The 55282-nt window shown below is 71.5% G+C and carries 55 protein-coding genes, 2 pseudogenes and 1 riboswitch (1 of these 58 cut by a window edge); of the genes and pseudogenes, 21 read left to right on the top strand and 36 right to left on the bottom strand.

Annotation, left to right across the window (positions count from 1 at the left end; all coding sequences use genetic code 11):
- Positions 1-8: 8 nt before the first annotated feature.
- A pseudogene (locus Mam01_RS37750) lies at positions 9-74 on the top strand (pentapeptide repeat-containing protein); the annotation flags it as partial.
- 55 nt (positions 75-129) lie between these two features.
- Here the strand turns inward: Mam01_RS37750 and Mam01_RS36925 are convergent.
- Positions 130-432 carry a hypothetical protein gene (locus tag Mam01_RS36925; RefSeq protein WP_239101614.1) on the bottom strand — a complete coding sequence of 101 codons (303 nt, stop codon included), beginning with the start codon at positions 430-432 and terminating at the stop codon, positions 130-132.
- A gap of 160 nt (positions 433-592) precedes the next feature.
- Here Mam01_RS36925 and Mam01_RS25755 point away from each other — a divergent pair, with 160 nt between their 5' ends.
- The 4 genes from Mam01_RS25755 to Mam01_RS25770 all read left to right on the top strand — a co-directional run bounded on the left by Mam01_RS25755 (position 593) and on the right by Mam01_RS25770 (position 3757).
- Positions 593-1507, top strand: a complete 915-nt coding sequence (locus Mam01_RS25755; RefSeq protein WP_239101615.1) for an efflux RND transporter periplasmic adaptor subunit — start codon at positions 593-595, stop codon at positions 1505-1507.
- Positions 1508-1741: 234 nt separating this feature from the next.
- Positions 1742-2347 (top strand): winged helix-turn-helix domain-containing protein, encoded by a 606-nt coding sequence (locus Mam01_RS25760; protein WP_204287785.1) that lies wholly within the window; start codon positions 1742-1744, stop codon positions 2345-2347.
- Positions 2347-2799: a HEPN domain-containing protein gene (locus Mam01_RS25765; RefSeq protein ID WP_204287786.1), complete on the top strand. Its 453-nt coding sequence runs from the start codon at positions 2347-2349 to the stop codon at positions 2797-2799. Before Mam01_RS25760 ends, Mam01_RS25765 begins: the two co-directional genes overlap by 1 nt.
- 214 nt (positions 2800-3013) lie before the next feature.
- A complete protein-coding gene (locus tag Mam01_RS25770) occupies positions 3014-3757 on the top strand; it encodes a DUF6008 family protein (protein WP_204287787.1) in 744 nt (247 codons plus the stop codon).
- Between the two features lie 24 nt (positions 3758-3781).
- Here Mam01_RS25770 and Mam01_RS25775 read toward each other — a convergent pair whose 3' ends face one another.
- Together Mam01_RS25775 and lhgD are read right to left on the bottom strand one after the other, a co-directional pair.
- The gene (locus Mam01_RS25775; RefSeq protein WP_150938816.1) at positions 3782-4504 is read right to left on the bottom strand and encodes a response regulator transcription factor; all 723 of its coding nucleotides are present in this window, start codon (positions 4502-4504) and stop codon (positions 3782-3784) included.
- A gap of 18 nt (positions 4505-4522) precedes the next feature.
- Positions 4523-5707 carry an L-2-hydroxyglutarate dehydrogenase gene (gene lhgD / locus Mam01_RS25780; protein ID WP_204287788.1) on the bottom strand — a complete coding sequence of 395 codons (1185 nt, stop codon included), beginning with the start codon at positions 5705-5707 and terminating at the stop codon, positions 4523-4525.
- Between the two features lie 90 nt (positions 5708-5797).
- Between lhgD and Mam01_RS25785 the strand changes: the two genes are divergently transcribed.
- On the top strand, positions 5798-6160 hold the full coding sequence (locus Mam01_RS25785; RefSeq protein ID WP_117408357.1) for a hypothetical protein: 363 nt from the start codon (positions 5798-5800) through the stop codon (positions 6158-6160).
- 55 nt (positions 6161-6215) lie between these two features.
- Entirely contained in the window at positions 6216-6650 is a 435-nt protein-coding gene (locus tag Mam01_RS25790) for a CBS domain-containing protein (protein WP_204287789.1), read from the top strand.
- 223 nt (positions 6651-6873) lie between these two features.
- On the opposite strand, the gene Mam01_RS25795 is transcribed toward Mam01_RS25790, so the two are convergent.
- Both Mam01_RS25795 and Mam01_RS25800 read right to left on the bottom strand, forming a co-directional pair.
- The gene (locus tag Mam01_RS25795; RefSeq protein WP_239101616.1) at positions 6874-7968 is read right to left on the bottom strand and encodes a hypothetical protein; all 1095 of its coding nucleotides are present in this window, start codon (positions 7966-7968) and stop codon (positions 6874-6876) included.
- 92 nt (positions 7969-8060) lie between these two features.
- Entirely contained in the window at positions 8061-9182 is a 1122-nt protein-coding gene (locus tag Mam01_RS25800) for an epoxide hydrolase family protein (RefSeq protein ID WP_204287790.1), read from the bottom strand.
- 62 nt (positions 9183-9244) lie between these two features.
- Between Mam01_RS25800 and Mam01_RS25805 the strand changes: the two are divergent.
- Positions 9245-10195: pseudogene (locus Mam01_RS25805) on the top strand (helix-turn-helix transcriptional regulator); the annotation flags it as partial.
- Between the two features lie 6 nt (positions 10196-10201).
- Here Mam01_RS25805 and Mam01_RS36930 read toward each other — a convergent pair.
- The 3 genes from Mam01_RS36930 to Mam01_RS25815 form a co-directional block, all read right to left on the bottom strand.
- The gene (locus tag Mam01_RS36930; RefSeq protein ID WP_239101617.1) at positions 10202-10954 is read right to left on the bottom strand and encodes an SDR family NAD(P)-dependent oxidoreductase; all 753 of its coding nucleotides are present in this window, start codon (positions 10952-10954) and stop codon (positions 10202-10204) included.
- Positions 10955-11056: 102 nt separating this feature from the next.
- Positions 11057-11638 (bottom strand): TetR/AcrR family transcriptional regulator, encoded by a 582-nt coding sequence (locus Mam01_RS25810; protein WP_204287792.1) that lies wholly within the window; start codon positions 11636-11638, stop codon positions 11057-11059.
- A gap of 37 nt (positions 11639-11675) precedes the next feature.
- Entirely contained in the window at positions 11676-12848 is a 1173-nt protein-coding gene (locus Mam01_RS25815) for an FAD-dependent oxidoreductase (RefSeq protein WP_204287793.1), read from the bottom strand.
- A gap of 52 nt (positions 12849-12900) precedes the next feature.
- Between Mam01_RS25815 and Mam01_RS25820 the strand changes: the two genes are divergently transcribed.
- Positions 12901-13470 (top strand): PadR family transcriptional regulator, encoded by a 570-nt coding sequence (locus tag Mam01_RS25820; RefSeq protein ID WP_239101618.1) that lies wholly within the window; start codon positions 12901-12903, stop codon positions 13468-13470.
- 33 nt (positions 13471-13503) lie between these two features.
- Here the strand turns inward: Mam01_RS25820 and Mam01_RS25825 are convergent, their stop codons facing one another.
- The 3 genes from Mam01_RS25825 to Mam01_RS25835 form a co-directional block, all read right to left on the bottom strand.
- Positions 13504-14370 (bottom strand): vWA domain-containing protein, encoded by an 867-nt coding sequence (locus tag Mam01_RS25825; RefSeq protein WP_204287794.1) that lies wholly within the window; start codon positions 14368-14370, stop codon positions 13504-13506.
- 240 nt (positions 14371-14610) lie between these two features.
- Positions 14611-16038, bottom strand: coding sequence for a substrate-binding domain-containing protein (locus tag Mam01_RS25830; protein WP_204287795.1), 1428 nt, complete (start codon positions 16036-16038; stop codon positions 14611-14613).
- Positions 16035-16256 carry a hypothetical protein gene (locus Mam01_RS25835; protein WP_204287796.1) on the bottom strand — a complete coding sequence of 74 codons (222 nt, stop codon included), beginning with the start codon at positions 16254-16256 and terminating at the stop codon, positions 16035-16037. Before Mam01_RS25835 ends, Mam01_RS25830 begins: the two co-directional genes overlap by 4 nt.
- A gap of 549 nt (positions 16257-16805) precedes the next feature.
- Here Mam01_RS25835 and Mam01_RS25840 point away from each other — a divergent pair.
- Entirely contained in the window at positions 16806-17774 is a 969-nt protein-coding gene (locus Mam01_RS25840) for an aldo/keto reductase (protein ID WP_204287797.1), read from the top strand.
- Positions 17775-17886: 112 nt separating this feature from the next.
- Here Mam01_RS25840 and thpR read toward each other — a convergent pair whose 3' ends face one another.
- The 5 genes from thpR to Mam01_RS25865 form a co-directional block, all read right to left on the bottom strand.
- Positions 17887-18459, bottom strand: a complete 573-nt coding sequence (gene thpR, locus Mam01_RS25845) for an RNA 2',3'-cyclic phosphodiesterase (RefSeq protein ID WP_204287798.1) — start codon at positions 18457-18459, stop codon at positions 17887-17889.
- A complete protein-coding gene (locus tag Mam01_RS25850) occupies positions 18422-19675 on the bottom strand; it encodes an MFS transporter (RefSeq protein WP_204287799.1) in 1254 nt (417 codons plus the stop codon). The genes thpR and Mam01_RS25850 overlap by 38 nt, the downstream gene beginning before the upstream one ends.
- 5 nt (positions 19676-19680) lie before the next feature.
- The gene (locus Mam01_RS25855) at positions 19681-20124 is read right to left on the bottom strand and encodes a MarR family winged helix-turn-helix transcriptional regulator (protein ID WP_204287800.1); all 444 of its coding nucleotides are present in this window, start codon (positions 20122-20124) and stop codon (positions 19681-19683) included.
- Positions 20125-20349: 225 nt separating this feature from the next.
- Positions 20350-20775, bottom strand: coding sequence for a VOC family protein (locus Mam01_RS25860; RefSeq protein ID WP_204287801.1), 426 nt, complete (start codon positions 20773-20775; stop codon positions 20350-20352).
- A gap of 9 nt (positions 20776-20784) precedes the next feature.
- A complete protein-coding gene (locus tag Mam01_RS25865) occupies positions 20785-21261 on the bottom strand; it encodes a helix-turn-helix transcriptional regulator (RefSeq protein ID WP_239101619.1) in 477 nt (158 codons plus the stop codon).
- 75 nt (positions 21262-21336) lie between these two features.
- Between Mam01_RS25865 and Mam01_RS25870 the strand changes: the two genes are divergently transcribed.
- Together Mam01_RS25870 and Mam01_RS25875 are read left to right on the top strand one after the other, a co-directional pair.
- The gene (locus Mam01_RS25870; RefSeq protein ID WP_204287802.1) at positions 21337-21630 is read left to right on the top strand and encodes a hypothetical protein; all 294 of its coding nucleotides are present in this window, start codon (positions 21337-21339) and stop codon (positions 21628-21630) included.
- 30 nt (positions 21631-21660) lie between these two features.
- A complete protein-coding gene (locus tag Mam01_RS25875) occupies positions 21661-22131 on the top strand; it encodes a hypothetical protein (protein WP_204287803.1) in 471 nt (156 codons plus the stop codon).
- A gap of 61 nt (positions 22132-22192) precedes the next feature.
- On the opposite strand, the gene Mam01_RS25880 is transcribed toward Mam01_RS25875, so the two are convergent.
- Complete coding sequence (locus Mam01_RS25880; protein WP_204287804.1) at positions 22193-23704, bottom strand: NCS2 family permease; 1512 nt, start codon at positions 23702-23704, stop codon at positions 22193-22195.
- A gap of 94 nt (positions 23705-23798) precedes the next feature.
- On the opposite strand from Mam01_RS25880, the gene Mam01_RS25885 reads away from it, so the two are divergent.
- Positions 23799-24059, top strand: coding sequence for a DUF2530 domain-containing protein (locus Mam01_RS25885; RefSeq protein ID WP_239101620.1), 261 nt, complete (start codon positions 23799-23801; stop codon positions 24057-24059).
- A gap of 39 nt (positions 24060-24098) precedes the next feature.
- On the opposite strand, the gene Mam01_RS25890 is transcribed toward Mam01_RS25885, so the two are convergent.
- A complete protein-coding gene (locus Mam01_RS25890) occupies positions 24099-25280 on the bottom strand; it encodes a TetR/AcrR family transcriptional regulator C-terminal domain-containing protein (protein WP_204287805.1) in 1182 nt (393 codons plus the stop codon).
- 155 nt (positions 25281-25435) lie between these two features.
- Here Mam01_RS25890 and Mam01_RS25895 point away from each other — a divergent pair, with 155 nt between their 5' ends.
- Positions 25436-26641, top strand: coding sequence for an FAD-dependent monooxygenase (locus Mam01_RS25895; protein ID WP_204287806.1), 1206 nt, complete (start codon positions 25436-25438; stop codon positions 26639-26641).
- A gap of 4 nt (positions 26642-26645) precedes the next feature.
- Here Mam01_RS25895 and Mam01_RS25900 read toward each other — a convergent pair whose 3' ends face one another.
- Both Mam01_RS25900 and Mam01_RS25905 read right to left on the bottom strand, forming a co-directional pair.
- A complete protein-coding gene (locus tag Mam01_RS25900) occupies positions 26646-29726 on the bottom strand; it encodes a sacsin N-terminal ATP-binding-like domain-containing protein (RefSeq protein ID WP_204287807.1) in 3081 nt (1026 codons plus the stop codon).
- 2 nt (positions 29727-29728) lie between these two features.
- Positions 29729-30526 carry a DUF3027 domain-containing protein gene (locus Mam01_RS25905; RefSeq protein ID WP_204287808.1) on the bottom strand — a complete coding sequence of 266 codons (798 nt, stop codon included), beginning with the start codon at positions 30524-30526 and terminating at the stop codon, positions 29729-29731.
- Between the two features lie 100 nt (positions 30527-30626).
- Between Mam01_RS25905 and Mam01_RS25910 the strand changes: the two genes are divergently transcribed.
- The gene (locus tag Mam01_RS25910; RefSeq protein WP_204287809.1) at positions 30627-32012 is read left to right on the top strand and encodes an MFS transporter; all 1386 of its coding nucleotides are present in this window, start codon (positions 30627-30629) and stop codon (positions 32010-32012) included.
- Positions 32013-32228: 216 nt separating this feature from the next.
- On the opposite strand, the gene Mam01_RS25915 is transcribed toward Mam01_RS25910, so the two are convergent.
- Positions 32229-32627: a cold-shock protein gene (locus tag Mam01_RS25915; RefSeq protein WP_204287810.1), complete on the bottom strand. Its 399-nt coding sequence runs from the start codon at positions 32625-32627 to the stop codon at positions 32229-32231.
- A 185-nt stretch (positions 32628-32812) separates the two neighbouring features.
- Between Mam01_RS25915 and Mam01_RS25920 the strand changes: the two genes are divergently transcribed.
- Positions 32813-35242 (top strand): helicase-associated domain-containing protein, encoded by a 2430-nt coding sequence (locus Mam01_RS25920; RefSeq protein WP_204287811.1) that lies wholly within the window; start codon positions 32813-32815, stop codon positions 35240-35242.
- A gap of 103 nt (positions 35243-35345) precedes the next feature.
- The gene (locus Mam01_RS25925; protein ID WP_150938766.1) at positions 35346-37001 is read left to right on the top strand and encodes a DNA repair helicase XPB; all 1656 of its coding nucleotides are present in this window, start codon (positions 35346-35348) and stop codon (positions 36999-37001) included.
- Between the two features lie 587 nt (positions 37002-37588).
- Here Mam01_RS25925 and Mam01_RS25930 read toward each other — a convergent pair.
- Positions 37589-37894, bottom strand: coding sequence for a hypothetical protein (locus Mam01_RS25930; protein ID WP_204287812.1), 306 nt, complete (start codon positions 37892-37894; stop codon positions 37589-37591).
- Between the two features lie 207 nt (positions 37895-38101).
- On the opposite strand from Mam01_RS25930, the gene Mam01_RS25935 reads away from it, so the two are divergent.
- Positions 38102-40087 (top strand): HelD family protein, encoded by a 1986-nt coding sequence (locus tag Mam01_RS25935; protein WP_204287813.1) that lies wholly within the window; start codon positions 38102-38104, stop codon positions 40085-40087.
- Positions 40088-40100: 13 nt separating this feature from the next.
- Entirely contained in the window at positions 40101-40523 is a 423-nt protein-coding gene (locus Mam01_RS25940; protein ID WP_204287814.1) for a GNAT family N-acetyltransferase, read from the top strand.
- 179 nt (positions 40524-40702) lie between these two features.
- Here the strand turns inward: Mam01_RS25940 and groL are convergent, their stop codons facing one another.
- From groL to Mam01_RS25965, 5 genes are all read right to left on the bottom strand, one after another.
- Positions 40703-42325, bottom strand: coding sequence for a chaperonin GroEL (gene groL, locus Mam01_RS25945; RefSeq protein ID WP_150938757.1), 1623 nt, complete (start codon positions 42323-42325; stop codon positions 40703-40705).
- 304 nt (positions 42326-42629) lie between these two features.
- The gene (locus tag Mam01_RS25950) at positions 42630-42833 is read right to left on the bottom strand and encodes a cold-shock protein (protein WP_150938755.1); all 204 of its coding nucleotides are present in this window, start codon (positions 42831-42833) and stop codon (positions 42630-42632) included.
- A gap of 256 nt (positions 42834-43089) precedes the next feature.
- Entirely contained in the window at positions 43090-43365 is a 276-nt protein-coding gene (locus Mam01_RS25955; protein WP_138461929.1) for a MoaD/ThiS family protein, read from the bottom strand.
- A 45-nt stretch (positions 43366-43410) separates the two neighbouring features.
- Positions 43411-44679 carry a threonine synthase gene (thrC, locus tag Mam01_RS25960; RefSeq protein ID WP_204287815.1) on the bottom strand — a complete coding sequence of 423 codons (1269 nt, stop codon included), beginning with the start codon at positions 44677-44679 and terminating at the stop codon, positions 43411-43413.
- A 14-nt stretch (positions 44680-44693) separates the two neighbouring features.
- Positions 44694-44833, bottom strand: a riboswitch (SAM riboswitch).
- Between the two features lie 96 nt (positions 44834-44929).
- Positions 44930-45481, bottom strand: coding sequence for an RNA polymerase sigma factor (locus tag Mam01_RS25965; RefSeq protein ID WP_150938751.1), 552 nt, complete (start codon positions 45479-45481; stop codon positions 44930-44932).
- Between the two features lie 102 nt (positions 45482-45583).
- On the opposite strand from Mam01_RS25965, the gene Mam01_RS25970 reads away from it, so the two are divergent.
- The gene (locus Mam01_RS25970) at positions 45584-47008 is read left to right on the top strand and encodes an alpha,alpha-trehalose-phosphate synthase (UDP-forming) (protein ID WP_204287816.1); all 1425 of its coding nucleotides are present in this window, start codon (positions 45584-45586) and stop codon (positions 47006-47008) included.
- A gap of 78 nt (positions 47009-47086) precedes the next feature.
- Here the strand turns inward: Mam01_RS25970 and Mam01_RS25975 are convergent, their stop codons facing one another.
- From Mam01_RS25975 to Mam01_RS25990, 4 genes are all read right to left on the bottom strand, one after another.
- Positions 47087-47677 carry a hypothetical protein gene (locus Mam01_RS25975; protein WP_204287817.1) on the bottom strand — a complete coding sequence of 197 codons (591 nt, stop codon included), beginning with the start codon at positions 47675-47677 and terminating at the stop codon, positions 47087-47089.
- A gap of 58 nt (positions 47678-47735) precedes the next feature.
- The gene (locus Mam01_RS25980) at positions 47736-48344 is read right to left on the bottom strand and encodes a hypothetical protein (protein ID WP_204287818.1); all 609 of its coding nucleotides are present in this window, start codon (positions 48342-48344) and stop codon (positions 47736-47738) included.
- Between the two features lie 10 nt (positions 48345-48354).
- Positions 48355-49176 carry a trehalose-phosphatase gene (gene otsB, locus Mam01_RS25985; protein WP_204287819.1) on the bottom strand — a complete coding sequence of 274 codons (822 nt, stop codon included), beginning with the start codon at positions 49174-49176 and terminating at the stop codon, positions 48355-48357.
- 131 nt (positions 49177-49307) lie between these two features.
- Positions 49308-49589, bottom strand: coding sequence for a DUF3263 domain-containing protein (locus tag Mam01_RS25990; RefSeq protein ID WP_150938742.1), 282 nt, complete (start codon positions 49587-49589; stop codon positions 49308-49310).
- A gap of 109 nt (positions 49590-49698) precedes the next feature.
- Between Mam01_RS25990 and Mam01_RS25995 the strand changes: the two genes are divergently transcribed.
- The gene (locus tag Mam01_RS25995; protein WP_150938741.1) at positions 49699-50505 is read left to right on the top strand and encodes an SAM hydrolase/SAM-dependent halogenase family protein; all 807 of its coding nucleotides are present in this window, start codon (positions 49699-49701) and stop codon (positions 50503-50505) included.
- Between the two features lie 16 nt (positions 50506-50521).
- Here Mam01_RS25995 and Mam01_RS26000 read toward each other — a convergent pair whose 3' ends face one another.
- The 5 genes from Mam01_RS26000 to Mam01_RS26020 all read right to left on the bottom strand — a co-directional run.
- Positions 50522-51538, bottom strand: coding sequence for an ABC transporter ATP-binding protein (locus tag Mam01_RS26000; RefSeq protein WP_150938740.1), 1017 nt, complete (start codon positions 51536-51538; stop codon positions 50522-50524).
- Complete coding sequence (locus Mam01_RS26005) at positions 51522-52562, bottom strand: ABC transporter ATP-binding protein (RefSeq protein WP_150938739.1); 1041 nt, start codon at positions 52560-52562, stop codon at positions 51522-51524. The genes Mam01_RS26000 and Mam01_RS26005 overlap by 17 nt, the downstream gene beginning before the upstream one ends.
- Before the next feature lie 12 nt (positions 52563-52574).
- On the bottom strand, positions 52575-53498 hold the full coding sequence (locus tag Mam01_RS26010) for an ABC transporter permease (protein WP_204287820.1): 924 nt from the start codon (positions 53496-53498) through the stop codon (positions 52575-52577).
- Positions 53491-54420 (bottom strand): ABC transporter permease, encoded by a 930-nt coding sequence (locus tag Mam01_RS26015; protein ID WP_275409080.1) that lies wholly within the window; start codon positions 54418-54420, stop codon positions 53491-53493. Before Mam01_RS26015 ends, Mam01_RS26010 begins: the two co-directional genes overlap by 8 nt.
- 124 nt (positions 54421-54544) lie before the next feature.
- On the bottom strand, positions 54545-55282 hold the 3' end of the coding sequence (locus tag Mam01_RS26020) for a peptide ABC transporter substrate-binding protein (RefSeq protein WP_204287822.1). It continues 930 nt past the right edge of the window; the window shows 738 of its 1668 coding nt (coding positions 931-1668); the start codon falls outside the window, past its right edge; it ends in the stop codon at positions 54545-54547.

Here is a 55282-nt window from a genome sequence, read left to right on the forward strand (position 1 = left end):
GGGCACGATTGGCGGGGGCACGATTGGCGGGGGCACGATTGGCGGGGGCACGATTGGCGGGGGCACGATTGGCGGGGGCACGATTGGGGCTGGTGCCGGATCGGCGGGGCCGGGTGGTTCCGGCGGCGGTCAGGCGACCTGCCCGACGCCGTCCCCCCGCCCTTCGGCGCACCCGACCACCCGGCCGTCCGCGCATCCCACCGCACACCCGTCCGCACGCCCGTCCGCCGGGCCCCCGTCCGGCACCCGCGCGCAGGCTGCTTCCTCCCGGGCCGTGGACCAGTTGCCGACGCCCGCCACGGCCCTGCTCGCGGCGTACGCGCCGACCGGCGGCGGCATGAGCACCGTCCTCGCGATCAGCCCCGGCACTGCCGGCACGGCGAGCACCGAGATCCACGCGAGCAACGGAACGACGGGCACCACGAGCGCCATGCTCGCGGTGTACCGGGGTGGTGAGCATGGTGGTTCCGGGCCCAGGCCCGGTCCCACGCTCGCGTCCTCGCCGAGCCGGCACCCGCATCCACATCCGCACCCGACGGGGACGCACCGCCCGAGCCCCGGACACGATGGCAGGACCGCGCCCGATCCCGAGGTGAGCATCTCGATTCCACCGACCGCACCGCCTGGGCAGTCACCCGGGCAGCCGTCGGGGAAGCCGTCCTCATCGCCGAGCCCCTCCCCCGGCCGTCCCTCCGGCACCTGCGCGCCCGACCAGGGCGGAAAGGGACAGAACCCGCACGGGCAGGGCGGCCGGGGCCAGGGCACTCCAGGACGTACGGGCTTCGGAGGCGGCCAGGCGGGTCAAGGCGGACAGGGCGGCCGAGGCGGACAGACGGGTCAGGGGGGCGCGCGGCTCACCGAGGCGCAGGCCGAAGCGCAGGTCAGCCAGGCGACGACCGAACTGGCCGAGGCCAAGGAGGCCCTCGCGGGCATCCGGATCAAGGCCCCGGCGGACGGCACGGTGCTGTCGATCTCGGGAAGCACGGGCTCCCATTACACCTCGGGCGCCTTCATCACCCTGGGCGACCTCGACAACCTGCAGGTGCAGGCGCTGTTCACGGAGTCGGACATCCGCTTCCTGAAGACCGGTCAGGCCGCCGTCGTCACGCTGCCCACGCAACCGGGACGGGAGTACGCCGGGACGGTCGCCCACATCGACCCCACCGCGACCACTTCCAACCGGCTCGTCCGCTACGGCGTACGCATCGACCTCGCCAGCCGCCCCGCCCGGCTGCTGCTGGGGCAGAGCGCCACCGTCAAGGTGACCACCGACGAGGCGGCCGACGCACTCTACGTCCCCTCCCAGGCCGTACGCGTCCAGGGCGACGGCACGGCCGTGGTGACGGTGACCGACGGCGGCGGCGCCCAAGTCCAGCGGTCCGTCGAAGTCGGCGTACGCGGCGACACCAGTGTGGAGGTCGTCACCGGCCTCTCCGAAGGCGACCAGGTCGTCCTCCCCACGACGACCACCGCCTTCCCCGACGAAGGCTTCCCCGCCCCCCACTGAGCCCCCGGCACCCCAGCACCGCGTACAGCCTGCCCAGCGTTCGACGTGAGCGAGGATGACTTGAGTCAGACAGGCGATCGGCCTGTCGACTTGGTTCGTGCCGCTGAACCCGAGGCCCGGCGAGTGGACGCACGCCCACCGCGATGGCCCGGCACGAGCGACCCGCTGTGACACTATGCTGTCAGCTCAGCACAGAGGGTTGAAGTTCGAAAAAAGCGAAGATATATTCGAAGCATGCGAAGCATCGGCCAGCGTGGAGTGCCCATCTTCCGCAGCGACACACAAGCGAGGCTGCTCGCCGCGCTTTGCTTACAGACTGACCGCACATGGACGTTGGCGTCTCTCGCACGAGAGTTGGGTGTGAGCCCATCCACCCTGCATCCGGAGATTCATCGCCTCGAAGAGGCCGGGCTTCTGACTGTAACGGTCGTCGGCCGATCACGGGTCCTTGAGGTCGATACGAGCCACCCGATCACGAACCCACTGACTGAGATACTGAGGTATCTCTATGGCCCAGGCGTCGTCATCGCCGAAGAGTTCGGTTCGATCCCGGAAATGGAACTCCTGCTCATCTTCGGTTCGTGGGCGGCCCGTCACCGTGGCGAGCCTGGCCCTCCCCCCCACGACGTCGACGTTCTCGTGGTCGGTGACGCAGACCGGGCCGAGGTCTACGCGGCAGCAGACCGCGCGCAGGAGCGTATCGGGCTGCCTGTCAACCCTGTCCTCGCCTCCAGCCGGCGCTGGCAGACGGCATCCGACGCTCTGATCCGCCAAATCAAAGCCAGTCCGACGATCGACCTCACCTCCGCCCATGCGGGACGGAAGGGGAGCGAGCACTGATGCGATGGACACGCGGCGAAGCCGATATCGAACGCATGCTTGCCGCGAAAGAACTACAGCGCGTCCACGGCGGTGCCGCTGAGGGAGCAGGCTGGTTGCAGAAGGCCGGCGTCGTCCTGTCCAGCGCGCGAGAACTGATCGAGTCCGATCCGATCTCTGCCTATACCCTTGCGTACGACGCCGCCAGATTCGCCTGTGCTGGGCTTTTGGCCCAGCAAGGGCTGCGCGCGACCACTTCCGGCGGCCACTACGCCGTTCAACAGGCAGTGACCCGCCAGTTCGGGTCCGCCTTCGAGCCCTTCGGGGTGATGCGACGCCGCAGGAACGAACTTGAGTACCCCATGTTCCCCGACGAGTCCGTCGAGCGGGAGGAGGCGGAACGCGCGTTGACCGCGGCCGCGTCGATCATCGAGGCGGCCGACAAGATGATCGATCATCCGAGTCTGTTCTGAGCGGCGTTCTCGCGGCTACGGGATCAGGGCCGCACCGCGTACAACTTGCTCCAGCGGAAGGTCGGCTGCGACGAAGCCGGAGAAGGGAGTGCGGCAGCGGCCATCCCGCACGCTCGGAGATGGCAGGGGTGTCGCACACGGCAATGATCGGGGGAGGGATCACCGGCGTCTGACGGGCCGTAGCGGGCCTGCGGGAGGGAGCGGCATGAGTCCGATGAGCGTGGAATGGTGGGAGATCGCGGGAGCGGCCGTCCTCCTGGCGTGGGCCGTCGTCATGTGGGGCGCCGTCGCCGTCCTCGCGTACGCGCAGCGCCACGAGGTGCGGCCTTGGATGTTCCCGGCAGCGGTCGCGGTCATCGGGCTGGGGATAGCGGGGCAGATCGGGCATCTCCAGGAGCACGTCGCGCAGGCCGCCTACTGGGTCTTCCACCCGAACGCCCAGCCGTGGATGACCCCGCTGGGGACGGGCCTGGCGAACGGGTTCGGCCGGGTCGACCCGTCCAAGCCATCACTGGGCATGGAGATCCTGCATCTGACCGGCAACTTCGTCTTCCTCGCCGGCCTCGCCGGAGTCATGGTGATCACCCGCTGGGCGGGACGGACCCAGGCACGCCGGTGGGGGCGGATGGGAGTGTGGATGCAGGGCATCCACGGTCTGGAACACCTCGCGCTGATGGTGTCCGTCGCGCTGGGAGCCAAGCAGGCGATCGGCCTGTCGACCTGGTTCGGGCTGCTGGACCCGGGGCCCGGCCTGTGGACGTACCGGATCTGGTGGCACGCCATCGCCAACCTGATCGGCTCGGTGATTTTCGCGATCGCGCTCTATCACCTGTGGCGGGAACGCGCCGTCGTCCGAGCGGCCTATCAGCGGCCCCGGAGCGTCCCGGACCCGGAAACCACCGCCCGGCCGCTCGTCGGATCGTCGGCATCGAGCGGACCCGCCCTGCCCAGTTCGTAGGCGAGACGCGCCGCCTCGTATGGATCAGGGGCGGGTGGGTGGGGTGCGCATGACGTAGCCGACGCCGCGCAGGGTGTGGATGAGCCGGGGATGGGCCCGGGAATTGGCGTTGTCGAGTTTGCGGCGGAGCACCGAGACGTACGACTCGACGATCCCCGCGTCGCCGCGGAAGTCGTAGTCCCACACGTGGTCGAGGATCTGCGCCTTGGACAGCACCCGGCCGGCGTTGGCCATGAAGTAGCGCAGCAGCTTGAACTCCGTCGGCGACAGCGACACGACGCGGCCGCCGCGCCAGACCTCGTGGGACTCCTCGTCCAGTTCGATGTCGGCGAAGGTCAGCCGCGGCGGGGCCGGCAACGGGTCGCCGGCGGTGCGGCGCAGCACGGCCCGGATGCGGGCGATGACCTCCTCCAGGCTGAACGGCTTGGTCACGTAGTCGTCGCCGCCGAGCGTCAGCCCCCGGATCTTGTCCTCGGTCGCGTCCCGCGCCGTGAGGAAGACGACGGGGGTGTGGGTGCCGCCGCCACGGAGCCTCCGTACGATGTCGAACCCGTCCATGTCGGGCAGCATGACGTCGAGCACGATCAGGTCCGGGCGGTGCCGGTAGGCCGCGGCGACCGCCGCGCCGCCGTCGGACGCGGTGTGCACCTCGAATCCGGCGTAGCGCAGACTGGCCGCGAGCAGTTCGAGGATGTTCGGCTCGTCCTCGACGACCAGCAGCCGGGCTTCGGAAGTTTCAGCGACCATGGCGCCAGCACTCTAGACCTAGAAGGCTAAGGGAACCGTTAAGGCGATGTGCCGCGCGATGGCCAGGCTGCTCGTGGCGGCGGGCGACGGCGCGTTGCGCACCAGCACGATCCGCCCGCGCACGTCGATCGCGAAGTCGTCCAGAAGCCTGCCGTCCCTGGTCACCGCCTGGGCCCGTACGCCGGATCCGGCGCGGACGAGATCGGCGGGGGTCAGCGCGGGGACGTACCGCCGGGCGGCGGCCGTGAACGCCCGCTTGACCAGCGAGCCGTACACCTCGCGCACGCCGGTCCGCCAGTGCTCGGCCGCCATCTTCCTGGTGCCCGGCCAGGACAGGATGGCGCGCAGGTCGCGTGGCGAGACGCGCCGCCACGAGTAGCCCTCCAGGGCGAGCGCGGGGACGGCGTTGGGCCCGGCGAGGACCTCCCCGTCGATCCGGCGGGTCAGGTGGACACCGAGGAAGGGGTAGCGGGGGTCCGGCACGGGATAGATCAGCCCGCGGACGAGGGCCGCGGCCGGTCCGGCGAGCCGGTAGTACTCCCCCCGGAACGGGACGATGCGCACGTCGCCGTCCGCCCCCGCCAGTTCCGCCACGCGGTCGGTGCCGAGACCGGCGCAGGAAATCAGCCGGTCGAAGGCGAACCGCTCCCGCCCCGCCGCCACCAGCACGCCGTCCGCGGTCTGCCGGATCGCGCGTACGGGATGCGAGAGCCGTACGGACCCGCCGGCCTCGGCCACGTCGGCGGCGAGGCGGCGCGCGACGGCCGCGAAGTCGGTGATCGCGGTGTGCGGCGAGTGGACCGCGGCGACCCCGGCGGCGTACGGCTCGATCTCCCGCAGGCCGATCGCGTCGAGCTCGGCGACGCCGGGCACGCCGTTCTCCCTGGCCCTCTCGGCGATGCGGCGCAGCCCCGGCAGTTCGGCCCGGGTCGAGGCGACGACGAGCTTGCCCGCCTCCTCGTACGGCAGGCCGTGCTCGGCGCAGTACTCGCGCAGCATCGCGACGCCCTCCCGGCAGAGCGTGGCCTTGAGCGAGCCCGGCTGGTAGTAGATCCCGGCGTGGACGACCCCGCTGTTGTGCCCGGTCTGGTGGGCGGCGACCCGGGGTTCCTTCTCCAGGACGGTCACCTCGGCGCCCTCGCGCGCCATCCGCCGGGCCACGGCGAGCCCGAGGATGCCGGCGCCGACGATCCCGATTCTCATGACGTCAGGGCTGTCAGAGGCATGTGTCCCATTGTCGCGCGACCGGAGCCGCCACGTCGTGATCGAACTTCTGTTCGGTATGCTTGCGGGGTGTACGTGCCACCCGGCTGGCCGCCGGAGGTCCGCCCGCCGGGCAGCCCCGACTGGGAGACGTCGGCCGTGTCGTGGCTGCTCGACGCCGTGCCGCCGGACTACCGCGCGTACGGCGTGCTGCGCCGGTATCCGCTCGCGCTCGCCCGGATGGCCCGCCAGCAGGTGGGCGCCTCCATCCAGGCGGCCAGGGAGGGATACCGCGGCGCCGCCGTGGACCTCAAGGAGCACCTGCCGCCGCACGCGGTCGCCTCCGTCCTTGACGCCTACCGGCGGGAGGGTCCCCGCCTGGTACGGCTGGCCGAGTCGATCACGCTGGTGGAGCGCGCGCTGCGCGGGGAGCACTTCCTGCCTCGACTGTGAAGCATTCCGGATAAACGGGGCATAACCCCCCAAAAGAGGGAATCGGGGGTTAGCTATGACCACAGAGGGAGTGAACAAGACCGCGGGCCAGGTCATGCACGAGGGCGCCCAGTGCGTCGGCGAGCACGAGAGCCTGCGCACGGCCGCGGAGATGATGCGCGACATGAACGTCGGCGCGCTCCCCATCTGCGGGGACGACGACCGGCTCAAGGGCATCATCACCGACCGCGACATCGTCATCAAGTGCGTCGCGGAGGGCAAGGACCTCGACCAGACCACGGCGAGCGAACTCGCCCGCGGCCTGGTCTGGGTGGACGCCGGCGCCAGCGTCGAGGAGGCCCTGGCGAAGATGGAGGAGCACCAGATCAAGCGGATGCCGGTGATCGACAACCACCGCATCGTCGGGATGATCAGCGAGGCCGACCTCGCCAAGGAGCTGCCCGACAGCAAGCTCGCCGAGTTCGTCCACCGCGTGTACGCGCGAGGCTGACACTCGCGGCGCCGGGGAGTCCGGCGGACGCCGCCCGGGCCGCGCGCGGCAGGGCGTGATCCGCCGGACGCTCCCGGAGGGGCCGGGCGCCGTCGGCGCCCGGCCCCCAAGGTCGGCCGTCAGCCAGCCGATCCGCTGGCCACCAGCCAGCCCCTCAGCCGGCCCGTCAGCTGACCATCAGCCGACCCGCATCAGCCGGCCCGTCAACCGGCGGGGAGCGGCTTCAGCGGCCCGTGCGGTAGGCGAGGAACGCGATGCCACCGGTCGCTCCCAGGGCGGCCGCGGCCCATAACAACGGCATGGGCACGCCCAGCCCGTCCTTCCCGGCGGGCTCCTCACCCCGCGCCGCGACCGCACGCGGCCGGGCGGAGGTTCGAATCGGGGTCGGGGAGGGGCTCGGACGCGCGACGGCGGGCAGCGGCACCCGGTAGACCGGGCTCTTCTCGCCTTCGCTCCCGGTCAGCAGGGCCATGCCGTCCTTGGTGTACGTGATCGACTCGGCCTGTTCGAGCGGGGGCATCGCGACGCGCGTGAGCGGTTTCCCGGGCGCGCGGTAGACGGTCGCGGAGAAGTACGTGCGGATGACGAAGCTCGACCCGTCGGGGGCGTACGCCGCGTCGGTGGCCATGAGGGGCGCCTCCCCGACCCGCCGCAGGACGTTCACCCTGTCCGTACGGAGCTTCGCGGGGGCGGCGTAGACGTTCCCGGAGAACTCCTTGCTGACGACGTAGAGCCGTCCGGTGCGGGGATGGACCATCAGCCCTTCGGCGTTGCGCGGGCCGTCGGCGTAGCGGAAGCGGTACCGGACGGCCCGCAGCGTCGCATCCGCCATCGTCCGGGGCTCGACGACCTTGTAGACGGACACGTCCGGCCAGCCGTTCTTCCCGCCGTCCGCGAGGTTGTCCCCGATGTCGCCGATCCACAGCACGCCGCGGCCGGTGGCGGGATCGACGGAGGCCGCCATGGCCTCCCAGTCCCTGGCCTCGGCGTTCCCGATCGTGAAGGTGGCGCGGGTGCGGCCGTCCGGCCCGACCGCGAAGATCTGCCCCAGGTGGGCGCTGTCGTTGTGGGTGTAGACGATGCCCTTGTGGGTGGGCGAGACGGCCAGGCCGCTCGACTCGGTGATGCGCTGGTCCCGGAACCGGAACAGCAGGCGCTCCCCGTCGTCGGCCCGCGCCGCCGTTCCCGGCAGCACCGTCCCCGGCAGCGCTGTTCCCGCCAGCGCCGTGCCCGGCAGCGCCATGCCCGCGACCGCGAGGAGCGCTAGGACGGCCCGCGGAATCCATCTCGTCCGCGTCCGCCCCGTTGCTCGCCCCATGTGGTCATCATTCCCGATGCCCGCTCCGCGTGCGGCGACCGGCATTCCCCCGCACGCCCCGGATCAGGTCAAGAAACCGGATACGCCCCGCTTCACCGCAGGGTGTCGTAGAAGTCGCGCAGATCGGCGGCGAGCACGTCCGGCCGGAGATGGGCGGCGTAGTGGCCGCCCGCGTCGTAGGACCGCCAGTGGACGATGTTCTTGTGGTCGCGCTCGGCGAAGGTGCGCATGGACACGAAGTCGCCCTCGAACATCGCCAGGCCGAGCGGGACCGTCGTCGGCTCCGTCGGATGTTCGGCGTGCGCGTCCTCGTAGTAGAAGCGGGTGGCCGAGGTGGCGGTGCCGGTCGCCCAGTAGAGCATCGTGTTGGTCAGGACGAAGTCGTCGTCGACGTCCTCGCCGAGCAACTGGGCGTTCCAGCCGAGCAGCCCGGCCGGCGAGTCGAAGATCCCGTACGACAGCGTCTGCGGCTGCTGCGAGTGGACCATGTTGAACGACATCTTGTTCTCGTAGAACCACTGCAGCACCTCCAGGCCTCGCCGGTCCTCGTCGGTGAGGTTCGCCATCTCCGCCGGGTCGCCGGAGGGGAAGGAGTAGATCTGCGTGACGTGGACGCCGACGACGTGCCCGGGGTCCACCCGGCCGACCTCGGGCGAGACGAACGACCCGCCGTCGTTGCCCACCGCGCCGTACCGGTCGTAGCCGAGCCGCCGCATGAGCTCCGCCCAGGCCCGCGCCGTACGGTAGCGGTTCCAGCCCTTCTCCCTCGTCGGGCCGGAGAAGCCGAAGCCGGGCAGCGAGGGGATCACCAGGTGGAACGCCCGCGCCGGGTCCTCGGGGTTCGTCAGCGGCTCGATGACGTTGAGATACTCGGCGATCGAGCCCGGCCAGCCGTGCGTGAGGATCAGCGGGAGGGCGTCCTCGTGCGGCGACCGCACGTGCAGGAAGTGGATGTTCTGCCCGTCGATCTCGGTGGTGAACTGGGGATACCGGTTGATCTCGGCCTCGTGGGCCCGCCAGTCGTACCCGTCGCGCCAGTAGTCGGCCAGCCGCTTCACGCGCTCGACCGGCACGCCGTACTCCGCCCCCGTGCCGGGGATCTCGTCGGGCCAGCGGGTCCGGGCGAGCCGGTCCTTCAGGTCGTCCAGGTCGGCCTGCGGGACATCGATGCGGAAGGGCCTGATCAGAGACGCGGTCTGTGTGTTCTCGCTCATGAAGAAGACGGTACGGACCCTTCCGGACAGGTTCTGTCCTGAAGTGCCGTCAGACTGAGAACATGCTGGAAACCTCGGCGCGGCTGCTGCGCCTGCTGTCGTTGCTCCAGGCCAGACGCGACTGGCCCGGCGCGACCCTGGCCGACCGGCTCGGCGTGAGCGAGCGGACGGTGCGCCGCGACGTCGACCGGCTGCGCGAGCTCGGCTATCCGGTGGAGTCCACCCGGGGCACGGACGGCGGCTACCGGCTGGTCGCCGGGGCCGCGATGCCGCCCCTGCTCCTGGACGACGACGAGGCGGTGGCCGCGGCGATCGGGCTCCGGGCCGCCGCCGGGGTGACGGGGATCGAGGAGGCGGCCGAGCGCGCCGCCGTCAAGCTCGAACAGGTGCTGCCCTCACGCCTGCGCCGCCGGGTCGGGGCCCTGCAGACGCACACCGAGCCGGTGCCGCCGGACCGGCCGGGCCCGGTGATCGACCCCGCGGTGCTGAGCGTGCTCGCGGCGGCCTGCCGCGACCGCGAACGGCTGCGCTTCGACTACCGGGCGCACGACGGCTCCTCCGGCGTCCGGGTCGTCGAGCCATACCGGCTCGTGTCCTGGGGCCGCCGCTGGTATCTGGTGGCCTGGGACACCGGCCGGGACGACTGGCGCACGTTCCGGGTGGACCGTGTCGCGCCGCGCACGCCCACCGGCCCCCGCTTCCCGCCCCGGGACCCGCCCGAGGGCGGCGCGGCGGCGTACGTCGCCCGGGGCGTGTCGGCGGCGGCCTGGCGGCACCACGCCCGGGTGCTCGTCCACGCCCCCGCCGAGGTGGTCGCTGAGCGGATCAACCCCGCCGTCGGCGTCGTGGAGGACGTCGACGGCCGCACCTGCGTGCTGGTCACCGGGTCCGACACCCTGAACAGCCTCGCCGTCCACCTCGGCCTGCTCGACCTCGACTTCGAGGTCACCGGCCCGCCCGAGCTGGTCGACCACCTGCGCGTGCTGACCACCCGCTACGCCCGCGCCGTCGCGGGAGGGTCACGCCGAGGCGCCGCCGTCGATCACCAGGTCGAGCCCCACGGCGAAGCCGGCGTCGTCGGAGGCGAGCCAGAGCACGGTCCCGGTGATCTCGTCGAGGGCGCCGACCCGGCCGATCGGCAGCGCGTCCGCCAGCCGGGCGGCCCGGTCGGCCGCTGACTCCCCGGGGCGCAGGGACATCGCCGTGTCCAGCGGGCCCGGGCTGACCGCGTTGATCCTGATGCCCGCCCGAATCTCCTCCAGCGCGGCCGTACGGGTGAGCGCGCTGACGGCGGCCTTGGACGCGGCGTACGCGCCGAGACCGGGATAGCGGACGTGGGCCCCGATGTTCGAGGCGACGTTCACGATCACCCCGGAACCCTGCGCGCGCATCACGGCGATCTCGTGTTTCATGGCGAGGAAGACGCCCGTCGTGTTGACGTGGAGGGCCCGCGCCCAGTCCTCCTCCGGCAGGTCCGCGACGGCGCCGCCCACGAAGATCCCGGCGTTGTTGACCGCGACGTCGAGGCGGCCGAACCGGGTGACGATCTGCCGGACGAGCCGGGCCACATCCGGCGAGTCGGTCACGTCGGCCGTGACGGCGGCGGCCCGGCCGCCCTCGGCCTCGATGAGCTTGACGGTCTGCTCCAGCGCCTCCCGCCCCCGCGAGGCCGCCACCACCACCGCGCCCTCCCGGGCGAACCCCCGGGCGACCGCCCGGCCGGCCCCGGAACCCGCTCCGGTGACCAGCACCACCTTGTCCGCGAACCTCATCCGCACTCCTTGCCGGGTCGACGCGGCGGCGACCGTCGCGGCCGCGATCCAATTGGAACGAATGGTCAAAAATTACGGCGCGTGAACTCACCCGCCGCAAGATCAGCGCAGGAGCGCGAGGGCCTGGGCGGCGGCGTCGCGGAGGCGGGCGGGGTCTCCGTGGCTCTTCCCCATCACCCGCATCCCCTGCAGGAAGACGAGCAGGAACCGCGCCAGCGCCCGGGGGTCGGCCTCGGCGGAGATCTCCCCCTGGGCCCGAGCGCGGATCAGCGCCGAGGTCAGCGCCGTCTCCAGGCCGGTCCAGCTCGCCTCGACGAACCGGGCCACCGGCTGGTCGTCCGGCAGCAGCTCGGCCGCGGCGTTCACGACCATGCAGCCGCGCCGGTCGCGGTCGCCCGCCGCGTCCTCGGCGTACAGCTCGACCAGGGCGCGTACGGCCGGCAGGGCGGGACCGGGCTGGGACAGCAGCTCCACGAGGCTCGGGTCGCGGGTCTGGACGTACCGCTCCAGGGCCTTCAGGTAGAGGTCGTGCTTGCCGCCGAAGGTGGCGTAGATGCTGGCGCGGCCGATGCCGAGATGCTCGACCAGGTCGGCCATCGACGTGGCCTCGTATCCGCGCCGCCAGAACAGGTCGAGTGCCCGCTCCAGCACCGCGCCGGGGTCGAACTCCTTGGTCCTGGGCATGGCCCCGACCCTAGAACATTCGAGAACGATCGGTCAATTAAACCGCGACGCGGTCGTCCCAGGCGATGCGGTGGTCGTGCAGCCAGGCCAGGGCGTCACGCTTCTCGACCTGCCGCAGGACCACCGGGAGGAACAGGTCGCGGACGAAGGCCCCGGCGGCGCCCGGCGCCTTGCCGTCGCCGTTGCGCTTGCCGTGCGCCACGACCCGCTCGACCCGCTCACGCCGCAGGCGCTCGAAGGCGGCGAACGCGCCCCGCGTGTCCGGCACGTCGCGCAGGCATCTCGCCAGCACCACGGCGTCCTCGACGGCCATCGACGCACCTTGCCCTGAGGACGGCGAGGTCGCGTGCGCGGCGTCGCCGACGATCACCATGCGGTCGCCTGACCAGGTCGGCACGGTCGGGAAGTCGTAGGTGTTCCAGGCCGGCAGGATGTGCGGGGTGGCCGCGACGATCTCCCGCATCGGCCCGGCGTCGCCCTCGAACAGGTCCAGAAGCCTCGCCCGCCACTGCTCGGGCGAGATCGCCGCGAGCTCCTCCGGGGAGAGCTCCCGGCGGCTCGGCGGGTTGGCGAACCACCACACCTGCCCCTCCGGATGGATGAGATAGCCGAAGAAGCACCGCCTGCCGAAGACGAAGTAGGACACTCCCGGCCGGCCCGGCACCTGGACGCCGCCGGCGAAGCCGCCCGTGTTCAGCAGCCCGACGTACCGGGGGCGCGGCGCCTGAGGGTCGATCAGGGCACGGGTGCGCGAGCCCAGGCCGTCCGCGCCGACCAGCAGGTCACCCTCGGCCTCGCTGCCGTCGGCGAAGATCGCGCGGACGCCGCCACCGGCGACCTTCGCGTCCACGAGCCGCCTGCCGTAGTGGACCCGCACACCCCGCCGTACGGCCTCGTCGCGCAGCGCCTGGTAGAGATCGGCGCGCTTCAGCGTGCGGCTCGGCTGCCGCACAGTGGCCAGATGCCTGCCCCGCGCGTTGCGGATCTCCATGATCGGCGTGTCCATGCCGAGATCGCGGACGAGGTCGTGCAGGTCGAGCACCCGCAGGGCCTCCAGTCCGTTGACCGCCAGCGTGAGGAAGGCGCCGACCCCGTCGGCTCCCCGGTCGTACGCCTCGAAGACCTCGGCGTCGAGGCCCGCGCGCCGCAGTGCCATGGCCGTGACGGGACCCGCGATCCCGCCGCCGATGATAATGGCTTTCTTGGTCATGCCATGACTATACATATTATGACTATAAGCCGACAAGAATACGATGGAGCCCATGCCCACGCGCCGTTCTCCCCTGGCCATGGCGCTGTTGTCGCTGGTCTGCGAGGCGCCGATGCACGCGTACCGGATGCAGCAGATGATCAAGGAGCGGCACAAGGACGACGTGGTCAACGTCGCGCAGCGCAACAGCGTCTACCAGACGATCGAGCGCCTGCTCCGCGACGGGCTCCTGGCCGTACGCGAGACGGCCCGCGAGGAGAACCGGCCGGAACGCACCGTCTACGAGGCCACCGAGACCGGCCGCGAGACGCTGCGGCAGTGGATGCACGCCATGCTGTCCACCCCGGCCCGCGAGTTCCCCGAGTTCCCCGCCGCGCTCGCCTTCCTGCCCGTGCTGCCGCCCCAGGAGGCGCTGGCGGCGCTGCGGCAGCGGATCGCCGCGCTGGAGGCCCGGCTGTCCGCGCTCGACACCGAGATCGCGGACGGCCGGACCTTCCTCGCCCCGCTGTTCCTCGTGGAGAGCGAGTATCAGCGGGTTCAGATCGCGGCCGAGCTCGACTTCGTCCGCGGCCTCGCCGACGATCTCGGCGAGGGCCGCCTCGACTGGGACTACCGCATCTGACCCGGCCGAGGCCGGCCGCGCTCATAAGGCGGCTCAGAAGTTCGAGATGACGTGGGTCAGCACCCCCGCGATCGAGTTGGGGTCGCTCGCCTCGTACGCGCGGGCGTGGGTGGCCTCGGCGATCTGCCGCAGCGCGCCGGTGTCGGCCTTGCCGCCGTAGGCGATGGTGAACACGCGTACGGGATTGTCCAGGCCACCGATGGCGCGCTTGAGCTCGTCGAGCGTGGGACCGCCGGCGGTCTCGTTGCGGCCGTCGGTCAGCACGACGACGGCGTTGATGGCCTTGTCGTCGTAGTGGTCGCGCAGCGACTTCACGGCGTCGCCGATGGTCTGGTACAGCGCGGTGGCCGCTCGGGGCCGAAGGGCCCTGATGTGCGCTTCGAGGTGCTCACTGTGAGTCCTGCCGTCGGCGGCCCGGGCGCCCATCTCGGCGATCTCGTCGTCGACGACGTGCGTGCTGGAGAAGTGCCACAGCCCGACCCGGTCACGTTCGGTGAACCCGTCGAGCAGGGGGCCGTGCGCCTTCTTGACCAGGTCGAGCTTGCTCGGCTCGCTGGGCGCTCGATTGGGATTGTCCTTGGCGTCGTAGTTCATCGAACCGGAGGTGTCGATCAGCACCAGCACGTTGGCCGACTTTCTCAGCTCCCGCCAGGCGGTCAGGAGCCCGTCCACGAAGTCGGCGGGGGGATCGGCGAGCGGTTTGGGCAGGGGGACGCCCGGGGCGCCGTTCTCCTTGGTGATGTTCTCGGTGAGCTCGTGGGACGGGCCGCGGAACCCCAGCTCGGTGAAGCGGTCCCGGGCGCCCGCCCACGTGGTGAGGACGCGGAGGAAGTCGGCCGCCACGGCGCTCTGCGCGGAAGACAACCCGTTCAACGGGATGTAGGGGTGGTCGGAGTACATCGTGCCGACGTCGCTGCCGTCGCTGGGATCGATGTCGGTTGGATAGAAGGCGACGAGCTGTTCTTTCGGCGCTTCTCTCTTCGCGCAGCCGGGCTCGTCCGACCGGCTGCCGCAGGGATAACCCTCGTTGTAGGCGACGACGCTGTTCTCCTCGACGGTGACCGCGGAGATGTAGCCGGCCGCGTGCCCGGCGTCGTCGGCGCGGCGCAGGTTGGCGAGGAAGGTCAGGGTCGTGTCGCCCTAGTGGACCACGGCCTTCTCGATGGCCTGCACCTTCTTCCGGTTCTCCCTGTCGGTGAGGTCGCCCGGGACCAGTTCCGCGACGGTGCCGACCCGCGTGTAGAACGCGGCCACGGTGGCGTTCAGGCCCGAGGTGGAGTATTCGGGGTTGGTCTTGCCGAGCGTCAGTGGGTGGTCGTCGTCCCCGGCCAGCGTGGCCAGGTCCTTCCAGCCGAGCTTCCTGTCGGGCCAGCCGAGGCCCTCGGCGGTCTTCTTGGGCATGGCGATGGTCAGCGGGCTGGTGACGATCGAGTGGTCCGCGGACTCAGGAAGCAGCTTCAGGGAGTCCTTCCCGGCGGCCCGCTGCCGGGCGACCTGCAGCCACAGCCGCGCGGCGGGCGCCCACACGTCCGGGCGCGGGCCGTCGGTCGCGGGATTCCACCCTCGGGCCAGCGCCCGCATGGCGATGCCCGAGTCGACGCTGTCCACGACGACGGTCACGCAGCCGCCGTGGCTGGAGCGTGGCCCATAACGCTGCGCGATCTCGCGGAGGATCGCGGACTTGTCGGTCGAGGAGGCGATCCGCAGCTGCGCGGTGGGCTGCCCGCAGGCCGCGAGCGCCGAGTTCGGCGACTCGGAGTCCGGCGACACCGGGACCACCGATGTGGAGACCCGCGCCGCGGCGTCATCGCCGTGCGCCCGGAGGCTGATGACGGTGACGGTGACGGCGACCACCACGACCAGCCCGGCCGCGACGCCCGCCGTCCACCACAACCGCGCCACCGGTCCGCCGCCCGAACCCTTCCCCTCTCCGGACCCCGAACCACCCGTTCCCGATGTGTCCGAGCCCGACCCCTCCGAGCCCGACCCCTCCGAGCCTGAACCGCTGCTTCCCTCCTTGGTGGAGACGCCGTCCTCTCCCTGCCCGCTCGGCCGTACGGACCCGGGGTCGTCGTCTTCTTCCTCTTCGAGGGAGGCGGGAGGGGTCCAGGAGGCGAGGAGGTCCTCCGCGGTTCCCACCTGTTGCGCGGCGAACTGCTCCGGCAGGCCGGCGGTGCACAGCTCGACGAAGGCCTCCGCGAACCGCCGGCGCTCGTCCGTCCCCTCGCCGGCCTTCTCGTTGCCGGCCTTCTCGGTGTCGGCCTTCTCCTTGCCGGCCTTCCCCGCGAGGTCGCGCAGCCGCTCCCACGGCCCGGTGTCCTCGACGCCGTAAAGCTTGAGATACAGCTTCATCGGTTCCAGAGACGGCAGATCCCTGCCACTGGTCAGCCGGGAGACCCCGCTCTTGTCGTACTGGATGAGGCGGCCGATCTCCTCCAGAGTCCGGTAGCCCTTGTGCCCACGCGGGGGACGCAGGACGAACAGGGCCCACGCGAGCGCCACGAGCGGGCCCCTGTGCGGGTCGAGGTGGGGGGCCGGACGACCCCGGCCGGCCTGCTCAGGGCTCATCGCGTTTCCCGGCCGGGAAGCAGGGGCCCGAACACCTGGCGGATGACGTGCCCGGCGGCGAGGCCGGTGCCCACGACCACGGCCAGCGTGGTCGGCAGGTCGTAACCCGCCACCAGCAGGACGACCACCACGATCTGGGTCACGACGAACACGCCCGCCCGCCAGTTCGGCGACACGGCGGCAGACTCCCGTACGTCGTTGTGCTGTGCCTTGCTCACGACGAACTCCTCAGGTCCGGACTGCGCTGCGGTGAGCCGCGGGCCGTGTGCGGCGGCCGGGAGCTGCAACTCCCGGCCGGGCCCGGCGGATGCCTCAAGCGTGGGCCACGGCGCCACCACACACGAGCAGTAAATCGTCAAAAGCAACATGTAGCGGGCGGTTCGCAATATCACGGGGCCCATCCGCCGGTGTCTCCTCGGCCGGCGGGCCTCCGGTCCGCGCCGTGGGCGGCACCTCGCCGTGACGACCGTCCGCCTTCCGGAATCACCGCAGGTCAGGCGGGAGGCGAATTGTTGCGGCCCCCGTCGCGCAACAAAGCGCGGACCACATTCCACGACGGCTCGGCGACACTGGGGGGCGGTCCCGGCACGCCGGGACCGGTCACAGCGGAGGTCCTCTGGTCCGGACGCCGCGACGCCGGGGCCGGCCCGCCGCTGCAACGGAGGGCCGGCCCTCCACCCGTTCCGGCGACAATTCCCCGCGCCGCGCCGAGCGTGGACGTGCCGGTACTCGACTGGAGTCCACTCCAGGTTCCTAGGGTGGAGGGCATGGAATACGGACATCTCGGCCGCACCGGCCTGCTGGTCAGCAAGCTCTGCCTGGGGACCATGAACTTCGGTCCGCAGACCACGGAGGACGACTCCTTCGCGATCATGGATCGCGCGCACGACCTCGGGATCAACTTCTTCGACACGGCCAACGTCTACGGCTGGAAGAAGGGCGAGGGGATCACCGAGAACATCATCGGCCGCTGGTTCGCCCAGGGCGGAGGCCGCCGCGAGAAGACGGTCATCGCCACCAAGCTGTACGGCTCGATGGGCGACTGGCCGAACGAGGAGAAGCTCTCGGCGCTGAACATCCGGCGGGCCGCGGAGGCCTCCCTGCGCCGGATGCAGACCGACTACATCGACGTCTACCAGGCCCACCACATCGACCGGGACACCCCGTTCGAGGAGTTCTGGGAGGCCATGGACATCCTCAAGCAGCAGGGCAAGATCCTGTACGTCGGCTCGTCGAACTTCGCGGGCTGGCACATCGCCAAGGCCCAGGAGTCGGCCCGGCGCAGGAACACCCTCGGCCTGGTCAGCGAGCAGTCCCACTACAACCTGCTCGTCCGCGCCCCCGAGCTGGAGGTCATCCCGGCCTGCGAGGACTACGGCCTCGGCCTGATCCCGTGGAGCCCGCTCGCGGGCGGCCTGCTCGGCGGCATCCTCCGCAAGATCGACAAGGGCCGGTCCGCGGACGACCGCATCGTCGCGCAGCTCGACAAGCACCGCGACAAGATCGAGGCGTACGAGGCGTTCTGCGACGAGCTCGGTGAGGACCCGGCCAACGTGGGGCTGGCCTGGTTGCTGCACCAGCGGGCGGTCACCGCGCCGATCATCGGTCCCCGTACGGTCGAGCAGCTCGACGGGACACTGCGGGCACTGGAGATCAAGCTGGACGACAAGGCGCTCGCCCGGCTCGACGAGATCTTCCCCGGCTTCCGGACCGCCCCGGAGGAGTACGCCTGGTGATCAGGGCGCTGATCAGGCGTTGTTGAGCAGCGCGCCGACGATCACGATGAGCACGAGCAGCGCGAGCACCGTGGGCAGCAGCCAGCGACGAGGACGATCCACGTCATGGAGCCTAGCCGCGGACCGTCAATGCGTACGCCTCGACCTGTTCGTACCGCACGGTCGCGCCGGTGTGGCTGCGCACGAGGTGGACCGACGACGCCTCCCAGCGCCGCCCGCCGAAGGCGCCCAGCGCGCCGCCGACCAGGGGGCGCAGGTCGTCGCCGTGGCCTGAGCGGGTCCTTGAGCGGGCCAGGGTGAGATGGGGATGGAACCGCTTGCGGTCCGTCTCCTCCGCCCCGGCCCGCCGCGCGCCGGCCGTCACCGACTGGGCCAGTCTCGTCAGGGCCGGGCCGGCGTCGAGGCCCAGCCAGAAGATGCGGCCCCGGGCCGGGGAGGGGAAGGCTCCGGCGCCGCCGAACGACACGGTCTGCGCGGGGTGCCGGGCCGCCGCCCGGGCCAGCCGTACGCGCAGCTCGGGCAAGACCTCGTCGGGTACCTCGCCGAGGAAGGCCACGGTCACGTGCCACAGGGCGGGATCGACCCAGCGCAGCTCCGGCCACTCGGCCCGTACGGGGCCGACCGCCGTGGCGATCTCCGCCAGCGCCTCAGGCGGCGGCAACAACGCCACGAACAGTCTGCTCACGCGTCGATTCTTCCCTGCGCTCCACCCGGGCCGCGACCATGCGGGTGACCAGCACGGCCAGGCAGACCCCGCACATGCTCAGCACGCCCGCGGCGGCCACCGCGAGTCGGGGCCCGGTCACCTCGGCGAGCCAGCCCACCAGCGGCGCTCCGATCGGGGCTCCCCCGGTGAAGACCAGCACGTAGATGCCCATCACCCGGCCGCGCATCTCGGGTGAGGCGCCGAGCTGGACGATCGTGTTCGCGGTCGTGTTCACGGTGATCATCGCCATGCCCGCCGGGACCAGCAGCAGCAGGAAGGCCGGATAGCCGGGGGCGAGCCCGGAGGCGATCTGGAACAGCCCGAAGCACAGCGCGCCGGCGATCAGGAACCGGCGGCTCGGCTTGACCCGCCGGGCGGCCAGCAGCGCGCCGCCGAACGCCCCGACGGCGAAGGCGCTGGACGCGATGCCGAACGAGGACGCCCCCGCGCCGAACACCTGCTTCGCCATCAGCGCGATGCTCGTCGAGAAGCTCTGCGCGAAGATCGCCATGAACGCCACCATCAGCAGCGGCAGCAACAGGTCGGGCCGGCCGCCGACGTACCGCAGGCCCTCCCGCAGCTGTCCCTTGCCCCGCGGCACCGGCTCCGGCGAGCGCAGTTCGGAGGAGCGCATCAGCGCGAGCCCGGTGATCACGGCGGCGAACGACACGGCGTTCAGCACGAAGATCGGGCCGGTGCCCATCCAGTAGATCAGCAGCCCGGCCAGGGCCGGGCCGACGACCCGCGCGAGGTTGAAGGTCGAACTGTTCAGCGCGATCGCGTTGGGCAGGTCGCGCCTGCCCACCATCTCGACCACGAACGACTGCCGCGTCGGCACCTCGACACAGGACACCAGACCGAGCGTGAACGCCATGACGTACACGTGCCAGACCTGGGCCGTTCCGGTGAGGACCAGCGCGCCCATGGTGAGCGCGAGCAGGCCCATGAGCGTCTGGGCGATCATGAGCACCCTGCGCTTGGGATAGCGGTCGGCGATCACGCCGCCGAACATCCCGAACAGCATCGTGGGCAGGAACTGCAGCGCGACGGTCACGCCGAGGGCCGTACCGCTGCCCCGGGCGAGGTCGAGGACGAGCCAGTCCTGGGCGGTGCGCTGCATCCAGGTGCCGACGTTGGAGACGACCCCACCGACGGCGAACAGCCGGTAGTTGTGGTTCCGCAGCGAGCGGAACATGCCGCCTACATCGTCGACAGTTTCTCCAGGATCGGCGCCGCCGCCCGCAGTGCCGCCCTCTCCTCCGGCGTCAGGTCCCTGAGCCGCTGCGCCAGCCAGGCTTCCTTCGTTCGGCGCTCCTCCTTGAGCAGCGCCGCCCCCTGCGGCGTCACGCTGACCGTCACCTGCCGGCGGTCGGTCGGATGCGGAGCGCGTTCCAGCAGGCCCCGGGCCTCCAGCTTGGCGATCACGCGGGTCATCGAAGGCGGCTGCACCTTCTCGTGCTCCGCGAGCTCGCCGGGGGTCATCGCGGTGTGGCGCTCGACGGCGACGAGCGTCGCGAGCTGCGTGGGTGTCAGTGAGTGGTGCGCGGCCTGCTTGCGCATCCTCCGCGTCAGCCGCGCGAGGGACACGCGCAGGGCGGACGCGAGAGCGGCGTCGCTGCGCAAGTTCTGGGTGTTCGTTAGCATGAGTCATTACCTTTGCTAACTATATGTCGCATGTCGCCATTCCTCCAAACGGTCCCCATCTGGGGTGATTCACGTGGACCGACCGTACCGGCAGCGGACCGGTGTTGATCACGGGCCCGGCCGTGGAGGACGCAGTCTGTCAGGTGACGGAGAGGCCCGGCCCCCACACCGGGGACCGGGCCTCGACGAGCCGTGCCGTCGTACCGTCGCGCCGTCCTGCAGTCGTCAGGCGAAGTCCTCCGGCGTGAACCGCCTCGGCTCCACGAGGACGAGCCAGTTGCCCTGGTTGTCACGCATCACGGCCTCGATCCCGTACGGCCGCTCCGCCGGCTCCTGCAGGAACGTCACCCCCTTGGCGGTGAGCTCCTCGTAGGTCTTCCGGCAGTCGTCCACGGCGAGCCCCAGCCCGCCGGCCTGTCCCTTGTCGAGCTGCCTGCGGTGGAAGTCGGCGCCCTCCTCGTCCAGCGGAGGTCCCGGCTTCATCAGCGTGATCTCCAGCTCCGGACGATCGGGAAGGCCGACGGTCAGCCAGCGATATCCGTCCAGCGTGACGTCGGTCCTCGTGACGAAGCCGAGGACGTCCACGTAGAAGTCGCGGGCCTCGTCCTGGTCCTTGCAGTAGACGGTGACCAGAGAGACGTTCGTAATCATGCGAAAACGCTACTGCTGCCCCGCTGACCTGGGCTTCTCCAAAATTGCAGAGTCGGAGACGCGATGCGCGGCGAGGTCGAGCACGCCGGACATGAACAGATAGCAGCCGGGGACGTGCGGGCCGCCGCGCGCCGCCCACCTGTCGCGGTACTCGCTCGGGCTCTCCCCCACCAGCCGCCGGAACTTGGCCGAGAACGACCCGAGACTGGTGAACCCGACCGCCATGCAGATCTCGGTGACCGTCAGGTTGGCCCCGCGCAGCAGTTCCTGCGCGCGCTCCAGCCTGCGCCGGGTGAGGTATCGCATCGGTGTCTCGCCGTACGCCGCCTCGAAACAGCGGACGAAGTAGAACTTGGAGATCCCGGCGACCGCGGCGAGCCCGTCGAGATCGAGATCGCTCCGGTAGTCGCGGTCGATGCGGTCACGGGCCAGGCGCAGCCGAGGCACCAGGTCCGCCGGCACCGCCCCGCCTCCTCTGCACGCCACGTCACGACACTACCGCCCCAGCGTCTTGCACCACCCTTTCTGCTCGCGGACGTCGCCCAGGGGCTGCGCCGGACATTGCGGGCCCACCCCGGCGCGGCCGCCGTCGTCGCCGTACGGCACGCGTCTCCGCAGGTGTTCGAGCGGGCCGTCCCGACGGTGCTGGCCGCCATGAACGCGGGCCTGCGGGTGACCGACGAGGAGGCGCTGTATCTCGTGCAGTCCCTCTACATCCTCGTGACCGGCCACGCCCTCGCCGAGTTCGGCGACACCCCCGAGCCGCCGGCCGCGCCCACCGCGTACTACGACGCCTGGTTCGACATCGCCGTCTCGACGTTCCTCGCGGGCGTCGAGGCGCGCTACGGCGCCTGAACCCCCCCTGCCGTACGGAAAGGAAGCCTCATGGTCTCCGTCGCGCTCGTCCTCCTTGTCCTGGCCGACGCCTACTTCGTTCTCACCACGCTCGTGGACCTGTTCCCGTTCAACAACGTGCGGGAGGCGAGGCGGTCGGAGCAGGTCGCCGAGGTGGCGATCAACGCACCGGTCATGGCGCTCCCGGCCGTGCTTCTCGCCTGGGCGGCCGGCGCCGGGCTGCCCGCCCTGGCGTACGCCGGCGGGGCGCTGGAACTGCTCGCCGCCTTCAACGGCCTCGCGCTGTGGTGGCTTCCCTACCTGGCGGCCGTGACGGTCCCCTGGGCGACGGCGGGCACCGGGGAGAGCTGGGCCGCGTTGCACGCCCGGACCTACGCCAAGACCGTCATCGTGCTGCCGCGCCGCGGCGATCGCCCGCGCCCCAACCTGGAGCACATGGTCCTCCACGCGCTCATGCTCGCGGCCGCGATCTGCACGTTCGCCGCCGCCCGTACGCTCTGAGACGCGAAAGAGGCCGCCGCGACCGGGTGGTCGCGGCGGCCTCTCGGCACCGAACCGACGGTCAGCCCAGGCCGAGCAGGTTCTTGATGGGCTCCAGGGCGAAGTAGACGACGAACAGCGCCCCGACCAGCCACAGCAGGGGGTGGAGCTCCCTCGCCTTGCCGCGGAAGACCTTGATCACGATGTAGCTCACGAAGCCCGCGCCGATTCCGGCGGTGATCGAGTACGTGAACGGCATCAGCACGATGGTCAGGAACGCGGGGATCGCGGTCTCGAAGTCGCTGAAGTCGATCTCCTTGACCTGCGTCATCATCAGGAAGCCGACGACCACGAGAGCCGGGGTCGCCGCCTCGAACGGCACGATCTCCGTCAGCGGGGCGAAGAACATGGCCAGCAGGAAGAGCAGGCCGGTGACGATGCTCGCGAGACCCGTACGCGCGCCCTCGCCGACACCGGCCGCCGACTCGATGTAGGTGGTGTTGGACGACACGCTCGCCGCGCCGCCGGCCGCCGCCGCGAGCGAGTCGACCAGCAGGATCTCCCGGGTGCGCTCGACCGTCCCGTCCTCCTGGACCAGGTTCGCCTGCCGGCCCACGCCGACGATGGTGCCCATGGTGTCGAAGAAGTCGGCGAGCATGAGCGTGAAGACGAACATCACGGCAGCCAGGCCGCCGATCTTGGCGAAGCCGCCGAACAGGCTGAACTGACCGAGCAGCGACAGATCGGGTAGCTCGATGAACCTGGCCGGCCAGGCGGGCACGTTGAGCGACCAGCCGTCGGGGTTCGCGGGCTGACCCGGAGCCACCTGCGGCCCGATCTTGCCGATCGCCTCCACGATCATGGCCAGCACGGTGGTGCCGATGATGCCGATCAGGATGGCGCCCTTGACCTTGCGGGCGACGAGGAAGGCCGTCATGAGCAGGCCGACGACGAACACGAGGGTCGGCCATCCGGTCAGCGAGCCGTTGCCCAGGGCGCCGAGCTTGACCGGGACGGTGGTGCCGCCCGCGTCGGGTATCCGCCGGACGAACCCGGCGTCGACGAACCCGATCAGTGCGATGAACAAGCCGATGCCGACGCTGATCGCGGTCTTGAGCTGCGCCGGGATCGCGTGGAACACCGCCACTCTGAAGCCCGTCACCACGAGGATCGCGATGACGACACCTTCGAGCACCACCAGGCCCATCGCGTCCTCCCACGACATCTGACTGGCGATGCCGAAAGCGAGGAAGGCGTTCAGGCCGAGCCCGGTGGCCAGGGCGAACGGCACCCGGCCGAAGACGCCCATCAGGATCGTGAGGATGCCCGCGGCGAACGCGGTGGCCGCGGCGACCAGCGGGATGTTGGGGTTGGAGCCGTCACCGAGGAACTGGCCCGTCTTGTCGGCGACAGTGCCGATGATGAGCGGGTTGAGCACCACGATGTAGGCCATCGTGAAGAACGTGGCGAAGCCGCCGCGGACCTCCTGGCCGACGGTGGAACCACGAGCTGAGATGGAAAAGTATCGATCGAGGAAATTTGGGGAATTCATAGAGTTCGTTTTCACGCGCGCAGAGTCGCAGGCCCCTACCATCGGCGGGAAGAGCCAGGGGAGCAGCGTTGTCCTTTCGTGACGGGTTTGTCATAAAAATACCGGGTCGCTGCACTGCCCTTCTAAGCTGGCCTACGTGAGCGAACGCCGGCCGGACCCCCCGCCCCTCAGAACCCGGGACACCCTGACGATCCTGACCGGAACGGTGTTGTGGGCGGTCGCCCTGGTCGTGGTGCTGGTGGTCGTGCGCCCGGCCGACACGCGGCTCGTCTGGACCTGCGTGGCCGGCGTCGGCCTCGGCCTGTTCGGTCTCCTCTTCGTCCGCCGCCGCGACGCCCGCGTGCGCGACGCCGCCCCCGCCTCCGGACTGCCCGGGTCGGAGCCGCACCGTCCCTGACCCGCGGCCCCGTACGACGGCTCCGTACGGCGGGTGCGCTCAGGGAGCGTCGGTGAGGAGCATCGCGATGCCGTCGAGAAGGCGCTGCAGGCCGAACTCGAACAACTCGTCGATGTCGAAGTCGTAACCGCTCGCGCTGAGCGCCTCGAACATCGGCAGCCGGCGCCCGGCCATGATCGCCTTGAAGGCGGGCTCCTGGGCGTCCATCCACTCGTCGACGCTCATCCCCGTGATCGCCTCGGCCTCCGCCTCCACCTCCAGGTTGACCGCCGTGCCCCGCACGTGGTTGAACACGGTGATGTACGCGGTGAAGACCGTCCCCAGGTCGAGACCGAGACCGTCGAGAGCGGTGAGCACCCACTCGGTGAAGGGCAGCGCGGCGGCGATCGGCTGGGGCCGCGTCACCGACATGGCCGGCGCGAGCCACGGATGCCGTCGGAACGTCGACCACAGCAGACGCGCGGCCAGTTCGATCCGGCCGCGCCAGTCGCCAGGCGGTTCGCCGGGGAACCGCATCCGGCCGAAGACCTCCTCCATCATCCGCAGCACCAGGGCGTCCTTGTCCGCGACATGGCGGTAGAGGGACATGGTCGCCACCCCGAGCTCGGTGGCCACCCGGCGCATCGAGACCGCGCCGAGCCCCTCCGCGTCGGCGACCGCGACGGCCGCCGAGGTGATCCGCGCCGGAGTGAGCGCGCCGTCCGGGGCGCCCCGCCGCCGGGAACCGGCCGGCTCACCCGGCCGCCCGGCGGAGGGCTCCCCCGCGCCCGCCGCACGCGACGGCACGCCCGGGCGGGCACCGGCCTCACGTGCGGGTACGGCGGAGTCCCGGCCACCGGCGGCGTCCGGCGACCCGCCCGGCATGACACCGGCCGCACGTGAGGGCATTGCGGGATCCGGGCCACCGCCGGCACCGGGCGAGCCGGCGGACACCGGACCGCCACCAGCGGCCTTCCCCTGCGGCGCAACGGCGGATGACGACCGGCTTCCGGTGTCGACGACCGCGTCGACGACCGTGCCGACGCCGGGCACGGCACGGACGAGTCCCTCCCGGCGCAGCTCGGTGAGCACCTTCGTCGCGGTCGCCATGGCGACGCCCCAGCGCCGGATGATCTCCCGGGTGGACGGCACCCGGTCGCCCGGCCTGAGCTCGCCTGCCTCGATCCGCCTCCGCAGCTCGGCGGCGATCTCCTGGTAGCGTCCCGCGCCCGAACCGTCCACGCCCGACCTCCCGCACTAGTGCACCACTGTAGCCCAGCACGCTGCCACGACGGCCCCGGCCCGATCCGGTGCCACCTCAGCGCACTAGTGCTCCAAAAACATCTACCCAGCTTATCGCCTTGCGTGCACTATGCGTACGCCGTACAGTGCGGTGTATGCAGAACACCGACATCCTCGTCTCCGGCGGCGGCATCGCCGGGCCCGCACTGGCGTACTGGCTGGGCCGGGCGGGTTTCACCGTCACCGTCGTCGAGCGCGCGCCCGCGCCCCGCCCGGGCGGCCAGACCGTGGACCTGCGCGGCGCGGGCCGCACCGTGGCCGCCCGGATGGGCCTGCTCGACCGGGCCCGGGAGGTCTCCGTCGAACAGAACGGCGTCGCCCTGGTCGACGGGAAGGGCCGCTTCACGGCCACTCTGCCGGTCGACGCCTTCGGCGGCGAGGGAATCGTCTCCGAGATCGAGATCCTCCGCGGCGACCTGGCCGATCTCCTCTACCAGGCGTCCCTCCCCGGCACCGAGTATCTGTTCGACGACACCGTCACCGCCCTGGAGCAGGACGACGATGGAGTGACCGTCACCTTCGAGAAGTCCGCGCCGCGCCGGTTCGGGCTGGTCGTCGGCGCGGACGGGCCGCACTCGGCCGTCCGCGCGCTGGCCTTCGGCCCCGAGGCGGACTTCGTCCGCCCGCTCGGCCTCTACACCTCGTGGTTCACCACCACGCTGCCGCTGGACCTCGGCGGCTGGTACCAGATGTACAACGCCCCGGGCGGCCTGGTCGTCTCGGCGCGGCCGGGACGCCTGCCCGGGGAGGTCAAGGCGGGCCTGAGCTTCCGGTCGGGGCCGATCGCCTACGACCGGCGTGACGTCGCCGCCCAGAAGCAGATCATCGCCGACCGCTTCGCGGGCGCCGGATGGGAGACCCCGCGGCTGCTGGCCGCGATGGCCGACGCGCCGGACTTCTTCTTCGACCCCATGGGACAGGTGCGCCTCGACCGGTGGTCGCGCGGCCGGGTGGCGCTGCTCGGCGACGCGGGTTACTGCGCCACGCCGCTGACCGGCCTCGGCACCAGTCTCGCCCTGGTCGGGGCGTACGTCCTGGCCGGCGAACTGGCCGCGACCGGCGACCACCGGGTCGCGTTGCGCCGCTACGAACAGGTCATGCGGCCCTACGTGATGGAGGCGCAGAAACTGCCTCCCGGGGGCGCCGGCGGCTTCGCGCCGTCCTCCGCGCTCGCGATCCGGCTGCGGGCCGCCTCGATGCGGTCCATGACCCGCTGGCCCATGCGCGGCATCCTGGCCGCCCAGTTCGCCAAGGCCGGGAACATCGCCCTGCCCGACTACCCCCTCCCCGCCATGCGGTGAGGGGTCAGAGGGACGTGACGGGGTCGAGGTCGGCCTCGGCGAGGAGGAGGGGGACCCGGGCCGGGTCGCGCAGCAGCGCGGCGACGGCGAGGCGGTCGCCCCACTGGCCGGACGCCCAGGCCAGCCCTCTCGCCAGCCCCTCCACGCCGGTGGCGTGGACCACGCCCTCGGAGAACCGCCACGGCACCGGAGTGCCGTCCACGAGAAGCTCGTCGTGCTCGACATACGTCGCGGGGGCGCCGGGCAGCAGCGAGCGCACCTCGGGCGGCACCGGCTTCTCCGCGCCGTGCGAGGTGACCACGCCCGTGACCGTCTCTCCGGCCAGCGGCAGGTCGAGCACGTCCGACAACGCCTCGGCGAGGTCGAACGGCGCCAGCACCAGCGGGCGGTCCTCCACCAGGGGCAGCAGGTCGGGCGCCTCCACCACGACCGGGCCGTCCTCGACGTCCGCGACCGTGACCATGCCCTTCCGCACGGCCCGTACGGCCTCCGGCGGGCCGACGCGGTCCGGGTCGACGGCGGCGAGCGCGATCCACAGCGACCGCAGCTGGGCGCGGTCCACCTCCAGGGACGCGTCGGCCAGCAGGTCGAGCAGCTCCTCGGGGCCGCCGCGCGCGTCCAGCAGCCCGGCCAGGGTCGACCGGACGCCCATCATCGTGAGCGCGTCCTCGTCGATCCCCGCCGGCGCCTCGGCGTACAGGCCGAACAGCAGCGGGTCGCCCGTCGGAAGCCGCAGCTCGACCGGCCTGCGCCCGCCGAGCACCGGGTGCCGCGACAGCCACCAGGCGGTGTACGACGGCACCTCGACGGTCTCGCCCGCCGCGAGCACCCGCATCGGCCGCAGCGCGGCGCGCAGCGGCGGCCGCGACAGCAGCGCGAGCGCGTTCGGCCAGTCCGCGACGTACTCCAGGTCGCGTACGGCGGTGAACTCCCGGACCACCGGGGGCACGTCGAGGTCGGGGAGCAGGTCGAGCACCGCCTCCAGCCACTCGTCCTCGAGATCGAGGTCGTGGTCGCACTCGGCGGGGTCGAGCAGCACGTCGGAGTCGTTGACCACGGCGAAGCCGTCGAGCACCCCGGTCGCCGCGAGCACGTGCGGCCCGTACTTCTCGACCAGGTCGGGCGCGGCGACGCCGAACGGCACCTCCGGGTCGATCAGCCCGGCCAGGGAGCCCTGGGCCAGCAGCAGCTCACCCGCGGCGTACCGCTCGCCGTCCGCGCCGCGCAGGGCCAGCTCGGCCAGCCAGGGCGCCTCTCCCGCCGTCAGGCCCGCCGCGTCCACCAGGGCCAGCACGGCCTGGGCCACCGGCTCGGGGTCGGCGCTGTTCAGCGACTCGGCCACGGCCGCGTGGGTGAGCGGGTCCTCCAGCACCGTACGCGGAGTCGCCTCGGCCGCGCCCAGGCGCAGCAGCAGCGGGTGGACGGCGTCGGGGTGGACGATCCGCAGCCCGAGCGGGGCCAGCAGAGCAGGGTCCAAGGGGGCGGGGTCCAGCGAGCCCGGGCCGGACGGCCCGCCGCCAGCGCCGCTGGACAAGACGCCGGACGACAAGACCCCGGACGAGGCGCCGGACGTGGCGGCGGCGCCGCCGTCCGGTGACAGCACCAGCGTGCCACGCGGGCCGCGAACCAGGCGGCCGTCGGCGAGCGGCACGGGGATCGCCCCGATCGCCTCCGGGTCGTCGGCGGGCAGCGCCTCGTAAAGCGACCGCCACCACGCCGGGTCCTTGTCCTCCACGGCCTCGCCGGACAGCATGTCCACGACGTCGGCCAGCTCGACCCGGCGTACGCCGAGCGTGGTCAGGGCCGGATGCCGGGAGGCCCATCCGGCGGGCAGCAGCCCGGGGACGATGCCGGCGATCTTCGCCAGGAACTCGGCCGGCCCCTCGACCGCCCGCGCCTCGTTGCCGGGGATGACGCCGCCCGGGACGCCGTCGGCGTCGCCGGAGATCGACGGCAGCAGCGGCGTTTCCGGCAGCGCCGCGATGATCTCCCGCCTGATCGCCGCGTCGAGCGCGCCGCTGCCCATGAGGCCGGGGACGAGGTCGAGCAGGGCGGGGGTGGCCGGAAGCTCCCCCAGCAGCCGCACGTACGCCTCGGCGGCCCTGGCGACCAGGAAGTCGGTGAGCGGCCCCGGCGCGACGTGCCGCCGGTCGGTGGTCATCGGGAACGACGCGATCAGCAGCGCGGGCAGGTCGAGCGGCTCGTCGCTCGGCGTCGGCGCGTGGACCACCCGGGGGACGCCGTCGCGGCGGCCGGCGGGACGGCCGGCGGGAACGGCCCAGCGGACCTCCCAGTAGGGCCGGGCCCGCTCCTCGGTCGGCCGGTCCGCGAACAGTTCGCTGACCTGCGCGGGGGTGAACGTGCCCGACTCGGCGACGACGTGCCAGCCCTCGGCCGAGATCGTGCGGCTCCGCCCGTCGACCTCGATCTCGACGGTCTCCAGCGCCGGCATCGACAGCGGCAGCGCCGGTCCGGCCTCCTCCAGCATCCGCCGTACGGCCTCCTCGGCGGCCTGGTCGCGCAGCGGCAGCCGGACGAGCGTGTCGAAGCCCTCGGGGACGCCCGGGGCGTCGTCGCCGAACGGCAGCCGCAGCAGCGGGACGTGGCCCTCGCGGCCCTTCAGCTCCCCGGCCAGCACCGGCGTGGCGGCGACCAGCGCGGCGGTCTCCGCACGCGACCAGCGCACTCCCCGGATCTCGCCGGACGGCAGCCGGGAGGCGACCGACGGCTCGTCGGTCACCGACACCACGGCGGCGAAGCCGACGCCGAAACGTCCGGCCGCTCCCGTCTCGTCCTTCTTGCCGGAGACCCGCAGCGTGCTCAGGCCCTCGACGCCGGCCTCGTCGAGCGGAGCGCCGGTGTTGGCGGCGAGCAGCACGCCGTCGGCGAGCGTCAGCCGCAGGCGGCCGGGCACGCCCGCCCGCAGCGCCGCGTCGGCGGCGTTCTGGGCGAGCTCCACGACCAGCCGGTCGCGGTAGCCGCCGAGGGCGAAGTCCTCCTCGGCGTTGGCGTCCTCGCGGAAGCGGGCGGGCGAGGCCGCCCAAGCCGCGAGAACCGTGTCACGCAGGCGCGCGGTGTCGAACATGATCAGGCGTGGCCCAGGGCTTCGGAGCTCGCCTCGTCGGCGGAGCCGGACTCGGTCAGGTCGTATTCCAGGTCGTCCAGGATCGGCGGCGCGGCGTCCGTGACCATGGAGGGCACGGTGGTCGCCTCGGAGTGGGCGCCGCAGCCGTGGTCGGCCGACACCACCCGGCCGTCGTCCGGCGCGTACTCGTTGGCGCAGACGCCGAAGCCCAGCCCCAGCGTCCCGGCGAGCGGCCAGTAGAAGCCGCAGGTGGAGCACTGCGCGGGCGCGGCGTGCGCGATCGGGGCGTGCGGGCCCGGCTCGCCGGACCGCCAGCGGTGCGCGGCGAGGTCGCGGCCGAGTGCCGACAGGACGCGGGCCCGGCCCAGGCCGAGCTCGAGGACGGCCTGCGCGTCGATCGCCTCGTCCGGGGAGGCGAACCCGGGCACGAGCCGGTCGTCGTCGGCCTCGGTCGGCAGCAGGTCGCCCACGCCGAGGTCGCCGGGGAGCAGCCGCTCGTTCCAGGGCACCCATCGGGGGGCGAGCAGCGCGCGGGCTCCGGGCAGGAGCACGGTCTCGCTCACGGTCACCACGCGGGCGCGGGAGGCCCGGGTCACGGTGACCGCCCAGCGCCAGCCCAGGTAGGCCCGGTCAAGGCACTCGAAGTAGTGGGTGACGACCCGGTCGCCCTCGTTGTCGAAGCCCAGGTGCTCTCCCACCTCCCCGGGGCGCGCGATCTCTTCCGCCGCGCCGCGGGCGAGGCCGACCGCCGCCGCACAGGCCTGGTCGACTGGAGTGCTACGGATTCGGGTACGACTCACACTCTCCATTTTCACCCACGCCGGGAGCGGACCGCACCGGCTTGATGGGCAAATCATGAGAGGACCCTCGGGGCCTATGGTGAACATTTGGGCGAACGTTATGCATGTTGTGGGCGCGCCCGCCCGGGCGACCCGCCGGCTCACGCACGCCCAGGGAGCGGACCGCACCGGGCTCGGCCGCCTGATCGAGCTGACCGCCGCCCACTCGGCCGGGGACGCGCTGGTCACGGTGGCCCTCGCCGGGGCGCTGCTGTTCCGGCTCCCGGTCGGCCAGGCCCGCGGGCAGGTCGCGGCATATCTGCTGGTCACGATGCTGCCGTTCACGGTCGTGGCGCCCTTCGTCGGGCCGGTGCTCGACCGGCTGCGCTCGGGCCGCCGCTACATCATGGCGGGCACCCTGCTCGCGCGGGGCCTGCTGTGCTGGGGCATGGCCGGCGCCGTGCACACCTCCGACGCCGTCACGCTGTTCCCGTCCGCGCTCGCCGTCCTGGTGCTGTCGAAGGCCTACAACGTCTCCCGGGCGGCAATCATGCCGAGCCTGCTGCCCGCCGACATCCCCCTGGTGACCGCGAACGCCCGGGTGGCGTTGTTCGCGCTGGTGTCCGCCGGGGCCGGGGCGGGCCTGGCCACCGGCCTGTCCGCCGCCGCCGGGCCCGACTGGGTGCTGCGCGCCGCCGTGCCGGTGTTCCTGCTGTGCGGGGTGTTCGCCGTAAGGCTGCCGCGGCACGTGGACGCGCCCGACCCCGAGGACGACGAGCCGCGCCCGCGCTGGCGCACACTGCTCGGCCTGCGCCCGGAGGCGAACCCGGGCGCGGGACCGGACACGGGACCGGACACGGGCGCGGGTGCGGGTGCGGGTGCGGGCCGCGCGGCGCACCCCGGCGCGGGGCCGGGCGTGGGATCCGTGGTGGGCTCGGTAGTGGGCGAGGCCATGGGCGCCAACGCCGCGATCCGGGTCCAGTCGGGCTTCCTTGTGTTCTTCCTGCTGTTCCTCGTCCAGGACGGCCACCTGCGCGGCCTCGACCCAACGGTGGCGCTGGCGCTGCTGGCCGCCGCCGCGGGCGCGGGCGGCCTGGCGGGGGCGGCCGCCGGATCCTGGACCCGGTCCCGCTCGCCGCAACTGACCGTGCTGGCCACGCTCGCGCTCGCGACGGTCGCCACCGTCGCGGCGGCGTTCGTCTTCACCATCTGGACCGCCGCCGCCGTCGCCCTCGTGGGCGCGTTCGCCCAGGGCCTCGGCAAGCTCGCCTTCGACGCGATCGTGCAACGCGAGATCGGCGAGGAGGTGCGCTCGTCGGCCTTCGGGGTCGCCGAGACGCTGCTGCAGATCGCCTGGGTGTCCGGCGGCCTGCTCGGCCTGGTGCTCTCCCTGTTCGTGGCCGGCCCCGCCGGGCTCGGCGTGATGTCCGCGGCCCTCGCGCTGTCCTTCGGCCGCCTGCTCACGCTGCGCCGCCGAAGGCTCGCCGCCCGGCCCGCCACCGCCTGAGCCCGCCTGAGCCCGCACCGCCTGAGCCCGCACCGCCTGAGCCCGCCTGAGCCCGCCCGGCCCGCCACCGCCTGAGCCCACACCGCCTGAGCCCGCCAGAGCACAGCAGCCCCGCCAGAGCCGCGCCTGAGAAGAGCGCCGCAGGTCCCGGCCCGAGCCTGCGGCCCGACACCCGGCCCCTCGGCCGCACCTCGCGCCCGTACGCCGGGCCGCGCGCTACGCGTCGAGGTCGTCGGCGACCGCGCGCAGCACAGCCGCGATCTTCTTGGCGTGCGGCACGTCGGGGTGCTTGCCCCGCTGGTAGGAGTTCGAGATGTCGTCGAGCAGCTTGATCAGGTCCTCGACGATGACGACCATCTCGTCCGGGTTCTTCCGCTTCGCCTTGGGCTTCACGGTCTTCGCCAGCGTCGGAGGCTGGTCGATCACCCGCACCGAGAGCGCCTGCTGCCCGCGACGGCTCTCGGCCACCCCGAACTCGACCTTATGCCCGGGCTTGAGGGCCTCGACGCCTTTGGGCAGCGCGGAGGAATGGACGAAGACCTCACCGCCGTCGTCGCGGGTGAGGAAGCCGAAACCCTTGTCAGCGTCGTACCACTTGACCTTGCCACTCGGCACAGGGGTGACCTCGTTCAGACTGTCGTGAAGGTGATGGATGTAGGTTATGCCCACAGACAGGCCCCGTGGACCCACTAAGGGGCCACTGAAGCGTCGCGTCTCCGGATTCCCGTGGATCTTCCGTCAACCCCTGCCGCGCGGGCGGTCCCGCGATCCCCAAGATGCGTCGCCCTACCATGGAGACGATGACGGGCACGGACTTCAGCGAGTGGCTGCGCGGCCGTTCCGACGAGCACCTGCGAGCGCTCGTGACGGCACGGCCCGAACTCGTCACGCCCGTCCCCGCCCACCTCGACGGCCTCGCCGCCCGCGCCTGCAGTCCGTCCGCCCTCGGCCGGGCCCTGGACCGGCTCGACCGCTTCCAGCTCGCCGTGCTGGAGACGCTGGCGCTGCGCGAAGGCCCTTCCTCCCGCGCGGCCCTGCTCTCCATGATCGTACGCGCGGCTCCCGGCACGGCCGCCGAGGAGGAGACCGGGGCCGCTCTCGACGCGGCGCTCGACACGCTGGTCACCCGCGGCCTGGTCTACGGGCCCCCGGACGCCCTGCTGCCCGCGCCCGGAGTGCCCGCGGCCCTCGAACCCCCGGCCGCGCTCGGCCCGCCGGCCGCCGAGGTCTTCCGTCATCATCCGCCCGAACGGCTCGACGTCCTCCTGCGCGACATCGACCCCGCGTACGACGGCGGCGGGCAGGCGGACGCGGGCAGGCCGGCCAGGCAGCGGCTCGCGGCGCTGCTGTCCGATCCCGCGACCGTCGCGCGCCTGCTGGAGGAGGTGTCTCCCCAGGCGAGGGCGGCGCTGGACGAGCTCGTCTGGGGTCCGCCGAGCGGACGGCTGCCGAGCGCCCGCCGGGAGGTCGACACCGCGACCGCGCAGTCGCCCATCGAGCAACTGCTGGCCCGCGGGCTGCTGGGAGCGACCGGGGAGGAGAGCGTCGCGCTGCCCCGGGAGGTCGCCCTGGTCCTGCGCGGGGGCCGGGTGCACCGCGACCTGTCCCCCGGGCCGCCCGCCCTGGACGGGCCCGTGCGCGACCAGGAGCTGGCCGACCGGACGGCCGCCGGGCAGGCGTTCATGTTCGTCCGCATGGTGGAGGAGCTGTGCGAGCTGTGGAGCGTCGACCCGCCCGGCGTGCTGCGCGCCGGCGGCCTGTCCGTACGGGACCTGCGGCGCGCCGCCCAGCTTCTCGACCTGCCGGAATGGGCGGCCGGGCTGGTCGCCGAGGTGGCGCACGCGGCCGGGCTGGTCGCGGCGGGCGAGGGTGAGTGGCTGCCGACCGGCGGCTACGACGGCTGGCGGATCAAGGCGACCGAGGACCGGTGGGCCGTGCTCGCCGCCGCCTGGGCCGCGATGGACCGCGCGCCCGGCCTGATCGGCGAACGCGACGACCGCGACCGCCCGCTGAACGCGCTCCACCCCGACCTGCGCCGGTCCGGCGCGGCCCAGACGCGGGCGCGCACGCTGGCCGTGCTGGAGGCGGCGCCGCCCGGCCTCGCGCCGACGCCCGAGTCGGTGCTCGCCCGGCTCGCCTGGGAGCAGCCCCGGCGCCGGTCCGCGCCACGCGAGCCGCTCGTCCGGTTCGCCCTGCGCGAGGCCGAGCACATCGGCGTGACGGGCCTCGGCGTGCCGGCCGCGCACGGCCGCGCGGCGGCCCGCGGCGACGGCCGGGCGGCGGCGGACCTGCTCGCGCCGCTGCTGCCGCAGGCGGTCGACCACGTGCTGCTGCAGGCCGACCTGACGGCCGTGGCGCCCGGGCCGCTGACCACCGACCTCGGCCGGCGGCTCGCGCTCACAGCCGACGTCGAGAGCAAGGGCGGCGCGACCGTCTACCGCTTCTCCGAGCAGTCGGTCCGCCGGGCGCTCGACGCCGGGCACTCCGCCGGCGACCTGCTCGCCATGCTGGAGCGCCACTCGGCCACGCCGGTCCCCCAGCCGCTGGCCTACCTGGTGACCGACGTCGCCCGCCGCCACGGCCGCATCCGGGTCGGCGTGGCGTCGTCCTACGTCCGGTGCGACGATCCGGCCCTTCTCGACGAGGTGCTCGCCGACAAGCGGGCCCACCTGCTGCGGCTGCGGCGGCTCGCGCCCACCGTGCTCGCCTCGAAGACGTCCCGGGCGGCGCTGGTCGACACGCTGCGGGCGATGGGATACGCGCCGGTCGCCGAGTCGCTGGAGGGCGACGTCGTCGTCGCGCGGGCCGACGCCCGGCGGACCGAGGGGCCGCCCGCCGCCCGCGCGCCCGCGAACCCCGGCCTCGGCCCCGAGGCCGCCGCCGGGGCCGTACGGGCGATGCGCGCGGGGGACTCCGCACACCGGTCCCGCCGCCCGCCCGCCGAGACGCCCGAGGGGCAGGTGCCCCGCTCCCCCAGCACCGCGACGATCAGCGCGCTGGAGGAGGCCATCCGGCAGGGGTCGCGGGTGTGGATCGGCTACACCGACTCGCAGGGGCACGCCACCAGCCGTATCCTCGAACCGGCCCGCATGGAGGGCGGTTACCTCACGGCGTACGACGAGACCCGGGCGACCGTCCACCGCTTCGTCCTCAGCCGCATCACCGGCGTCGCCGGCTACGACTCCGAGCGGTCCGAGACGCCCGGGGAGCGCGCCGCCGGAGTCGACTGAGGGGCGTCCCGCGACACGGCGGGCGACCCGGTCTCGGTGAAACGGGACTCATCGGGCCTGGTCTCTTGTTGGATAAGGGACAGCCGTACCAAGGGAGCAGGCATTGAGTGACGGGCCGCTGATCGTTCAGTCGGACAAGACGCTGCTGCTGGAGGTGGATCACCCAAGAGCCGGCGAGTGCCGCAAGGCGATCGCCCCGTTCGCCGAGCTCGAACGCGCTCCCGAGCACGTCCACACCTACCGGGTCACCCCGCTCGCGCTGTGGAACGCCCGCGCCGCCGGGCACGACGCCGAGCAGGTCGTCGACGCCCTCATCGGGTTCAGCCGCTACCCCGTGCCGCACGCGCTGCTCGTGGACGTCGCGGAGACCATGGCGCGGTACGGCCGCCTGCGGCTGGAGAAGCACCCGGTGCACGGCCTGGTGCTCACCACCAGCGACCGCGCGGTGCTGGAGGAGGTGCTGCGGTCCAAGAAGATCCAGCCCCTGGTCGGGGATCGTCTCGGCGCCGACTCGGTGGCCGTGCATCCCTCCGAACGCGGCAACATCAAGCAGACGCTGCTCAAGCTCGGCTGGCCGGCCGAGGACCTGGCCGGATACGTCGACGGCGAGCATCACCCGATCGACCTGCGCGAGGACGGCTGGGAGCTCCGGCCGTACCAGAAGGAGGCGGCGGACGCGTTCTGGCACGGCGGTTCCGGCGTCGTCGTCCTGCCCTGCGGCGCGGGCAAGACGATCGTGGGCGCGGCGGCGATGGCGCACGCGCGGGCGACCACGCTGATCCTGGTCACCAACACGGTCTCGGCCCACCAGTGGAAGCAGGAGCTGCTGCGGCGCACCTCGCTGACCGAGGACGAGATCGGTGAGTACACCGGCACCAAGAAGGAGATCCGCCCGGTCACCATCGCCACCTACCAGGTCATGACCACCCGGAGGCAGGGCACCTACCGGCACCTCGAACTCTTCGACGCCCGCGACTGGGGGCTCGTCGTGTACGACGAGGTCCACCTGCTGCCCGCGCCGATCTTCCGGATGACCGCCGACCTGCAGGCGCGCCGCCGCCTGGGGCTGACCGCCACGCTGGTGCGCGAGGACGGCCGGGAGGGCGACGTCTTCTCGCTCATCGGGCCAAAGCGGTACGACGCGCCCTGGAAGGAGATGGAGAACCAGGGCTACATCGCCCCGGCCGAGTGCGTGGAGGTCCGGGTGACGCTCCGCGACGACGAGCGGCTGGCCTACGCGATGGCCGAGAGCGACGAGCGCTATCGGTTCTGCTCCACCACTCCCGCCAAGATCAGGGTCACCGAGGCGCTGGTGCGGCGGCACGAGGGCGAGCAGGTGCTGGTCATCGGGCAGTACATCGACCAGCTCGACGAGCTGGGCGAGCACCTCGACGCGCCGGTCATCAAGGGAGAGACCAAGGTCAAGGAGCGCGAGCGGCTGTTCCAGGCGTTCCGCGACAAGGAGATCCAGGTGCTGGTGGTCTCGAAGGTCGCCAACTTCTCCATCGACCTGCCCGAGGCGGCCGTGGCGATCCAGGTCTCCGGCACGTTCGGCTCACGCCAGGAGGAGGCCCAGCGGCTCGGCCGGGTGCTGCGCCCCAAGGCCGACGGCGGGGGCGCGCTGTTCTACTCCGTCGTAAGCCGGGACACCGTCGACCAGGAGTTCGCCGCGCACCGGCAGCGCTTCCTGGCAGAGCAGGGGTACGCGTATCACATCATCGACGCCGACGACGTGGGCCAGGAGGACCCGGCGAGGTGACCCCGCCGGGTGGGCGCCGTGTCCCGGGGCGCGTTTCCCCGGGACCACGTCCACGGTGGAGATCGGCCGTCTGGAGATCGAACGATGAAGACCGAACGGTGAAGATCGACGGGCACCTGTCAGATCCAGGAAATGCCTGCGGGCCGTGTCACCACATCACCCCCTCGCTCCTATACCGACATCGCGGTGCCGTGATGGCGGCAATACCCACTCAGTACGGCGAATCACGCAATATGCGCATTTTTCACCTTGTCCCTGGTTTGTCGCAAAAAAGCGGAGAGTGTTACCAATTCTCCGGTGAGTGAGCAAATCACTACCGAACGCGGTTATATAAACGCGACACACAGCAATAAATCACCCCGGCATCACCGCGCCTGAGCAGCGCAACGCGCAGCACGCAAGGCAGCACCGTGCCGAGCACGCTCAGCAGCACCGTGCCGAGGCACGCTCGGCAGCACAGCACCCGGCATGCTCGGCGGCCACAGTGGCCAGGCGCCTCGCAGCACCGTGTCCGGCGCGCCGGACGCGCCGGGCAGGCGTCCGGAACTCAGCGCCTCAGACCCTCCGGCGGTCCGGGCACCCGCGGCTCAGCGGACGGCCAGGCCGCCGAAGAACAGCACCGCCAGCGCCGCGATCCACGCCGCCACGGCCACGCCGTACAGGGACTCGCGACGGGCGAACCAGGCGAACCCCGTCGTCCCCGCCGCGACGAGCGCGACCAGTTCGGACAGCGAGGCCACCGGCGCCAGCCGATCCGCGCAGTCCGGCGCCGGTTCCAGACCGGCGCAGAAGGCCAGCCGGCTCCAGCCGCCGAAGACCGCGAAACCCCACAGCGTGGCGAGCAACAGGCTCACCGCCGCCGGGATCGCGGGAGGAACCCAGGTGCGCGTCACCCGCGTAGAGATACCCAGGCAGGTGAACGGCGACACGCTAGAGAAATACCGTTTCGGCATCAGGGCGCCCGTCGCTAAGCTCTTGTCCTTCCGCCTCTCATCCTTACCGCCTGCAGCCTGTCCGCTGCCCGTCTTCAGTCCTGTCCTCGGTCCTGTCTTCGGTCCGGTCCTTGTCGTGTCCTCGTCGTGTACGGAGGAGTTTTCCGCATGCCTGAGAATGTGCTCGAAGCCGAGCGCGCCCATCTCGCGGCCTCCCGCGCCGCGTTGCGGACGATGCGCGAACACGCGCAGTCGCTGTCCGCGGACGCCGCCGGCGACTGGGTGTCGCAGCAGGTGCTCCAGGGCCTGCTCGACCAGCGCGTGGCCGCCCTGGCCGACCACCCCGACACACCGCTGTTCTTCGGCCGCCTCGACCGGTCGGCCGGCGACGACCTGCCGGACACCATCCACGTCGGCCGCCGGCACGTCCACGACGACAGCAGCCGGCCCCTCGTCATCGACTGGCGCGCACCGATCTCCCGCGCCTTCTACCAGGCGAGCCCGTCCGACCCGATGGGCGTCGCGTTGCGCCGCCGGTTCGGCTACCGGGGCGGCGATCTCACGGCGTACGAGGACGAACCGCTGGACGGCCGGGCGCTCGGGCAGAGCAGGCTCCTCACCGAGGAGATCGAGCGGCCCCGCACCGGCCCCATGCGCGACATCGTCGCCACCATCCAGCCCGACCAGGACGAGATCGTCCGCGCGGACCTCGGCGTGACCGTCTGCGTGCAGGGCGCCCCCGGCACCGGCAAGACCGCCGTCGGCCTGCACCGCGCGGCCTACCTCCTGTTCACCCACCGCGAGAAGCTGGCGAGGTCGGGCGTGACGATCGTCGGCCCCAACCGCGCCTTCCTCGCGTACATCTCCTCGGTCCTCCCGGCTCTCGGCGAGGTGAAGGTCGACCAGACGACCGTGGCGGGCGTCCTCGGCGAGCACGCGCATCCCGAGGAGCCGGCGGTGGCGGCCGTGAAGGGCGACGCCCGGATGGCCGAGGTCCTGCGCCGCGCCCTGTGGCTGCACGTCGTCAAGCCGGTCGAGGGCGTGCTCGTCACCAAGGGCGTGAACCGCTACCGCGTGCCCGACCACGAGGTCCGGGAGATCGTCGCCTCGCTGCGCGGCACGACGAGGTACGGCCCGGGCCGCACGATGCTGGCCCAGCGGCTCGCGCACGCCGTGCTCGTGCAGATGGAGCGCCGCGGCGAGTCGCCCGACGACCGTACGCAGGACGCGGTGGCCCGCTCGAAGCCGGTCAGGGCCGTCCTCGACGCCGTGTGGCCCAAACTGACTCCTCAGCAGGTGCTGCACCGCCTGCTGTCGGACGCCGAGTTCCTCGCGAAGGCCGCCCGGTCGGATCTCACCGCGGAGGAGCAGGAACTGCTCCTGTGGCGCAAGCCGTACAAGTCGCACCGGTCGGCGAAGTGGACGGCCGCCGACGCCGCCCTGCTGGACGAACTCGGCGACCTCGTCGAGCGCACCCCTTCCCAGGGCCACCTGGTGGTGGACGAGGCGCAGGACCTGTCGGCCATGCAGCTGCGCGCGCTCGGGCGGCGCTGCCGCACCGGTTCGGCGACCGTGCTCGGCGACCTCGCCCAGGGCACCACCCCCTGGTCGGCGCGGTCGTGGAAGACCGTGCTCGACCACCTCGGCCAGCCTTCGGGGGAGGTCACCGAGCTCACGCTCGGCTTCCGCGTGCCCCGCGAGATCCTCGACTTCGCCGCGCGGCTGCTGCCCTCCGTCGCGCCCGATCTCGCCCCGCCCCGCTCTCTGCGTCCCGGTGCCGGATCGCTGTCCGTACGGCACGTGCCCGACGTCGCCGCGGCCCTTCCCGAGGCCCTGCGGCGGACGCTCGACCGCGAGGGCTCGATCGGCGTGATCGCGGCGGACGCCGCCGTACCGGCCCTCTCGGCCGCCCTGGACACCGCAGGCGTGCCGCACGCGGTGCTCGGCCCCGACGCGACGGGCGACGACCGGGTGCTGCTGGTGCCGGCCACGCTCGCCAAGGGACTGGAGTACGACCACGTGATCGTGACCGAGCCCGCCGGCATCGTGGCCGCCGAGGACCGGGGGCTCGCCCGTCTCTACGTCGTCCTCACTCGGGCCGTGACGTCCCTGACCATCCTGCACGCCCACGATCTGCCCCCCAACTTGACATGAGCGAGGAGCTGGCATGAACGAGGTCATCCTGCGGTACGGCGGTCTCGACGACGTCGAGGCCGTGCTGCGGTTCTGGCTGGAGTCCGCGGAGAACACCGACCGGCACGACGACGCCGCCAAGGTGACGGCGCTGGTCGAGCGTGACCCCGAGGCGCTGATCGTCGCCGAGATCGGCGGCCGCGTGGTCGGCACGCTGATCGCGGGCTGGGACGGCTGGCGGGCGAGCCTCTACCGGCTCGCCGTCGACCCGGCGGAGCGGCGCAAGGGCATCGGATCACAGCTGATCCGGGCCGCCGAGGAGCGGTTCCGGAAGTACGGCGCGTTCCGGGTCGACGCGATGGTCCTCAACGACAACGCCCTGGCGCACCACGCCTGGACGGCGGCGGGATACACGATGCAGACCGACTGCGCCCGCTGGGTCAGGCGCCTCACCTGAGCCGTGTGAGATCAGAGTCAGGCGGCGACGGCGGAGCCCGGCGCCCGCGGGACCCGAGCGCGCAGGGAAACGTGGGCGCGCAGGGAAACGTGGGCGCGCAGGGAAACGTGGGCGCGCAGGGAAAAGGGCGGCTCCCCCGAGGGGGAACCGCCCTTCCTGGTGAAGCGGGAGAGCAGGACTCAGAAGTCCATGTCGCCGCCGCCGGGCATGGCGGGGGCCTTCTCCTTCTCGGGCTTCTCGGCGATGACGGCCTCGGTCGTGAGGAACAGGGCCGCGATGGACGCCGCGTTCTGCAGCGCCGAGCGGGTGACCTTGGCCGGGTCGATGATGCCCGACTCGAACATGTTGACGTACTCGCCGGTCGCGGCGTTGAGGCCCTCGCCCGCGGGCAGGTTGCGAACCTTCTCCACCACGACGCCGCCCTCGAGGCCGGCGTTGACGGCGATCTGCTTCAGCGGCTCCTCGAGCGCCTTGCGGACGATCGCCGCGCCGGTCGCCTCGTCGCCGTTGACCTCCAGCTTGTCGAACGCGTTGGCGCCGGCCTGCAGCAGGGCCACGCCACCGCCGGGGACGATGCCCTCCTCGACCGCGGCCTTGGCGTTGCGGACGGCGTCCTCGATGCGGTGCTTGCGCTCCTTGAGCTCGACCTCGGTCGCCGCGCCGGCCTTGATGACGGCGACGCCGCCGGCCAGCTTGGCGAGACGCTCCTGGAGCTTCTCGCGGTCGTAGTCGGAGTCGGTGCGGTCGATCTCGGCGCGGATCTCGTTCACGCGGCCGGAGATCTGCTCCGCGTCGCCGGCGCCGTCGACGATCGTGGTCTCGTCCTTGGTGACGACGATCTTGCGGGCGCGGCCGAGCAGGTCGAGGGTGGCGTTCTCGAGCTTGAGACCGACCTCCTCGGAGATGACCTGGCCGCCGGTCAGGATCGCGATGTCCTGCAGCATGGCCTTGCGGCGGTCGCCGAAGCCGGGGGCCTTGACGGCCACGGACTTGAACAGGCCGCGGATCTTGTTGACCACCAGGGTCGCCAGGGCCTCGCCCTCGACGTCCTCCGCGAGGAGGACCAGCGGCTTGCCGGACTGCACGACCTTGTCGAGCAGCGGGAGCAGGTCCTTGTTCGCCGAGATCTTCTGGTTGGCGATGAGGATGTAGGCGTCCTCGAAGACCGCCTCCATGCGCTCGGGGTCGGTCACGAAGTAGCCGGACACGTAACCCTTGTCGAAGCGCATGCCCTCGGTGAGCTCCAGCTCCAGACCGAAGGTGTTGCTCTCCTCGACAGTGATGACGCCTTCCTTGCCCACCTTGTCCATCGCCTCGGCGATGAGCGCGCCGATCTCCGGGTCGGCGGCGGAGATGGAGGCGGTGGAGGCGATCTGCTCCTTGGTCTCCACGTCCTTGGCGAGCTTCGACAGCTCCTCGCTGACGCGCTCGACGGCGGCCTCGATGCCCTTCTTCAGGGACATCGGGTTGGCGCCGGCGGCGACGTTGCGCAGGCCCTCGCGGACCAGCGCCTGGGCGAGCACGGTGGCCGTCGTCGTGCCGTCACCGGCGACGTCGTCGGTCTTCTTCGCGACTTCCTTGACCAGCTCGGCGCCGATCTTCTCCCACGGGTCCTCGAGCTCGATCTCCTTGGCGATGGAGACACCGTCGTTGGTGATCGTGGGGGCGCCCCACTTCTTCTCCAGCACGACGTTGCGGCCCTTGGGGCCGAGGGTCACCTTCACGGCGTCGGCGAGCTGGTTCATACCGCGCTCGAGACCGCGCCGGGCGTCCTCGTCAAACGCGATCATCTTGGCTGCCATTAGGCTAGACCTCCCAGTAGCAGGGTGTCTTCAACGGACCGAGCCGACGCCCGCGACGGCGTGGACCCGCTATCCCTGCGCGAGCCCCATCGCCCCGATCCCGGTTGTTGTCACTCTCGACCTCAGAGTGCCAAACAAGTATTTAGCACTCTACCCCCGAGAGTGCAAGCGGAAGCCACTCTGACCAGCTTGGACGAGGTTCCCGAACACCCTTACGAGGACAAACGAGGACCGACGGGCACGGACGAGCCGAAGGCCCGGTCCGCGGATCGCGGACCGGGCCTCCAATGGTCGCTTGACGGGATCAGGCGACGGCCCGTACGGCCTCCGCCTGCGGGCCCTTCTGCCCCTGCGTGATGTCGAACTCAACCCGCTGACCCTGCTCGAGGGCCTTGTAGCCGTCCATCATGATTGCCGAGTAATGGACGAACACATCCTTCCCACCGTCTACCGCGATGAAGCCGTAGCCCTTGTCCGCGTTAAACCATTTGACGGTGCCCTGCGCCACTTCCGACTCCTCTTGCTGGGCTGGGGACCACACCCAAGAAGCCCCCGGTTTCGTCGATCGTCTTCGACCATACCCGTGTCAAGGCGTAGAACAACAGAGTCAATCCGCAAACTACTACGTCGCGTTCGCTCAAAGCGGTACAGACGATTATTCACTTTTCTACCGAAAGGTTGAGCGCTTCACCTTTCGCCGCCGTGACGCCCCACTTCCCCGGTGAAAGAAGCGCATGTCAGGTGCACGGCGGCGGTGCCGCGGCTCAGCCCCCGGCGACGGCGGGGATGACCGAAATCTGTACCCCGTCCGGCGTGGCGGTGTCCAGCCCATCGGCGAAACGGACGTCCTCTTCTCCGACATAGACGTTGACAAAACGCCGAATCTTGCCCGTCTCATCCAGGATTCGACCTCCGATGCCCGGATAGTCCGCATCCAGCTTCTGCAGGACCTCGCGGAGCGTTCCCCCCTCCCCGCTCACCTCCGCGACGCCGTTGGTGTACGTCCGCAGAATCGTCGGAATCCGCACGGAAACGCTCATTGCTCACTCGCTTTCGTTGCTGCCGATGGGCCTGTGATAACGCTTTCAGTTGGCGAATGCCGCACGGAAGGCGTCGAGGGAGGGACGGATGACCGCGGACGGGCGGGCCTGCGCGGCCACCGCGTCAAGTGTCTTGAGACCGTCGCCGGTGTTCAGCACGACGGTTTCGGCCTCGGGGTCGAGGCGCCCCTCGCGCACGAGCTTGCGCAGCACGCCGACCGTGACGCCGCCCGCGGTCTCGGCGAAGATTCCCTCGGTCCTGGCCAGCAGGCGGATCGCCTCGACCACCTCGCCGTCGTTCACGTCCTCCACCGCACCGCCCGTGCGCCGGGCGATGTCGAGCACGTACGGGCCGTCCGCCGGGTTGCCGATGGCCAGCGACTTGGCGATGGTGTCGGGCTTGACCGGCTGCACCACGTCCTGCCCGGCCTTGAAGGCGCGGGAGACCGGCGAGCAGCCCTCGGCCTGCGCGCCGAAGATCCGGTACGGCCGCTCCTCGACCAGGCCGAGCTTGATCAGCTCGCGGAAGCCCTTGTCGATCTTCGTGAGCTGCGAGCCGGAGGCCACCGGGACGACGATCTGCTCGGGCAGCCGCCAGCCGAGCTGTTCGGCGATCTCGTACGCCAGCGTCTTGGAACCCTCGGCGTAGTAGGGCCGGAGGTTGACGTTGACGAATCCCCACTTCTCGCCCAGCTCGTCGCCGATGAGCTCGGAGCAGAAGCGGTTCACCTCGTCGTAGGTGCCGTCGATGCCGACCAGCCGGCCGCCGTACACCGCGGCCATGGTGACCTTGGCCGCCTCCAGGTCGGCGGGGATGAACACGCAGGAGTCCAGCCCGGCCCTGGCCGCCGCGGCGCCCACCGCGCCGGCGAGGTTGCCGGTGGACGAGCACGACAGGGTGTGGAAGCCGAAGGCGCGCGCGGCCTCGACCGCGATCGCGACGACCCGGTCCTTGAAGGAGTGGGTCGGGTTGCCGGAGTCGTCCTTGACGTGCAGCGACCGCAGCCCGAGCTCGGCCGCCAGCCGGTCGGCCCGCACGAGCTTGGTCCAGCCGGGCTGCAGGTTGGGCTTGTCCGCCACCCCGGCGGGGACGGGAAGCAGGGAGCGGTACCGCCAGATGTTCGTCGGGCCCGCCGCGATGTCCTCCCGGCGGACCTCTCCGAAGTCGTACGCCACCTCAAGGGGGCCGAAACACTCCGTACAGGCGAAGACCGGGCCGAGCTCGTAGTGAGCGCCGCACTCCCGGCAGGACAGACCGGTGGCGGGGCCGAAGTCGGTGGTGGTGGTGGGGGCCGCAGTGCTGCTGTGCGCCATGAAGCGAGGCCTTTCCCTCATCTTCGCTCGCGACCACCCTGGCCGCGAGCCGGAATTGGCACCTGTCCCGGCCGGGCCTCGTGGGCACGAGTTCGACACCGGGGAGGTTGCCGGGGCTTCGCAGGGCCGGTCCCTCCACCCCTCTGGATGAGCATCTTCAGTTGTGGGACCTTCGAAAAAGGTCCTCCAGCACTGTACCCCGGCGTCCCCTGTGTCCGTTCCGTTGTCTCAGATGGTGAGAAGGTTTGTATCAGCCGTAGGCCTCGCCGAGCGCGCTCTGCACGTATTTGCGTGCCTGGTGTATCCGGGACTTGACGGTGCCGAGGGGAATGCCGAGCTGTTCGGCGACCTGGGAGTAGTCGAGCTGGCAGATGTCGCGCAGCACGAGTGCCTGGGCGAGGTCGGGCCGCTCGGCCTCCAGCGCCTCCATCGCGTCGAGCAGGTCGAGCCGCGACCCGGCGATGACGCTCACCCGCCGCGGGTCCGGCCGCTGCTCGGGCAGCTCCTCCGCCTGCTCCGACGAGCGCCGCTTGAGCGACCGGTAGGTCGTCCTGGCGCAGTTCACGGTCACGATGTGCAGCCACGTGCTGAACTTGGCCCGGCCCTCGAACCGGGCGATGTTGCGGGCCACGGCGAGCAGCGTGTCCTGCGCCGCCTCCTCCGCGTCCTGCCGGTACGGTAGAAGCCGCTCGCAGTGCCGCAGCACGTCGGGCTCGATGCGCCGCAGCAGCTCGCCGAGGGCGCGGTGATCTCCCCGGGCGGCCGATCCGGCCAGCTCCTCGGTGACGTCGTCCAGTGCCATCCCGTTCCAGCCCTCCCGCGATCGGTTGACATCCTATTGATGGAGGTCCGCTTTTATTAATCTTCCGGCATGCGCGCCCGCTCTGATCGAGGGGAAACCCCAATGAGCAGCTCCGTTCTGATCGCGTCCAACCGGGGCCCGGTGTCCTTCACCCTGTCGGAGGACGGCGGCCTGACCATGCGCAGGGGCGGCGGCGGGCTCGTGTCCGGGCTGTCGGACGTGGTCAGGGACACCGACGTGCTCTGGGTCTGCGCGGCGCTGTCGGACGGCGACCGCGGGGCGGTGCGGCAGGCGCCGGGGGGCCGGCTCGACGAGGCGTTCGACACGGGGCCCATCCGCATGCTGGACATCCCGCCCGCGGTCTTCCACCGCGCCTACAACGCCGTGGCGAACTCGACCCTGTGGTTCGTCAACCACCTGCTCTACAACACGCCCTTCTCCCCCGAGTTCGGCACCCGGTTCGCCCGCGAGTGGGAGTCGTACCGCACCTACAACGGCGCGTTCGCGCTGGCGCTGGCGGAGGAGGCCACGGCCCGGGCCCGGGTGATGGTGCAGGACTACCACCTGACGCTCACCCCCGCGATGCTCCGGGTCGAACGGCCCGACCTGCGCATCGCGCACTTCTCACACACGCCCTGGGCCCCGCCGGAATACTTCGCGCTGCTGCCCGAGGACGTCGCGGCGGAGGTGCTGTCGGGCATCCTCGGCGCCGACCACGCCGGCTTCCTCACCGCCCGCTGGGCGCGCGCCTTCATGGACTGCTGCGCCGCCCTGCTCGGGGCCCGCGTGGACCACGCGGACCGTACGGTGACCTGGGCCGGCAGGATCACCCGGATCGGCGTGCACCCGCTCGGGGTGGACGGCGAGGCGCTGCGGGCGCGGGCGGCCGAGCCGGACGTCGAGTCGCACATGGCGGCGATCAGGGACCACGTCGGCGACCGCAGGCTGATCGTGCGGATCGACCGCACGGAGCTGTCCAAGAACATCGTCCGCGGCCTGCGGGCCTACCAGGCGTTCCTGGCGGGGCATCCCGAGTGGCACGGACGGGTGGTCCACCTGGCCTTCGCCTACCCCTCCCGGCACGACCTGCCCGAGTACCGCGAGTACACGGCGGCCGTGCAGCGGTGCGCCCAGGAGATCGAGGACGAGTACGCCACCGAGGACTGGGACCCGCTGATCCTCAACGTCAACGACGACTACCCGCGCTCGCTCGCGGCGTACCGGCTGGCCGACGTGCTGCTCGTCAACCCGGTCCGGGACGGCATGAACCTGGTGGCCAAGGAGGGCCCGATCCTGTCGCCCCGGTGCGCGCTCGTGCTGTCCCGCGAGGCGGGCGCGGCGGCCGAGCTCGGCGCCGACTCCCTGCTGGTCAACCCGTTCGACGTCACCGCCACGGCGGCGGCGCTGCACGAGGCGCTGACGCTGCCCGAGGAGGAGCGCCTCAAGCGCGGCCTGCGGCTGCGGGAGGCGGCCACCGCGCTGCCGCCCCGCCGCTGGTTCGACGACCAGATCGCCGCGCTGCGCTGACCGGCCGCGCCGGAGGCGGTGGTCAGCCCCGAGTGGTCAGCGCCAGGTGGTCAGCGCCAGGTGGTCAGCGCCGGGTGGTCAGCGCCAGGTGGCCTTCTTGAGGATCCCGTCCAGGCCCGGGGTGTTCCACTGGTCGACGATCAGGATCTTCGACGAGGGCAGATACCACTCGCGCTGGCTGTAGCGCATCTTCACCCTGAACTTCTTGTCGACGCAGGTGCCCGCCCACACGTGGTATTCCGCCCGGTGACCCGCCCCGACCTTCCGCAGGCCCTTGCCGGCGAGCTTGAAGGTGCCCTTGTACAGGCGCACGGTCCTCGGGCAGACGCTGACGTCGGTCGCGGGATCGAACTCGTACCTGGGGTTGTAGCGCTGGAACGTGTGACCGCCGATTTCGAGTGCCTTCGGGCCCAGCACCCAGAAACCGTGGCACCCCGCGTCGCGGAAACCGAAGTCCATGGTGCCGAGGCTGGGACACGGGCCGGTGATGACTCGGGTCCAGTCCGAGCCGGCCTGGACCGCCTTCCACGACGCGGGGATGGTCAGGGTCAGGCCCTTGCGCAGGTGGACCTGCTTGGTGCCGCCCGCGGACGCCGCGGAAGGAGCCGCCAGGGTGGTTGTCAGCACGGCCAGACCGGCCGCCGTGGTCGCAATGGTCTTTCCGATCATGTTCCGTACGTTATGCCCTGCCACTTGGAGACGGCTTGGGGAGCGGTGCAGCGAGAGGTCAGTGCCAGGTGGCCTTCTTGAGGATCCCGTCCAGGCCCGGGGTGTTCCACTGGTCGACGATCAGGATCTTCGACGTGGGCAGGAACCACTCCCGCTGGTGGTAGTGGGCCTTCACCTTGAACGTCGTCATCGTCACGCACGTCCCCGCCCAGTCGCGGTAGTAGGCCTTGTGCCCCGGCCCGACCGGGCGCAGCCCCTTCGCGCCGAGCTTGGACTGGCCGATGTAGAGGTTCTTCCGCACCGGGCAGGGCCCGACGTCGGTGGCGGGATAGAACGGCCCGTCCGGCGTGTACGCCTTGAACAGCTCATGGCCGATCTTGATGGCCTTGGGACCCAGGACCCAGAAGCTGTGGCACCCCGAGTCGCGGAAACCGTAGTCCACGGTGCCGCGGGTGGGGCACGAGCCGGTGATGACGCGGGTCCAGTCCTTGTGGGCGGTGTCGACCCGCCACGACGCGGGGATGGTGAGCGTGAGGCCCTTGCGCAGGTGCAGCTGCCTGGTGCCGCCGAGGTCGCTCGCGGAGGCCGCCGCGGGAGCCGCCAGGGTGGCGGCCGCGAGGGCGGCGGTCAGCACGGCGAGCCCGGCCGGGATCGTCTTCCGGTTCATGCCACGGACGTTAGACCTGCCCGCTTGCAGACCGCTTGCCAAGCGATTCGACCAGGTCGCCGAGGAGGGCCACGACGCCGTCGGGGCCGTCCACCACCAGGTCGGCGCGTTCCGCCAGCGCCGTCACCTCGGCGGACCCGCTGCACACCCGCACGCCGGGCAGGCCGGACTCCTCCACCGCGGCGAAGGCCGCGAGGTCGCCGAGGTCGTCGCCGACGAACATGACCGAGCGGGCGCCGCGCTCGGCGAGGAAGGCGGAGAGGGCCTGGCCCTTGTCCATGCCGGCGGGCCGCAGTTCCAGCACCATGCGGCCCGGCTCCACCGCGAGCCCGGCCTCCGCGGCCAGCGCCGCGACCGGTTCGCGCAACGCCTCCAGGGCGGCGGCGGGGTCGGCGCACCGCCGGGTGTGCACGGCGACGGCGTGGCCCTTGTCCTCGATCCACGCGCCCGCGAGGCCGGCGGCGATCACGGGCAGCCGGGTCCGTACGAGGTCGAGCCCCGGCGGCGGTGGCGGGGCCGTCACGCGGCCGTCCTCCCAGCGTTCGAGGCCGTAGTGGCCGAGGATCACCAGGCCGGGCACGTCCCCGAGCGACGGCCCGCCGGGCACCTCTCCCAGGCCGATGGCCGTCAGGGGAGGCCGGCCCGTGACGACGACCACGGCGCGTACGAGCGGGGCGAGCGCGGCCAGCACGCCCGGCACGGCGGGGTGCACGCGGGCGGCGGCGGGGTCGGCGACGATCGGGGAGAGCGTGCCGTCGTAGTCGAGCCCGATCACGGCGCCTGCCGGATCGGCGACGATCGCGTCGAGTCCTGGGTGCGCGGGCAGAGTCATGGCCTCGTTCCGGAGAGGTGGGCGGGACGCCCGGGCGGTGCCGGGCGGACGACCGGTGATCGGAGCCCCGGCTGTCTCGTCCGGGGACGCGGCTGTGTGGAAACCGGCGGGGGTAGCCGCGGCAGGGGGTCTCAGGAGTGCATGCCGAACCTGCGGGCGGAGCGGTCGCGCCGCCGGCCGGCCCTCATCCGGCGCAGCCGCTTGACCAGCATGGGGTCGTGCTCCAGCGCCTCCGGCCGGTCGATCAGCTCCCCGAGTAACTGGTAGTACCGGGTGGCGGAGACGTCGAAGGCCTCCCTGATCGCCTGCTCCTTGGCGCCCGCGTACCGCCACCACTGACGCTCGAACGCGAGCATCTCGCGGTCGCGGTCGGAGAGGTCGAGCCCGTCGCCGCCGGTCGGTTCGGTGTCCATCCGCTCCTCCTCGATCGGCCGCGAGCCCGTCCCTCATGGTAAAGGGACGCACGACGTTGGACGACCCTGGGTGTGCAGAGGGACGGAGGCCGACGTAGTGTCACGTGGTGTGAGCTCTGTAATCACGCTTCTGACCGACTACGGGCTGGAGGACGGCTTCGTCGCCGCGTGCCACGGCGTGATCGCGGGCATCGCACCGCAGGCTCGGATCATCGACGTGGGCCATCTCGTTCCCGCCGGGGACGTGCGGCGCGGCGCGGCCATCCTGGCGCAGACCCTGCCCTATCTCCCGGCCGGCGTCCACCTCGCCGTCGTCGATCCCTCCGTCGGCGGCAACCGCCGCCCGGTCGCGGTCGAGGCGGGCGGGCGGGTGTTCGTCGGCCCGGACAACGGCGTCCTGTCGTGGGCCGTCCGGGCCGCTGGCGGCGCCGACGCGGCCTACGAGATCACCAACAGGGAGCTGTTCCTGGCCAACGTCTCGCCGACCTTCCAGGGACGCGACCTGTTCGCCCCGGTGGCCGCGCACCTGTGCGCCGGCCGGGCGGTGGCCGATGTGGGACCGCCGATGCCGGTGGACCGCCTGGTGAGCCTGCCCGCGCCGACCTGCCGCCTGCGGGACGGCGCGGCCGAGGGCGAGGTGCTGTCGGTGGACCGGCACGGCAACGTCCAGTTCTCGATCACCGCGACCGACCTGGCCGAGATCGGCGTACGGCTCGGCGACACCCTGGCCGTGTGGCTGGGGCGCCGCCAGGTCGCGGTGCCGTACCGCGAGACCTTCACCGCCGTGCCGCCCGGCGACCTCGTGGCGTTCGCCGACTCCGCCGGCCTGGTCGCGATGGCGATCAACGCCGGGGACGCCGCCGACCGCCTGGGCCTGCCCCCGGGCGCGCACGTACGGCTGTCGCCCGGGCGCTGACCCGGCGGCGGGGCTCCTATTCGGCGTTGACCACGTCGCGGACCTCCGCGAAGTGGCAGGCGCTCGGATGCGCGCTGCCCGGGCGGACCTCCAGCGCGGGCTCCTGCTCGGCGCAGACGTCCTGCGCCTTCCAGCAGCGGGTGCGGAAGTGGCAGCCCGACGGCGGGTTGGCCGGCGAGGGCGGGTCGCCCTGCAGGATGATCCGCTGGCGGGTCTCCCGGCCCTCCGGGTCGGGCACCGGCACCGCCGACAGCAGCGCCTGCGTGTACGGATGCGTCGGGTTGTCGTAGATCTCGGTGTCGTTCCCGAGCTCGACGATCTTGCCGAGGTACATCACCGCGATCCGGTCGGAGATGTGGCGGACCACCGACAGGTCGTGCGCGATGAAGATGTAGGCGAGGTTGAACTCGTTCTGCAGCCGCTCCAGCAGGTTCATCACCTGGGCCTGGATCGACACGTCGAGCGCGGAGACCGGCTCGTCGCAGATGATGATCTCCGGCTGGAGCGCCAAGCCGCGGGCGATGCCGATGCGCTGGCGCTGGCCGCCGGAGAACTGGTGCGGGTAGCGGTTGATGTGGTCGGGGTTGAGGCCCACGACCTCCAGCAGCTCCTGCACCCGCTGCCGCCGGCCGCCCTTCGGCGCGACGTCCGAGTGGATCTCGAACGGCTCGCCGACGATGTCGCCGACCGTCATCCGCGGGTTCAGCGAGGTGTACGGGTCCTGCATCACCATCTGGATGTTGCGGCGCATCCGCTTGAGCTCGGCGCCCCTGGCGGTGGTGATGTCCCTGCCGTTGATCCGCACCGAGCCCGACGTGGGCCGCTCCAGTGCCATCAGCAGCTTGGCCAGCGTGGACTTGCCGCAGCCCGACTCGCCCACGACGCCGAGCGTCTCGCCCCTGCGCAGGTCGAAGGAGACGCCGTCCACCGCCTTGATGGCGCCGACCTGCCGCTTGAAGACGACGCCGTAGTTCAGCGGGAAGTGCTTCACCAGGTCGCGGACCTCGAGGATGGACTCAGTTGGAGCCGTCATCGAGAACCTCCCTCCAGTAGTGGCAGGCGCTGCCGCGGGTGTCGCTGACCGTGTACAGCGGTGGGGCGTCGGTCACGCAGTTCTCCTTGCGGTACGGGCACCGCGGGTGGAAGGCGCAGCCGGTGGGCATGTCGAGCAGGTTCGGCGGCATGCCCTTGATGGCGTACAACTCCTGGCCCTTGAGGTCCACCCGGGGGATCGACTCCAGCAGGCCCTTGGTGTAGGGGTGGGCGGGAGCGCGGTACCCGTCGAAGACCGAGGCGTTCTCGACGATGCGCCCGCCGTACATGACCGCGATCTTGTCTGCCACGTCGGCGACGACGCCGAGGTCGTGGGTGATCAGGATCAGGCCCATGTCGCTTTCCTGCTGCAGCTCCGCCAGCAGTCCCATGATCTGCGCCTGCACGGTCACGTCCAGGGCGGTGGTGGGCTCGTCGGCGATCAGGATCTCCGGGTCGAGCGCGATCGCCATCGCGATCATGATGCGCTGCCGCATGCCGCCGGAGAACTGGTGCGGGAAGTCGTCGACCCTGGACTTGGCGCCCGGGATCCTGACCCGGTCCATGAGCTCCACGGCCTTCCTGCGGGCGTCCCGCTTGGACATGCCCTGGTGGACGCGGAACATCTCGCCGATCTGCCAGCCCACGGTGAACACGGGGTTGAGCGCGGACAGCGCGTCCTGGAAGATCATGGCGATCCGCCGCCCGCGGATCTGGCCGCGGGCGTCGTCCGGCATGGTGAGCAGGTCGGTGCCGTGGAACCGGACCTCGCCCTTGGGGATGCGCGCCGGCGGCATGTCGAGGATGCCCATGATCGCCTGCGCGGTGACCGACTTGCCGGAGCCCGACTCCCCGAGCACCGCGAGCGTCTCTCCGGCGTCGACCGAGTAGGAGACGCCGTTCACGGCCCGTACGACGCCCTGGCGGGTCTGGAACTCGACGTGCAGGTTGTCCACGGCGAGAAGGGGTTCGTCGCCCGCGCGCTCCGCCGGGAGCAGATGCGTGTCGACAGATGGGTTCTTCACTTGCCGCCCCTCTTATCGAAGCTTCGGGTCGAGCGCGTCGCGGACGGCGTCACCCAGCATGACGAACGCCAGCACGGTGATGCTCAGGAAGATCGCGGGGAAGATGAGCGGTTCCGGCGCCTCCAGGAACCGGCGCCGGGCGTCTCCGATCATCAGGCCCCACGAGATCGTCGGCGGCTGGACGCCCACCCCCAGGAAGGACAGGCCGGCCTCGGCGGCGATGAACACGCCGAGGTTGAGGGTGGCCGTCACGATCACCGGGGCGATCGCGTTGGGCATGATGTGCCGCAGCATGATGCGCCCGGGCCCCGCACCCAACGCCCGGGCCGCGGTGACGTAGTCCTGGTTCTTCGCCGAGATGACCGCGGCCCGCATGATGCGCAGGATCAGGGGCCAGGCGAGCACGGCGAGCGAGAGGACCACGGTGAAGGCTCCGGCGTTCTCCCGGCCGATGGCCGACAGGAACAGCAGCGCGCCGAGCACCGAGGGGATCGCGAAGAAGATCTCGGCGAGCCGCGACAGCAGCACGTCGACCCAGCGGCTGTAGTAGCCCGCCAGCAGTCCGAGCCCGCCCCCGACGACGGCGCTGATCAGCGAGGTGGCGATGCCGACGATGACCGAGACCCGGGCGCCGTAGATGACCCGGGAGTAGGTGTCGCAGCCGAGGTTGTCGGTGCCGAACCAGTGCTTCGAGGTGATGCCCTCCCGCGCGTTGCTCAGGTCGCACGTGGAGGGGTCGTAGGCGTTGACGGAGGAGAACAACGACGGGAAGGCCGCCATCAGGAGCAGGATCAACACGAGGATCGACCCCAGGATGAAGACCTTGTTCCGCCGGAGGTCGTGCCAGGCGTCCGACCACAGGCTGGCCGGCCGGCGGGCCTTCTCGGGCCTGGCGTCCTTGTCCTTGGCCGATTCGGCCACAGTCGCGTTACTCATAGCGGATCCGGGGGTCGAGGACGGCGTACAGCAGGTCGACGATCAGGTTGGCCAGGACGTAGACCAGGACCAGCACCGTCACGATACCGACCACCACCGCGTTCTCGCGCAGGTAGACGGACTGGAAGAGCTGCTGGCCGATGCCGGGCAGGTTGAAGATGGTCTCGGTGATGATCGCCCCGCCCATCAGCGTGCCCAGGTCGGCGCCCAGATAGGTGATCAGCGGGATGAGCGAGTTGCGCAACGCGTGCCGGCCGAGCACCCGCCGGCGGGACATGCCCTTGGCCACGGCGGTGCGGATGTAGTCGGCGCGGAGCGTCTCCATCAGGCTCGTCCGGGTGAGCCGGGTGAGGTAGGCGATCGAGAGCCCGGCCAGCACCAGGCCGGGCACGATGTAGCTCCGCATGCCGTCCTGGATCCCGGCGACGGGGAAGAAGTCGACGCCGGTGTTCTGCTTCAGCTTCACGCCGAGCACGAGCTGCAGGACGAACCCGCTCACCAGCGTCGGGATCGAGACCAGCAGCAGGGTGACCGCGAGCACGGCCTGGTCCTGCCACCTGCCCCGGCGGAGCGCCGCCCACAGGCCCAGCCCCACGCCGATGATCGCCTCGAACACGAGGGCGGTGATCGCGAGCTGGAAGGTCACCTGGAACTTGCCCTCGAACAGCGAGGACACCGGCACCCCTCGGAAGGTGGTGCCAAAATCACCGGACAGGATGTCGCGGATGTAGTACCAATACTGGACGAGCAGCGGATCGTTCAGGTGGAACTGTTCCCGCATGCGCGACACGAGCTGGGGGTCGAGACGCCGGTCCCCGCCCAGGGCCGCGATGGGATCACCCGGCAGCGCGTAGACGGTGGCGAAGAGCAGGAACGTGGTCCCCACCAGTACAGGGATCGCCTGCAGTAGGCGTCTGATCACGTAGCGACCCATGAGGTCTCCCGGTCATGAACAGGGGCAGCCCATTCTGTCGTCATGGACTGCCCCTGAGGATGGTCGACTACCGGGGGGCAGATCAAGGACCACCCCCCGAATAGCTCGTCGGTCAGGCCCGCTCGACGTTGAAGACGTCGATGCGCTCGAACGGGTCGATCTTGACGTTCTTCACGTTCGAGGAGAACGCGCCGTTCGTGGTGTAGAAGTAGATCGGCACGTACGCCATCTCCTTCAGCGCCAGGTCGTCGGCCTGCTGGTAGAACTGCACGCCCTCGTCGAGGGACGCGGCCGAGTCACCCTTGTTGAGCAGCTCGTCGAACTCCTTGTTGGAGTACTGGACGTAGTTGGAGCTGCCGCCGGTCCCGAAGATCGGGCGGAGGTAGTTCTCCGGGGACGGGTAGTCCATGATCCACGCCATCCGGAAGGCGCCCTTGACCTTGCCGTCACCGAGGTCGTTGAGGATGTCGGCGAACTTCTCGTACGGCTTGACGTTGACCTCGACCTGGAGGTTGGTGCGGATGTTGTTGGCGACCGCCTCCATCCACTCCTTGTGGGCGCCGTCGGCGTTGTAGCTCAGGTCGATGGACTTGACGTCCTTGCCGCCGTTGGACTCCCAGAGCGACTTGGCCTTCGCGGGGTCGAAGGTGCACGCCTCGCCGCAGGCGCCCTTGCGGTAACCGGCGACGACCGGGCTGATGTTGTCGTCGGCCGGGACGCGGGTGCCGGAGAAGACCTTGTCGGTGATGGTCGCCCGGTCGATCGACATCGAGATCGCGGTGCGCAGCTCGCGGCTCTTGGCGTACGTGTCACCGGTCTTGATGTTGAACCCGAGCCAGCCGATGCCGGA

The organism is Microbispora amethystogenes (genome assembly GCF_016863015.1).
In the GTDB taxonomy this organism is placed as follows: domain Bacteria; phylum Actinomycetota; class Actinomycetes; order Streptosporangiales; family Streptosporangiaceae; genus Microbispora; species Microbispora amethystogenes.

Coding starts and splice junctions, on each gene's coding strand:
- Mam01_RS36925 (WP_239101614.1), bottom strand. CDS start 432: ATGGCGCTCGTGGTGCCCGTCGTTCCGTTGCTCGCGTGGATCTCGGTG.
- Mam01_RS25760 (WP_204287785.1), top strand. CDS start 1,742: ATGCGAAGCATCGGCCAGCGTGGAGTGCCCATCTTCCGCAGCGACACA.
- Mam01_RS25765 (WP_204287786.1), top strand. CDS start 2,347: ATGCGATGGACACGCGGCGAAGCCGATATCGAACGCATGCTTGCCGCG.
- Mam01_RS25770 (WP_204287787.1), top strand. CDS start 3,014: ATGAGCGTGGAATGGTGGGAGATCGCGGGAGCGGCCGTCCTCCTGGCG.
- Mam01_RS25775 (WP_150938816.1), bottom strand. CDS start 4,504: ATGGTCGCTGAAACTTCCGAAGCCCGGCTGCTGGTCGTCGAGGACGAG.
- lhgD (WP_204287788.1), bottom strand. CDS start 5,707: ATGAGAATCGGGATCGTCGGCGCCGGCATCCTCGGGCTCGCCGTGGCC.
- Mam01_RS25790 (WP_204287789.1), top strand. CDS start 6,216: ATGACCACAGAGGGAGTGAACAAGACCGCGGGCCAGGTCATGCACGAG.
- Mam01_RS25795 (WP_239101616.1), bottom strand. CDS start 7,968: ATGGGGCGAGCAACGGGGCGGACGCGGACGAGATGGATTCCGCGGGCC.
- Mam01_RS25800 (WP_204287790.1), bottom strand. CDS start 9,182: ATGAGCGAGAACACACAGACCGCGTCTCTGATCAGGCCCTTCCGCATC.
- Mam01_RS36930 (WP_239101617.1), bottom strand. CDS start 10,954: ATGAGGTTCGCGGACAAGGTGGTGCTGGTCACCGGAGCGGGTTCCGGG.
- Mam01_RS25810 (WP_204287792.1), bottom strand. CDS start 11,638: ATGCCCAGGACCAAGGAGTTCGACCCCGGCGCGGTGCTGGAGCGGGCA.
- Mam01_RS25815 (WP_204287793.1), bottom strand. CDS start 12,848: ATGACCAAGAAAGCCATTATCATCGGCGGCGGGATCGCGGGTCCCGTC.
- Mam01_RS25820 (WP_239101618.1), top strand. CDS start 12,901: ATGCCCACGCGCCGTTCTCCCCTGGCCATGGCGCTGTTGTCGCTGGTC.
- Mam01_RS25825 (WP_204287794.1), bottom strand. CDS start 14,370: ATGTACTCCGACCACCCCTACATCCCGTTGAACGGGTTGTCTTCCGCG.
- Mam01_RS25830 (WP_204287795.1), bottom strand. CDS start 16,038: ATGAGCCCTGAGCAGGCCGGCCGGGGTCGTCCGGCCCCCCACCTCGAC.
- Mam01_RS25840 (WP_204287797.1), top strand. CDS start 16,806: ATGGAATACGGACATCTCGGCCGCACCGGCCTGCTGGTCAGCAAGCTC.
- Mam01_RS25850 (WP_204287799.1), bottom strand. CDS start 19,675: ATGTTCCGCTCGCTGCGGAACCACAACTACCGGCTGTTCGCCGTCGGT.
- Mam01_RS25855 (WP_204287800.1), bottom strand. CDS start 20,124: ATGCTAACGAACACCCAGAACTTGCGCAGCGACGCCGCTCTCGCGTCC.
- Mam01_RS25860 (WP_204287801.1), bottom strand. CDS start 20,775: ATGATTACGAACGTCTCTCTGGTCACCGTCTACTGCAAGGACCAGGAC.
- Mam01_RS25875 (WP_204287803.1), top strand. CDS start 21,661: ATGGTCTCCGTCGCGCTCGTCCTCCTTGTCCTGGCCGACGCCTACTTC.
- Mam01_RS25880 (WP_204287804.1), bottom strand. CDS start 23,704: ATGGTAGGGGCCTGCGACTCTGCGCGCGTGAAAACGAACTCTATGAAT.
- Mam01_RS25895 (WP_204287806.1), top strand. CDS start 25,436: ATGCAGAACACCGACATCCTCGTCTCCGGCGGCGGCATCGCCGGGCCC.
- Mam01_RS25900 (WP_204287807.1), bottom strand. CDS start 29,726: ATGTTCGACACCGCGCGCCTGCGTGACACGGTTCTCGCGGCTTGGGCG.
- Mam01_RS25910 (WP_204287809.1), top strand. CDS start 30,627: ATGCATGTTGTGGGCGCGCCCGCCCGGGCGACCCGCCGGCTCACGCAC.
- Mam01_RS25920 (WP_204287811.1), top strand. CDS start 32,813: ATGACGGGCACGGACTTCAGCGAGTGGCTGCGCGGCCGTTCCGACGAG.
- Mam01_RS25935 (WP_204287813.1), top strand. CDS start 38,102: ATGCCTGAGAATGTGCTCGAAGCCGAGCGCGCCCATCTCGCGGCCTCC.
- Mam01_RS25940 (WP_204287814.1), top strand. CDS start 40,101: ATGAACGAGGTCATCCTGCGGTACGGCGGTCTCGACGACGTCGAGGCC.
- groL (WP_150938757.1), bottom strand. CDS start 42,325: ATGGCAGCCAAGATGATCGCGTTTGACGAGGACGCCCGGCGCGGTCTC.
- Mam01_RS25955 (WP_138461929.1), bottom strand. CDS start 43,365: ATGAGCGTTTCCGTGCGGATTCCGACGATTCTGCGGACGTACACCAAC.
- thrC (WP_204287815.1), bottom strand. CDS start 44,679: ATGGCGCACAGCAGCACTGCGGCCCCCACCACCACCACCGACTTCGGC.
- Mam01_RS25965 (WP_150938751.1), bottom strand. CDS start 45,481: ATGGCACTGGACGACGTCACCGAGGAGCTGGCCGGATCGGCCGCCCGG.
- Mam01_RS25970 (WP_204287816.1), top strand. CDS start 45,584: ATGAGCAGCTCCGTTCTGATCGCGTCCAACCGGGGCCCGGTGTCCTTC.
- Mam01_RS25975 (WP_204287817.1), bottom strand. CDS start 47,677: ATGATCGGAAAGACCATTGCGACCACGGCGGCCGGTCTGGCCGTGCTG.
- Mam01_RS25980 (WP_204287818.1), bottom strand. CDS start 48,344: ATGAACCGGAAGACGATCCCGGCCGGGCTCGCCGTGCTGACCGCCGCC.
- otsB (WP_204287819.1), bottom strand. CDS start 49,176: ATGACTCTGCCCGCGCACCCAGGACTCGACGCGATCGTCGCCGATCCG.
- Mam01_RS25990 (WP_150938742.1), bottom strand. CDS start 49,589: ATGGACACCGAACCGACCGGCGGCGACGGGCTCGACCTCTCCGACCGC.
- Mam01_RS26000 (WP_150938740.1), bottom strand. CDS start 51,538: ATGACGGCTCCAACTGAGTCCATCCTCGAGGTCCGCGACCTGGTGAAG.
- Mam01_RS26010 (WP_204287820.1), bottom strand. CDS start 53,498: ATGAGTAACGCGACTGTGGCCGAATCGGCCAAGGACAAGGACGCCAGG.